This window comes from Fodinibius sp. Rm-B-1B1-1, assembly GCF_038594945.1.
Taxonomy (GTDB): domain Bacteria; phylum Bacteroidota; class Rhodothermia; order Balneolales; family Balneolaceae; genus Fodinibius; species Fodinibius alkaliphilus.
The window spans coordinates 1-57671 of record NZ_JBCFYD010000003.1; the positions used below are offsets into that span (position 1 = coordinate 1).

53 protein-coding genes and 1 tRNA gene (1 of these 54 running past the window's edge) are annotated in these 57671 nt (G+C 42.5%); 32 read left to right on the forward strand and 22 right to left on the reverse strand.

Features of this window, described 5'->3' with window-relative positions; translation table 11 throughout:
• The 4 genes from AAFH98_RS14215 to rpsL form a co-directional block, all read right to left on the reverse strand.
• Window positions 1–127, reverse strand: a 127-nt coding sequence (locus AAFH98_RS14215; protein WP_342522055.1) for a GTP-binding protein, incomplete at its 3' end; no start/stop codon positions are given.
• A 21-nt stretch (window positions 128–148) separates the two neighbouring features.
• The gene (gene fusA, locus AAFH98_RS14220; protein WP_342523471.1) at window positions 149–2299 is read right to left on the reverse strand and encodes an elongation factor G; all 2151 of its coding nucleotides are present in this window, start codon (window positions 2297–2299) and stop codon (window positions 149–151) included.
• A gap of 22 nt (window positions 2300–2321) precedes the next feature.
• Complete coding sequence (gene rpsG, locus AAFH98_RS14225) at window positions 2322–2789, reverse strand: 30S ribosomal protein S7 (protein ID WP_342523473.1); 468 nt, start codon at window positions 2787–2789, stop codon at window positions 2322–2324.
• Window positions 2790–2823: 34 nt separating this feature from the next.
• On the reverse strand, window positions 2824–3195 hold the full coding sequence (gene rpsL, locus AAFH98_RS14230; RefSeq protein WP_095607485.1) for a 30S ribosomal protein S12: 372 nt from the start codon (window positions 3193–3195) through the stop codon (window positions 2824–2826).
• Window positions 3196–3391: 196 nt separating this feature from the next.
• Here rpsL and recG point away from each other — a divergent pair, with 196 nt between their 5' ends.
• Together recG and AAFH98_RS14240 are read left to right on the forward strand one after the other, a co-directional pair.
• A complete protein-coding gene (gene recG, locus AAFH98_RS14235; RefSeq protein ID WP_342523474.1) occupies window positions 3392–5461 on the forward strand; it encodes an ATP-dependent DNA helicase RecG in 2070 nt (689 codons plus the stop codon).
• A gap of 103 nt (window positions 5462–5564) precedes the next feature.
• A complete protein-coding gene (locus AAFH98_RS14240) occupies window positions 5565–6401 on the forward strand; it encodes an AraC family transcriptional regulator (RefSeq protein ID WP_342523475.1) in 837 nt (278 codons plus the stop codon).
• Between the two features lie 131 nt (window positions 6402–6532).
• On the opposite strand, the gene AAFH98_RS14245 is transcribed toward AAFH98_RS14240, so the two are convergent.
• A complete protein-coding gene (locus AAFH98_RS14245; protein WP_342523477.1) occupies window positions 6533–8833 on the reverse strand; it encodes a BspA family leucine-rich repeat surface protein in 2301 nt (766 codons plus the stop codon).
• Between the two features lie 324 nt (window positions 8834–9157).
• Here AAFH98_RS14245 and AAFH98_RS14250 point away from each other — a divergent pair, with 324 nt between their 5' ends.
• Window positions 9158–13057, forward strand: coding sequence for an IPT/TIG domain-containing protein (locus tag AAFH98_RS14250; RefSeq protein ID WP_342523478.1), 3900 nt, complete (start codon window positions 9158–9160; stop codon window positions 13055–13057).
• Window positions 13058–13495: 438 nt separating this feature from the next.
• Here the strand turns inward: AAFH98_RS14250 and AAFH98_RS14255 are convergent, their stop codons facing one another.
• Entirely contained in the window at window positions 13496–14194 is a 699-nt protein-coding gene (locus AAFH98_RS14255) for a DNA-binding domain-containing protein (protein ID WP_342523480.1), read from the reverse strand.
• A gap of 68 nt (window positions 14195–14262) precedes the next feature.
• A complete protein-coding gene (locus tag AAFH98_RS14260; RefSeq protein ID WP_342523482.1) occupies window positions 14263–14721 on the reverse strand; it encodes a DUF4112 domain-containing protein in 459 nt (152 codons plus the stop codon).
• A 199-nt stretch (window positions 14722–14920) separates the two neighbouring features.
• Between AAFH98_RS14260 and AAFH98_RS14265 the strand changes: the two genes are divergently transcribed.
• The 3 genes from AAFH98_RS14265 to AAFH98_RS14275 are packed head-to-tail and all read left to right on the forward strand — an operon-like array spanning window position 14921 to window position 16289.
• On the forward strand, window positions 14921–15496 hold the full coding sequence (locus AAFH98_RS14265; protein WP_342523483.1) for a hypothetical protein: 576 nt from the start codon (window positions 14921–14923) through the stop codon (window positions 15494–15496).
• A 2-nt stretch (window positions 15497–15498) separates the two neighbouring features.
• Window positions 15499–15798, forward strand: a complete 300-nt coding sequence (locus AAFH98_RS14270) for a winged helix-turn-helix domain-containing protein (protein ID WP_342523484.1) — start codon at window positions 15499–15501, stop codon at window positions 15796–15798.
• An 11-nt stretch (window positions 15799–15809) separates the two neighbouring features.
• Window positions 15810–16289, forward strand: coding sequence for a DUF2306 domain-containing protein (locus AAFH98_RS14275; RefSeq protein ID WP_342523485.1), 480 nt, complete (start codon window positions 15810–15812; stop codon window positions 16287–16289).
• Here AAFH98_RS14275 and typA read toward each other — a convergent pair whose 3' ends face one another.
• Window positions 16290–18110 carry a translational GTPase TypA gene (gene typA / locus AAFH98_RS14280; RefSeq protein WP_342523486.1) on the reverse strand — a complete coding sequence of 607 codons (1821 nt, stop codon included), beginning with the start codon at window positions 18108–18110 and terminating at the stop codon, window positions 16290–16292.
• 323 nt (window positions 18111–18433) lie between these two features.
• Between typA and AAFH98_RS14285 the strand changes: the two genes are divergently transcribed.
• From AAFH98_RS14285 to AAFH98_RS14295, 3 genes are all read left to right on the forward strand, one after another.
• Window positions 18434–19210, forward strand: a complete 777-nt coding sequence (locus AAFH98_RS14285; protein ID WP_342523487.1) for an SDR family oxidoreductase — start codon at window positions 18434–18436, stop codon at window positions 19208–19210.
• 66 nt (window positions 19211–19276) lie between these two features.
• Entirely contained in the window at window positions 19277–19696 is a 420-nt protein-coding gene (locus AAFH98_RS14290) for a secondary thiamine-phosphate synthase enzyme YjbQ (protein ID WP_342523489.1), read from the forward strand.
• A gap of 38 nt (window positions 19697–19734) precedes the next feature.
• A complete protein-coding gene (locus AAFH98_RS14295; RefSeq protein ID WP_342523491.1) occupies window positions 19735–20415 on the forward strand; it encodes a class I SAM-dependent methyltransferase in 681 nt (226 codons plus the stop codon).
• Between the two features lie 196 nt (window positions 20416–20611).
• Here AAFH98_RS14295 and AAFH98_RS14300 read toward each other — a convergent pair.
• The 7 genes from AAFH98_RS14300 to AAFH98_RS14330 form a co-directional block, all read right to left on the reverse strand.
• Window positions 20612–20701: transfer RNA gene (locus AAFH98_RS14300), tRNA-Ser, on the reverse strand.
• A 75-nt stretch (window positions 20702–20776) separates the two neighbouring features.
• Complete coding sequence (gene hpt, locus AAFH98_RS14305) at window positions 20777–21343, reverse strand: hypoxanthine phosphoribosyltransferase (RefSeq protein WP_342523492.1); 567 nt, start codon at window positions 21341–21343, stop codon at window positions 20777–20779.
• A 3-nt stretch (window positions 21344–21346) separates the two neighbouring features.
• Entirely contained in the window at window positions 21347–22705 is a 1359-nt protein-coding gene (tilS, locus tag AAFH98_RS14310; RefSeq protein WP_342523493.1) for a tRNA lysidine(34) synthetase TilS, read from the reverse strand.
• The gene (locus tag AAFH98_RS14315) at window positions 22677–23471 is read right to left on the reverse strand and encodes a biotin--[acetyl-CoA-carboxylase] ligase (protein WP_342523494.1); all 795 of its coding nucleotides are present in this window, start codon (window positions 23469–23471) and stop codon (window positions 22677–22679) included. Before AAFH98_RS14315 ends, tilS begins: the two co-directional genes overlap by 29 nt.
• 25 nt (window positions 23472–23496) lie before the next feature.
• The gene (locus tag AAFH98_RS14320) at window positions 23497–24540 is read right to left on the reverse strand and encodes a bifunctional phosphoglucose/phosphomannose isomerase (RefSeq protein ID WP_342523495.1); all 1044 of its coding nucleotides are present in this window, start codon (window positions 24538–24540) and stop codon (window positions 23497–23499) included.
• Between the two features lie 6 nt (window positions 24541–24546).
• Entirely contained in the window at window positions 24547–26274 is a 1728-nt protein-coding gene (ptsP, locus tag AAFH98_RS14325; protein WP_342523496.1) for a phosphoenolpyruvate--protein phosphotransferase, read from the reverse strand.
• Window positions 26267–26551 carry an HPr family phosphocarrier protein gene (locus tag AAFH98_RS14330; protein WP_342523498.1) on the reverse strand — a complete coding sequence of 95 codons (285 nt, stop codon included), beginning with the start codon at window positions 26549–26551 and terminating at the stop codon, window positions 26267–26269. Before AAFH98_RS14330 ends, ptsP begins: the two co-directional genes overlap by 8 nt.
• Window positions 26552–26707: 156 nt before the next feature.
• Between AAFH98_RS14330 and gatC the strand changes: the two genes are divergently transcribed.
• Window positions 26708–26995: an Asp-tRNA(Asn)/Glu-tRNA(Gln) amidotransferase subunit GatC gene (gene gatC / locus AAFH98_RS14335; protein WP_342523499.1), complete on the forward strand. Its 288-nt coding sequence runs from the start codon at window positions 26708–26710 to the stop codon at window positions 26993–26995.
• A gap of 115 nt (window positions 26996–27110) precedes the next feature.
• Entirely contained in the window at window positions 27111–29630 is a 2520-nt protein-coding gene (locus AAFH98_RS14340) for a YfhO family protein (RefSeq protein WP_342523501.1), read from the forward strand.
• Here AAFH98_RS14340 and AAFH98_RS14345 read toward each other — a convergent pair.
• A complete protein-coding gene (locus AAFH98_RS14345; RefSeq protein ID WP_342523503.1) occupies window positions 29627–30409 on the reverse strand; it encodes a sulfotransferase family 2 domain-containing protein in 783 nt (260 codons plus the stop codon). The genes AAFH98_RS14340 and AAFH98_RS14345 overlap by 4 nt on opposite strands.
• Entirely contained in the window at window positions 30406–31242 is an 837-nt protein-coding gene (locus AAFH98_RS14350) for a glycosyltransferase family 2 protein (RefSeq protein WP_342523504.1), read from the reverse strand. The genes AAFH98_RS14345 and AAFH98_RS14350 overlap by 4 nt, the downstream gene beginning before the upstream one ends.
• Window positions 31243–31326: 84 nt before the next feature.
• Here AAFH98_RS14350 and AAFH98_RS14355 point away from each other — a divergent pair, with 84 nt between their 5' ends.
• Window positions 31327–32250 (forward strand): glycosyltransferase, encoded by a 924-nt coding sequence (locus AAFH98_RS14355; protein ID WP_342523505.1) that lies wholly within the window; start codon window positions 31327–31329, stop codon window positions 32248–32250.
• A gap of 14 nt (window positions 32251–32264) precedes the next feature.
• Window positions 32265–33212: a sulfotransferase family protein gene (locus AAFH98_RS14360; RefSeq protein WP_342523507.1), complete on the forward strand. Its 948-nt coding sequence runs from the start codon at window positions 32265–32267 to the stop codon at window positions 33210–33212.
• A gap of 8 nt (window positions 33213–33220) precedes the next feature.
• Here AAFH98_RS14360 and AAFH98_RS14365 read toward each other — a convergent pair whose 3' ends face one another.
• A complete protein-coding gene (locus tag AAFH98_RS14365; RefSeq protein WP_342523509.1) occupies window positions 33221–34372 on the reverse strand; it encodes a glycosyltransferase in 1152 nt (383 codons plus the stop codon).
• A 124-nt stretch (window positions 34373–34496) separates the two neighbouring features.
• Between AAFH98_RS14365 and AAFH98_RS14370 the strand changes: the two genes are divergently transcribed.
• From AAFH98_RS14370 to AAFH98_RS14380, 3 genes are all read left to right on the forward strand, one after another.
• On the forward strand, window positions 34497–35987 hold the full coding sequence (locus AAFH98_RS14370) for a lipopolysaccharide biosynthesis protein (RefSeq protein ID WP_342523511.1): 1491 nt from the start codon (window positions 34497–34499) through the stop codon (window positions 35985–35987).
• A gap of 71 nt (window positions 35988–36058) precedes the next feature.
• Window positions 36059–37072: a sulfotransferase family protein gene (locus tag AAFH98_RS14375; RefSeq protein ID WP_342523512.1), complete on the forward strand. Its 1014-nt coding sequence runs from the start codon at window positions 36059–36061 to the stop codon at window positions 37070–37072.
• Between the two features lie 21 nt (window positions 37073–37093).
• Window positions 37094–38080: an NAD(P)H-quinone oxidoreductase gene (locus tag AAFH98_RS14380; protein ID WP_342523513.1), complete on the forward strand. Its 987-nt coding sequence runs from the start codon at window positions 37094–37096 to the stop codon at window positions 38078–38080.
• 72 nt (window positions 38081–38152) lie between these two features.
• On the opposite strand, the gene AAFH98_RS14385 is transcribed toward AAFH98_RS14380, so the two are convergent.
• Window positions 38153–38530 carry a GxxExxY protein gene (locus AAFH98_RS14385; RefSeq protein ID WP_342523515.1) on the reverse strand — a complete coding sequence of 126 codons (378 nt, stop codon included), beginning with the start codon at window positions 38528–38530 and terminating at the stop codon, window positions 38153–38155.
• A gap of 145 nt (window positions 38531–38675) precedes the next feature.
• On the opposite strand from AAFH98_RS14385, the gene hisS reads away from it, so the two are divergent.
• The 13 genes from hisS to AAFH98_RS14450 all read left to right on the forward strand — a co-directional run bounded on the left by hisS (window position 38676) and on the right by AAFH98_RS14450 (window position 48704).
• The gene (gene hisS / locus AAFH98_RS14390) at window positions 38676–39935 is read left to right on the forward strand and encodes a histidine--tRNA ligase (RefSeq protein WP_342523516.1); all 1260 of its coding nucleotides are present in this window, start codon (window positions 38676–38678) and stop codon (window positions 39933–39935) included.
• 15 nt (window positions 39936–39950) lie between these two features.
• Complete coding sequence (locus tag AAFH98_RS14395) at window positions 39951–40955, forward strand: hypothetical protein (protein ID WP_342523517.1); 1005 nt, start codon at window positions 39951–39953, stop codon at window positions 40953–40955.
• A gap of 365 nt (window positions 40956–41320) precedes the next feature.
• Window positions 41321–41830: a Na+/H+ antiporter subunit E gene (locus AAFH98_RS14400; RefSeq protein WP_342523657.1), complete on the forward strand. Its 510-nt coding sequence runs from the start codon at window positions 41321–41323 to the stop codon at window positions 41828–41830.
• A complete protein-coding gene (locus tag AAFH98_RS14405) occupies window positions 41830–42105 on the forward strand; it encodes an MrpF/PhaF family protein (RefSeq protein ID WP_342523518.1) in 276 nt (91 codons plus the stop codon). The genes AAFH98_RS14400 and AAFH98_RS14405 overlap by 1 nt, the downstream gene beginning before the upstream one ends.
• Complete coding sequence (gene mnhG / locus AAFH98_RS14410; protein WP_342523520.1) at window positions 42098–42415, forward strand: monovalent cation/H(+) antiporter subunit G; 318 nt, start codon at window positions 42098–42100, stop codon at window positions 42413–42415. The genes AAFH98_RS14405 and mnhG overlap by 8 nt, the downstream gene beginning before the upstream one ends.
• A gap of 4 nt (window positions 42416–42419) precedes the next feature.
• Entirely contained in the window at window positions 42420–42665 is a 246-nt protein-coding gene (locus AAFH98_RS14415; protein ID WP_342523521.1) for a Na(+)/H(+) antiporter subunit B, read from the forward strand.
• Window positions 42666–42682: 17 nt separating this feature from the next.
• Window positions 42683–42970, forward strand: a complete 288-nt coding sequence (gene mbhE / locus AAFH98_RS14420) for a hydrogen gas-evolving membrane-bound hydrogenase subunit E (protein WP_342523522.1) — start codon at window positions 42683–42685, stop codon at window positions 42968–42970.
• Window positions 42960–43400, forward strand: coding sequence for an MnhB domain-containing protein (locus AAFH98_RS14425; RefSeq protein WP_342523524.1), 441 nt, complete (start codon window positions 42960–42962; stop codon window positions 43398–43400). Before mbhE ends, AAFH98_RS14425 begins: the two co-directional genes overlap by 11 nt.
• Window positions 43393–43761 (forward strand): cation:proton antiporter subunit C, encoded by a 369-nt coding sequence (locus AAFH98_RS14430; protein WP_342523526.1) that lies wholly within the window; start codon window positions 43393–43395, stop codon window positions 43759–43761. Before AAFH98_RS14425 ends, AAFH98_RS14430 begins: the two co-directional genes overlap by 8 nt.
• The gene (locus tag AAFH98_RS14435) at window positions 43758–45257 is read left to right on the forward strand and encodes a complex I subunit 5 family protein (RefSeq protein ID WP_342523527.1); all 1500 of its coding nucleotides are present in this window, start codon (window positions 43758–43760) and stop codon (window positions 45255–45257) included. The genes AAFH98_RS14430 and AAFH98_RS14435 overlap by 4 nt, the downstream gene beginning before the upstream one ends.
• 21 nt (window positions 45258–45278) lie before the next feature.
• Window positions 45279–46754: a monovalent cation/H+ antiporter subunit D family protein gene (locus tag AAFH98_RS14440; RefSeq protein WP_342523528.1), complete on the forward strand. Its 1476-nt coding sequence runs from the start codon at window positions 45279–45281 to the stop codon at window positions 46752–46754.
• An 11-nt stretch (window positions 46755–46765) separates the two neighbouring features.
• Window positions 46766–46981: a hypothetical protein gene (locus AAFH98_RS14445; RefSeq protein ID WP_342523529.1), complete on the forward strand. Its 216-nt coding sequence runs from the start codon at window positions 46766–46768 to the stop codon at window positions 46979–46981.
• Entirely contained in the window at window positions 46971–48704 is a 1734-nt protein-coding gene (locus tag AAFH98_RS14450) for a Na(+)/H(+) antiporter subunit D (protein ID WP_342523530.1), read from the forward strand. Before AAFH98_RS14445 ends, AAFH98_RS14450 begins: the two co-directional genes overlap by 11 nt.
• A gap of 196 nt (window positions 48705–48900) precedes the next feature.
• Here the strand turns inward: AAFH98_RS14450 and AAFH98_RS14455 are convergent, their stop codons facing one another.
• From AAFH98_RS14455 to AAFH98_RS14465, 3 genes are all read right to left on the reverse strand, one after another.
• The gene (locus AAFH98_RS14455) at window positions 48901–51030 is read right to left on the reverse strand and encodes an amino acid permease (protein WP_342523531.1); all 2130 of its coding nucleotides are present in this window, start codon (window positions 51028–51030) and stop codon (window positions 48901–48903) included.
• A 161-nt stretch (window positions 51031–51191) separates the two neighbouring features.
• Window positions 51192–53321, reverse strand: a complete 2130-nt coding sequence (locus AAFH98_RS14460) for an amino acid permease (protein WP_342523532.1) — start codon at window positions 53319–53321, stop codon at window positions 51192–51194.
• 99 nt (window positions 53322–53420) lie between these two features.
• Window positions 53421–53675: a hypothetical protein gene (locus AAFH98_RS14465; RefSeq protein WP_342523533.1), complete on the reverse strand. Its 255-nt coding sequence runs from the start codon at window positions 53673–53675 to the stop codon at window positions 53421–53423.
• Window positions 53676–53951: 276 nt separating this feature from the next.
• Here AAFH98_RS14465 and AAFH98_RS14470 point away from each other — a divergent pair, with 276 nt between their 5' ends.
• The 3 genes from AAFH98_RS14470 to AAFH98_RS14480 form a co-directional block, all read left to right on the forward strand.
• A complete protein-coding gene (locus tag AAFH98_RS14470; protein ID WP_342523535.1) occupies window positions 53952–55784 on the forward strand; it encodes a cation:proton antiporter in 1833 nt (610 codons plus the stop codon).
• Window positions 55785–56108: 324 nt separating this feature from the next.
• Window positions 56109–57167, forward strand: a complete 1059-nt coding sequence (locus AAFH98_RS14475) for a S1 family peptidase (protein WP_342523536.1) — start codon at window positions 56109–56111, stop codon at window positions 57165–57167.
• 76 nt (window positions 57168–57243) lie between these two features.
• Window positions 57244–57671 carry the 5' portion of an aspartate kinase gene (locus AAFH98_RS14480; RefSeq protein ID WP_342523537.1) on the forward strand. 919 nt of this gene lie beyond the right edge of the window, so only the first 428 of its 1347 coding nucleotides appear in the window; the start codon lies at window positions 57244–57246; its stop codon lies beyond the right edge, outside the window.

The following is a 57671-nucleotide window of genomic DNA, read 5'->3' on the forward strand; positions in this document are numbered from 1 at the left end:
CCCCGCCGTGGTGCTTGGCCATTACGGTCGTAATCGCCGCCGTCGTGGTCGTCTTCCCGTGGTCTACGTGACCTATCGTTCCTATGTTTACATGTGGCTTATCTCGCTGAAATGTCTCTTTTGCCATAATACTATTGATTAATGATGTTTAAGATCTTTCTTCCAATATTTCTTTTTCTACATTGTCAGGGACAATTTTAAACTCAGCAAATTCCATCGTAGAAGTTGCGCGTCCCTGCGTCATTGATCGGAGATCTGTCGTATATCCAAACATTTCAGACAGGGGTACCTTTGCTCTAACAACAGAACCTTCTTTGTTGTTATCCATTTTCCCAATAATACCTCTGCGTCCATTTAGATCGCCAATCACATCGCCCATAAAATCTTCCGGAGTAATCACTTCAACATCCATAACAGGTTCCAGAATTTTAGGGGATGCTTTTCTTGCTGAGTTTCTAAACGCCAACTTAGCACAAAGCTCAAAACTAACCTGGTCAGAATCCACATCGTGGTAAGACCCGTCAAACAAACGAACTCCAATATCCTCAACCGGATAATCGGCCTGAATACCAGAACGCATGGCCTCTTTAAATCCTTTCTCAACAGAGGGAATAAATTCCGTTGGGATATTACCACCTTTTATCTCATTGATGAACTTAAACCCTTCCTCTTCATCAACAGATACATTGTTATCTTCTTCATCAAACTCTTCAAAATTCTCAAGTGGACCGATTTCGAATTCCATATCGGCAAACTTACCACGCCCACCAGATTGCTTCTTATATGTCTCTCGGTGCGTTACATTTGAAGTAATTGTTTCGCGGTAAGATACCTGCGGAGCTCCAACATTCGCCTCCACCTTAAACTCACGCTTCAGGCGATCAACAATAATTTCCAAGTGAAGCTCACCCATTCCGGCAATCACAGTCTGACCAGTTTCCTCGTCAGTATTAACCTGGAAGGTTGGATCTTCTTCTGCAAGCTTAATCAGTCCCGTAGTCAGCTTTTCAGCGTCGGCTTTCGACTTTGGCTCAACAGCCAACTTAATTACCGGTTCTGGGAATGTAATTTCTTCAAGGAGTATAGGATTATCGACATCACAGAACGAATCTCCTGTTCTAACTTCTTTAACCCCAACAGCCGCAGCAATATCACCTGCCCGAACGATTTCGAGATCTTTCTTCTCATTTGCATGCATCTCGAGAATACGACCAACACGCTCCTTCTCACCGGTTGTCGCATTATAGATATAAGATCCCTTCTCAAGCTCTCCGGAATAAACACGGAAGAACGTCAACTTACCAACGTAAGGATCAGTCATAATCTTGAAAGCGAGTGCAGAAAATGGCTCCTGAACACTTGGCTTTCGTTCTAACTTCTTATCATGATCTTTAGGATCCTTACCTTGAATTGGAGGAATGTCGTAAGGACTTGGCAAATACTTAATTACTTTATCAAGAACGGTCTGAACACCTTTATTCTTAAGAGCAGAACCGCACATTACAACTGTGATATCTCTACTCAGAGTAGCCTCACGAAGAGCATCTTCAATTTCTTCTTCACTGATCTCCTCCTCCATCAAATACTTTTCCATCAATGTATCATTATGATCGGCAATAGACTCGATCATAACCTTGCGATACTCATTAGCCTTCTCTTGGAGCTCTTCTGGGATTTCGATCTCATCATACTCCATTCCCAGTGTCTCCTCATCCCAAATAATTCCCTTCATCTTAATAAGGTCAACAACACCACGGAAAGTATCCTCAACACCAATTGGAATCTGAATTGGAATAGGATTAGCATGCAACTTGTCGCGCATTTCTTCAACAACATTGAAGAAATCAGCGCCAACACGGTCCATCTTATTAACAAACGCCATGCGCGGCACATCATACTTGTTAGCTTGCCGCCAAACTGTTTCAGATTGTGGCTGAACAGCGCCAACTGAATCAAAGACACCGATCATACCGTCGAGAACACGAAGCGAACGCTCTACCTCAACAGTAAAGTCAACGTGACCGGGCGTATCAATAATGTTAATGCGATGATCTTTCCAGATGCAGTGCGTAGCAGCAGAAGTAATTGTAATACCCCGCTCCTTCTCCTGATCCATCCAGTCCATCTGGGATGCACCATCATGCGTTTCACCAATGCGATGCGTAATCCCCGTATAATAAAGGATACGCTCCGTCATCGTCGTTTTACCAGCATCTACGTGTGCCGCAATACCAATATTACGGGTCCGCTTGATGCGGTCTACAATTTTTGGATCTGTTTGTGTCTTCGTCTCAGCCATTATAAATCAGTATCGTAAAACGTTAAAATCTAAAGTGTGCATATGCTTTGTTCGCCTCAGCCATGCGATGAACTTCATCCTTCTTTCGTACTGCACCGCCTTCATTATTAGAGGCATCCAACAACTCTCGAGACAATCGTCGAGCCATTGACTTATCATTACGCCCCTTACTGGCCGTAATTAACCAGCGCATTCCAAGAGCAGTACCCCGATCGGGACGAACCTCGACAGGTACCTGGTAGGTAGACCCACCCACTCGTCGTGCGCGAACTTCAACAACTGGCGTAACATTACTAAGGGCTTCCTTAAAAACCTCCATACCCTCTTCGCCAGTTTCTTCTTCAATTATTTCAAAAGCCTGATAAAGAATCTTTCGGGCAACATTCTTTTTGCCGTCTCTCATCAGATTATTAACGAAGCGCGTAATCAGCTTATCACCAAATACCGGATCTGGCTGCACATCGCGCTTATCTGCTGTCTTTCTTCTCATACTCTTATCAGTTTAATTCCTACTCAACAAATTTCTAATTTGGCTTCTTAGTACCGTACAGACTTCGACCCTGCTTACGATCTTCAACACCAGCAGTATCGAGAGTTCCCCGCACAATATGATAACGAACACCGGGCAAGTCTTTAACACGACCGCCACGAACGAGCACAATACTGTGCTCTTGCAAGTTGTGTCCCTCACCAGGAATATATGCAGTTACCTCATATCCATTAGTTAAACGCACACGAGCAACTTTACGCAAAGCCGAATTTGGCTTTTTGGGCGTAGTAGTATAAACTCGAACGCAAACTCCGCGTTTTTGCGGACAATTTTCTAAGGCAGGAGCCGTAGTTTTACTCGGCTTGCTTTTTCTACCTTTACGAATAAGTTGTTGTATAGTAGGCACGATTTATAAACGCTTAGTTGATTTTGGGTCAAACAAGAGTTGCCAATGATAAGGATTTCGGTACCAACAATGCAAGAAATAATTCTAAATAATTTCTTTTTTTCTCTACTGGTACTCTTAAGTTTACTTTTGTCCATCAAAGTAGCTCTAAAGAGCCTAAATTAGTAGTATAAAGTAATATATCAGTATATCTATTTTGAAATTAGTCGATCTTCCAAACCTGAGCACAAAACGATTAAAAGCGCTATCTGAGAGTGGAATTGATAGTCTGCTCGATCTGCTAAACTGGTTTCCTCACCGCTATTTAGACCGTACTACTGTACTTCCTATACGCCAGGTGCGGGGACAAGGTGAAGAAGTTACTGTTGTGGGGCGCATCAAGAAAATACAGCAACAGGGTCGCGGCAAAAAGAAACGTCTTGAAGTCATTTTACAAGACGACACTGCATCCTTAAAAGGAGTATGGTTTAAGGGAGGCTACTATATAAAGAAGCAATTTTCTGAGGGCGATGCTATGGCTTTCTTCGGTAAAGCTAAAAAATACGGGCGCTATGTTTCCATAGCTCATCCGGAATGGGATAAAATTGATGATGCTTCTGATGTTAATAACCTTAAAAGGATTGTGCCTATTTATCCAGGTAATAAAGCTTTTTCGAAAAGGCGAATCACCAGCAAGATGATTCACCGGTGGCAAAAGATTATCCTCAAGCATGAAAAACCACCTGAATTTTTACCTGATAACATACGGAGAAAACATAATCTACCTGAACGGCACGAAGCTTACCGAATGATTCATTTTCCAGAATCTGAATCGGAATACAAAAAAGCCTTTAAGCGCTTTAAATTCGAGGAGCTGTTTCTGTTTGAGTTAAGTGTTGCAAATACCAAGCATGACATCATTGAAAGAAATGAAGGAGCCCTGTTTACAAAACTTAACCAGTATACGCAGCCCTTTTTCAATGAGCATTTACCCTTCGAGCTCACCGATGGACAAAAATCGGCGCTGGCAGATATCAAAAAGGATGTCCGATCGGGCAAGCAGATGAACCGACTTATCCAGGGTGATGTAGGATCAGGTAAAACAATTGTTGCTCTTGGAGCCATTTTGATGGCCCTCGACAATAGCTATCAGGCAGCCTTTATGGCTCCCACTGAAATTTTAGCTGAACAACACTACCGTACACTTTCAAACTTCCTTGACCCGTTGGATATAAATGTCCGCCTGTTAGTTGGAAATCAAAAAACAAGTCTTCGTACCGATATTCTTACAGACATTGCAGGAGGTAATTGCGATATCGTTGTTGGGACTCATGCTGTTATTCAAGATGAAGTTAACTTTAATAACCTGGGCTTAGCGGTCATCGATGAACAACACAGGTTTGGCGTAAAACAACGCGCCGAAATCCTTACCAAAGGCTCGCATCCCCATGTACTGGTAATGTCGGCCACTCCTATCCCCCGCTCTCTGGCGATGACCTTATATAGTGATCTGGATATTTCTGTGATTGAGGGACTTCCCGGCGGACGAAAACCCGTTAAAACGGCCGTCCGTCATCAAAGTAAGCATGATGACATATATAACTTTGTGGAACAAGAAATTCAGGACGGTGGCCAGGCTTATATCGTTTACCCACTGGTAGAAGAATCCGAGAAGATGGACCTCAAAGATGCTACCGCTGGTTATAAAAAACTCAAGAAACGCTTTTCAGATTTTGAGGTCGGATTGCTGCACGGACAAATGAAATCGGAGGAAAAAGATACGGTCATGCAGCAGTTTATTGATAACGAGATCCAAGTGCTGGTATCAACCACCGTCATTGAAGTGGGCGTTGATGTCCCCAATGCCAGCATCATGCTTGTGGAGCACGCAGAGCGGTTTGGACTCTCACAACTCCATCAACTTAGGGGACGCATTGGTCGCGGGCAACGTCAGAGCTATTGTATTTTGATTTACGGGCAAAAAGTTAGCAAAGAGGGACAATTCCGCCTGCGTAAGATGGCTCAAACCAACGACGGCTTTGAAATTGCCGAAGCGGACCTGGAACTCCGTGGGCCGGGTGACTTTCTGGGTACGAAGCAAAGCGGCCTTCCTGAATTTCGCGTCGCAGATATTGTTGAGGATCAATGGATTTTAGAACAGGCAAAGTCTATGGCTTGGGAGGTAATGAATGAAGACCCGGAATTGGAAAAACCGGAGCATCAAGAGCTAAAAAAAGTATTTATTCCATATTATAATGAGAAAAGTAGGTTTTATGGAATGGGCTAAACGCAAATGATGCATACACTTAGCCAAATTCCATTTGCTTAAATCATTCTTATTAATTAATTAGCTTAATATAAAAAGGACTCACCGTTGGCTCTAAGTTAGAATGCATAAGTATATACTACCCCCAGAAGAACTATCCCATTTTGTTAAAAGAATCTATGAAATAGACATCCCTCGTCCCAGTACTTTTGCTGAAAACCGGGTTATTCCCATGGGTATGGGAACCATTACTTTCGTACTTAAGGGGAATCCACGTATCAAAGGAGCAAATGGAATTCGCCCCTTCCCCAATCATGCTCTGGGGGGACAATACTTTCCTACTTTTTCTTTTGATAGTGATATTCCCTCCCTACACTATGGCATTGCCCTAAAACCTACCGCCACGTATAAACTCTTCAACATTTACTTGGCAGATATTCAAAATGATTTTATCTCATTTGATCAAGTGGTAGGCGAACAGGCTGACAAAATTCGTCAAAAACTTCTGAAGGCCACCACCACCGAGGATCGATTTGATCTGCTTACCGATTTTATGCTTCAACAACGACCAACTTCTACCAAATATACCCACCTTGATGTAGTTATCGATTACATTTACAAAAAGAAGGGAATGCTCAAAGTAAAAGAGCTCTGCAACAAAGAGGATGTTAGCAGGCGCTATCTCGAAAAGAAATTTAAAAAATTCATTGGCTTCACCCCTGGACAGTTTGTCCGACAAGTGCGCTTTAATTTTACTTGTGCCGCCCTTGCTGAAGGTGATAAACCAGTTAACGATATTTTAATGGCCTTTGGCTATCATGACCGATCCCACTTTATGAAAAAGTTCAAAAAGTACCATGGCGGTGATCTGAGCGTGCTCACCGACGATAAGGATAATCTGTTTAAAACAGTCTTTTCCCGAATTATGCGTAGCGACCAAGAAAATAGTTTTCATCCTTAATTTCTGATTCACAAATTCGCAGTTAATAATCAGTTATTATTCGTTTCACGGACCGCCGCTTACAATTAAGAAGGTCTGCCAAGCTTCTAAACTTAACAGACCTAATATCATAATCCCCATTGGCCTCTCCGTTACGGTGGGCACGTTCCCCATACTGGTTTATTAACCTCAGCAAGTCCGGCTCCCACAGAGAAATCAGTTGGTTCAGAATCAACATTGTCCACGCACCAACCGGTCAGATCCTGATTAAAATTCGTGGCATTGAGGAACATACTTTCCATAAAGTTACCTCCTGACCTGCTAACATCCCAGTTCCCTATATCTTGGTTAAAGGACTCAGCCCCTTCAAACATACCTACCATAAAATAAAGATTGCTAATATCCCATCTTCCTATATCAGCATTAAAAGAAATAGCATTTTTAAACATAGCCGCTGTTTTCTTTACACTGATCGTGTTCCAGCTACCAATATCTTGATTAAAGGATTCAGCATCTTCAAACATGCCAGACATATCTTCAACACTGCTAACATCCCAATCTCCTATATCAGCGTTAAAATCTGTAGCACCTTTAAATAGATCGCGCATTTCTGTTACATTACTGACATTCCAATCTCCAATCTCTTGATTAAAGGAGCTTGCACCGGAAAACATCATGACCAAAGTTGTAACATTGCTCACATCCCAACTTGTAATATCTCGATTAAACGCCGAAGCGTCCAGAAACATTTGCGACATAGACGCTACAGTGCTAACATCCCAGCCGCTGATCTCTCCATTAAAGTTACGTGAGCCAATAAACAATCTGTCCATGTTTACAACATTGCTCACATCCCAGTCTCCCAAGTCTTGATTAAAAGAAAGAGTAGCCTCAAACATACCAGACATATCTTCAACACTGCTGACATCCCAATCTCCTATATCAGCGTTAAAATCTGTAGCACCTCTAAACATATTGCTCATATCAGTCACCCTGCTTACATCCCAGTGATTAATATCGCCACTAAATGATGTTGCTCCTGCAAACAATGCTCTCATATCGGTTATACCACTTGTACAAGTAGTGGAGGCACTTGCAGGGGTAATCTGACTTTTACTGCGTTTGGTATAGGTCACCTCATTTACCGTACCCGTATCACCCACCTCGGCATCCGGGCATAAAATTGTAATGCCGTTATCTGCCAGGTAAAAAGGTAGGTCAAACTTAGCAACGATCGTTGTTTTCTCTCTAACCGTAATTCGGGCTGGGTTTTGCGTTCCGCTGAGATCGCCCTGCCATTCGGTAAATACCCAGCCGGCTGCGGTATCGGCAGCCAACTCTACAACGGTCCCATGGGTATACGTTTTGGCCTGCTGTACCACTTGTTCACTAACAGCCCCCTGACCAATGGTAAGAATGGTTAAGTCATATGATTTCTTTTCAAAAACCGCCGTTACGTTCTTGGGATTATTGACCGTAATTTGGGCCGGATTTCCTGTTCCCGTCAGATCTCCTTTCCACTCAACAAACCGGTAATTTTTGGCCGGAGTGGCAACCAGACTCACCACTGTGCCAGCTTCATATCCTTTGGCTTGCTTATTAATAGCTTCGCTCACAACCCCTTTTCCCTCGGTTTGAACTGCAAGATCATAATTTTTGAGCTCGAAGTTTGCTGTCAGCTTATACGCTTTATCAACAGTGAACGTCAGAGGATTATCTATAACTCCCAGATCCCCACTCCACCCAGTAAACACATAGTCTGAGTTGGCGCTGGCTATCAGTTCGATCTGCTCACCTTCGACATAGGTACTATCAGTTGAAGGTGATATTGTACCGCTGCCTGAAGGAGTGACGCTTACGCTTACATTATGAGTTGTTACTTTATCGGGCACCTTTTCAAAGACTGCCGTCACTTCTTTGGGATTATCCACCGTAACTTGAACTGGATTTTCCGTTCCCGTAAGATCTCCTTTCCACTTTACAAACTGATAATCTTCAGCCGGAGTAGCAATCAGCTCTACCACTGTATTGTGCTCATATTCCTTCGCTTGCTGTTTAAGAACTTCACTAACGACGCCCTTTCCCTCCGTTTGAACTGCAAGATCATAGTTTTTGAGTTCAAAGTTTGCTGTAAGATCATACCCCCTATCTATCCTTAGATCCAGAGGATTATCTGCAACTCCCATATCGCCACTCCACCGGGTAAAGACGTAGTCACCATTTGCATTGGCCAGCAGCTGGATCTGTTCACCTTCGGAATAAGTACTGTCAAAAGAGGGCGAAATTGTACCCGCGTCGGAAGGTGTAACATCCAGAGTTACCTGATAGATTGCTTCATTTGTAGGCTCGTTGGCATTTCCAGGCCCAGTGCTGTTACCGCCGCAAGCGGCCATTAGTAAAGTTACAGTAGCAAGAGTGACAAAAAGAAGTAGTCGGTTTCGATGGTGGATCATAGTTCAGAACTCAGTATTGCGGATGAAAATTTTATTCGCCGCAATAAAAACAAGTTTTATATACACTCGAAGTAAAAACACGAACGACTCTTGCCAACCACCATTTGTAGTTACTAAATATTCATTTTTCAATGTCATCAAACTCACAAATAATGAGTAACTAATACGGATTTCCCATTCATCCCTATCCCGTTCGCATTTTTACTTCGTGGTTAACTGCAGAGTTGTTTTATTGGCCTCAACACGTATTCAGCGTTGGCTCCCGATGCTTTGTATCGGGCATAGCTTTTAGTAACCAGTAACTTCTCTATTTCATACACCATCATGCATCTATCATTCGACCGCCCTTTCTGGGCTCTTCTATTTGTCATAGGTATTGCAATCACCATCGCTTCTTGCGGAGGTAGCAGCTCCGGTCCCGATATCAACAAACTGAAAATAGTTAGTGTCGTTCCCGACAGTGGGATGGTAGGCGACTCAGTTACAATCAAGGGTAGCGGTGGTTTTGCGAGCCGGCTATCAGATAATATTCTGACCTTCAATGGCACGCCTGCTACTGTGCTCAGTACCACACCTGATCAGCTGATCACCAAAGTCCCCGGAGGGGCCACCAGCGGACGACTTACCTTGGAGGTAAATGATCAAACCGTCAAAGGTCCGCATTTTAAGGTTCTTGGCTTCACCCCTGCCATTACTGGCGTTTCTCCAGTCAAGGCTACACCGGGAACTGAGGTTCGAATTAAAGGAACGCATTTCCTAAGCGGAAGTGCATCCACAAATAAAACGCCCAATGATCTGCTTCCCGACAATAAGCAGACAAAAGAGCCATTAGCCAAAAATAAAACAAATAATGCTGCTTCATTAAGTGCTCCCGGTGCTAAACGGCCTGGAATCGGGATGCCATCTCCCAGGTCTGATATCCCACAGAACAAAAATACATCAAAATTAAAAGTATCAGCTGCACAAAATAAGGCTAACGCTACGATTACAACCACTAATGCAGATGCTATTTCCATAACTTTCGGAGGCCAACAAGCCCCGGTGCATAGTGCCACTGATACCCTGCTTATTACCGAGGTCCCGGAAGGTGCTTCTGGCAATATCATTGAGGTAACCGTCGGGGAACAATCAATGGAATGGGATGCTTTTCAACTGCTTACTCCGCTCAACGTACTGAGCCTGTCACCTGAATCCGGGCCGGTAAGAACCTCCGTCACGGTTCAGGGAGAAGGTTTCCATACCACAGCCGACTCAAATATCGTTGCATTTAACAGCATTGAGGCTGAGGTGACTGCCGCAAGTCCAACGGAACTAAGCGTTGTGGTACCTCCCAAAGCTGAGAGTGGTGCTGTTACAGTCGAAGCCCATGGCCAGACGGCCCAGGGACCGACCTTTACCGTTACCGTACCTACAACCGATTTGTCCATCAGTGGCATTAGTCCTACCGGAGGACCCGCAGGGACTAATGTAACGATTACCGGTCAGGGCTTCAGTGCTACTCCCTCAGAGAATACCGTCAGCTTTGATGGCAGCCAAGCTACGGTAAGCGCCGCAACAACGGAAAAACTCACAGCCACCGTCCCCGATGGGGCAACAACCGGCCCTGTTTCGGTTACCATAGACAACGAGACCGTAAATGGCCCTACCTTTAATGTATCCACTAACAGTCCCCCAACATTTACGTCTCCAGCCTCCCTAAGCATCAAAGAAAATACTTCACTGGTTGATACGGTTGTTGCCAGTGATGTTGACGGCGATGCCCTAACCTTCAGCATCAGCGGTGGAGATGATCAGGACCTGTTTACAATTGATGAACAAACCGGAGTACTTGCCTTTAGCAGTATCCCTGATTACGAAAACCCGAGTGATATTAACGCTGACAACATTTATGAGCTGCAGATCAGCGCCAATGATGGCTCACTTTCTGCCAACCAGGGGGTCAGCATAACAGTCACAGATGTTAACGAAAACCAGTCGCCCTCTTTTACCAGTAGAGCCTCTTTCAACGTGAACGAGAACGCCACCGACATAGGAACGCTCACCGCCAACGATCCCGAAGGCGATGCTATTACCCTCAGCATCAGCGGGGGCACGGATCAGGATCTGTTCAACCTTGAAGAACAAAGCGGGGAGCTTTCGTTCAAAACCGCTCCCGACCATGAGGACCCGACCGATGCCGACAATGATAATATTTATGAGTTACAGGTTGAAGCTGCTGACAATAACGGGAGCACATCCCAGGATATTACCGTGGACGTGCAAAACTTGAATGACAACTCACCGTATATTACACAATCCACCTATGAGATAGAAGAAAACAAAACTGAGATCGGGACCATTGTTGCCACCGACCCCGACGGTGATGCGTTAACGTTCGAGCTAAACGGCGGCGTTGACGAAGACGCTTTTACTCTTGATACCCAAACCGGAGCTCTAAGTTTTAAGTATCCCCGCGACTACGAACAACCTACTGACGGCCAGCAGATTGGTTATCCCACCGACAATGAATATGAGGTCAATATTGGTGTTAGGGATGATGAAAATATAACTTTTGAGAGCCTCACCGTTGTCGTCAAAAATGTGGCCGAGCCGGTTGAAATTGTGCGCGGATCAATACAAAACCAGTACCAGACTGAACAAAGCAATGGCCAGTTTGTATTCGATCTGGTTCCCGACGGCTTTGATACGGGTAACAGCGCCATTTTGATCGTCTTGGACAACACCAAAGGCACAGCCCAAAGCGCCACCATTGGCGGCCCGGATGCCGGACTGTTTATGGTCGAAGGTATCTTAACAGCCCCTGATCGTATTCAAATCAGCGGCCCGGTACTCGACTACGACCACAGCGCCGACGGTACGCCCCATCAGTACCAGTTTACCGTAACCACCACCTCAACAGAGGGTGCCACCGAGGCCCCACAAACGTTTGTAATCCCCATCACTCCCTTTAGTGGAGGCAGCGGCACGGCATCAGACCCGTATCTTGTTTCTACCTTAGAACAACTACAGGCTGTAGATATGTTCAGGAATGCTCATTTCAGGCAAACCCGAAACATCGACGCTTCAGCAACAGCCAGTTGGAATAGCGGCGAAGGATTTAAGCCAATAGCTACGCAAAACAACCCATTCACAGGAAGTTATGACGGGGCTGGTTTTACCATATCTGGACTTACAATGAATCTGAAAAATTCTGAAAGATATCTCGCATTTATTGAAGTTCTCGGGGCCGGAGCAGATATCACTAATATACATTTGGAAACAGCCAGTTATGATATCTCTGCTGGTGCTATACTTGTAGGTCTTAACAAGGGAACTATCATAAATAGCTCGGTATCGGGTTCCATTAAAGGTTGGCAAGGAGGTGGCTTAGTATACCTCAACGAGGGCACAATCGAAGACTCACACTCTGAAGCAACAGTAGACATGTCCTCCGGTGGTCTTTTTTATGTGATTGGAGGTTTAGTAGGCAGAAATGATGGTACGGCAATCATCCGTAATTCTTATAGCACAGGTGACGTTACAGGGAATGCTATGACCGGAGGATTGGTCGGCTGGAATTTAGGAGGGACCATTACACATTCCTATGCCGAAGGTACTGTTACCGGTGATGGGGTTAACCATGGCGGCTTAGTTGGAGTCAATGATAGTGGCGGCGAAATAAAATACAGCCATGCTAAGGGTGATGTCGGAGGACGTGATGCGGGCGATCCGGGTGGATTGGTGTCCCGCAATAATAGTCTCATCCAAGAATCATACGCCTATGGTTTTGTCACAACTGCGAGTATCGGTGGCGGGTTAGTAGCAAAGAATGACAAAGATGGAATTATCCGTAATAGCTTTGCCATCGGGGATCTTGAATCGCTATCTGGTGACTATTTTGAGGTTACTTTAGGCGGCTTGGTTGGTGAAAATAGAGGAGAAATTACCGGGTCCTGGACCATTGGAGATATGACTTCTTACAGCAGTGACCAATCCGGGGCTTTGGTAGGTTTTAATGATCCAACACTTGGCACGATCAATAACAGCTATTTTAATAAATCAGTAGGCATTCCAACATCTGATGGCGGAAGGGGATTGACCAGTACTGAAATTACGGGCTCAAATGCACCATTAAATATGAATTTTGATTTTGACACTATATGGAAGCAAGGGGAAGAATCGAACTACTATCCCACCCTACGCAATAATCCTGTAGATGGCGTTTTAGTAGAACCAAGTCTGTGATCTTCACATATATTAAAAAAGGTGTTGCACGCTATGATCAACAGCAAGCGGTGGGATGGAATGAGCCATCTTCACCGGTTGGTCATATTTCACACTCTTTTCAACTGCTAAAACAATTTATTAGACGTTTTTGGCCAAAAGAAAAAAGCCTGGGGACAGCTCTTCAGTAAAGAGATCTCCCCTAAATAAAAAGCCCGTATTTAGGATTAACGCTACCCTCTACTGATCTACTTATCACCATCCCTACTATTCGATGTGTCCGACATTCCAATACCAGGAGCTACGACATTAGTATGTCTGGGGGCATGACATTACAATGTCAGTGAGTAAGACATTAGTATGTCACAGGGGCTGACATTAGTATGTCGGTGGATAAGACATTGCAATGTCGGAGATATTGTCCCCACTACTTATGGCAGATAAAGCATGAACCTCGCATCAGGATATGGTAATAGCGGCCGAAAGAGCTCCACGCCGCCGTTCGGTGGTACGCCTGATTACAGATCGCACTTCGAGGCTATATTTTCCGGTGGAGAGATTATCGGGCACAACAAACAGCAACAAGCTCGGCCAATTCTTTAACACCTGCTCTACCCTACTCTCGGTGCCATCGGATGCGATCAAAAAGATCCCCTGATTGTTATCATCGTGGTCGTATTTGAGCAAAGTGCCATTCAGTTCGGCACTACCTCCCGGGGTAAGCTCACTATTAATGCTGTCGGTTGTAAAATCCTTTAGCCTCTTGGGCTGTGGATGCCGCTCCCGGCCGGGTACCTTTTGGGTCGTGGTTTCAGCAATGGCTTTTTGCAAGCGTGGTCCTGCCTGAACGTTTATATTGATCTGATGCCGCCCCTCATCAAAATAATCTTCCTTGTCGGTAAAGACTCCGGCAATCGAAGAGGAAATATTCATCAGCGAGGTATTTACGCGATCCCCCTCGGCGACAAACTTAGCAATACAGGCTTCATATTCTTCGATTACAGCCAGGGCCTCAGCTTTTGTAATCGTGCTTCCGCGACTGATAATCTCATCAATAATATCTTCTTTCGTCCGTCCGGTTCTGTTTTGCACCATTGCCCGCTGGTCTTCGTCACCGGACGTTAAGGGATTTGGAAAAAGAGCGTATTGAATAGCCATAGTGGTCTGCTTTAAGGGTAGAGTTTAATCGTTATCTATATTAGATAGACCGTCCAAATACGCTATCCTTACAACAATAATCCCACAATTTCGGCAATAAGCCATCCAATGAATAAAATAATACCGATAAGAATAGCGATGAACTGCACCACTACGAACCATATCCACAGGCGGCTTTCGGTGGTGGTTTTATCGGGATTTTTTTGGAGCTCATCTAAAATGTGAGCATTGCGCAGGTTTGCTTTCCAATAAACATCAAAAGCTTCGCCCAGCACCGGTATGGACCCAATAAGCACATCCAAGAGGATATTAATAAACATGCGTGTCAACACAGAGGCTTTGGCCTGTTGGAGTGCGGCTTTGATTAAAAAATACAGGGAAATGCCCCCGGCTAATACATCCCCTGCCCCGGGAATAAGTCCCACGATGGGGTCAATCCCAAAACGAATATTGGTTCCGGGAATACGGAATTTGCTATCGAGTAGTTTAGCGAATTCTTTGGTGGGTGTTTGTTGGTTCTTTTTCATACAATAATTTTTTATTGGGATATAAACCTCAATAGTTCGAGTATCCGCCCAGACTAAAACTATCCGATTGCGTTATTATGCACAAGCCGACGCTTGCACTGTTGGCATACACAAACCCGTAACCCTATAGATTATTACTTGACTTTATATTATAAAGTACTTTATATAAAAATAGAATTTAACTAAATATCCTGTGACTATGACAAGCAAAGAACAACCACTTAGCAAAAAGCAAAGTCTCGGTATTATTAACGAGATGATTCAACGCGCAAAAGGTGAATTTAAAGAAAGCGCTTTTTACTTCTTATTGTGGGGATGGGTGATTATCGCAGGAAGCATAAGCCATTTTGTACTTCTCCAATACAGCTCTTTTCCTCATCCAGAATGGGCATGGGCAATCATTATCATTGGTATTGTTGCATCATTTACTAAAGGAATCCGGGATAAGGAATTAAGCGGAGCAACTACTTATTCCAGCCACATTCATACAACTGTTTGGACTGTGTTTATGATCAACTATTTCATTGTGCTGTTCTTCATCAGTGAAATTAACTCCTATATCACACCGTTAATTTTAATAATGGCAGCCAGTTCCACCTATCTCAGCGGAGCAATCATTAAGTTCAGACCTCTAAAATGGGGGGCAGGATTTATCTGGCTAATGGGCGTTCTCAGTTTTATGATATCTCTACCTCACCAGTTACTTACGGCAGCAGCTGCAGTTTTTGTTGGCTATTTGGTTCCTGGATACATCCTCAAAAATAATGAAGAATAATCATGGGCTATGATGACCTAAATCCACTACTGCACTCACAGCTTAGGCTGGCTATTATGTCGCTATTAATAAGTGTGGAAAAAGCTGATTACAAGTTCATTAAAAGAGAAACCGAAGCCAGCGCAGGTAATATAAGTGTTCAGATGAGCAAACTTGAGGAGGCAGGCTATATTGAAATCAAAAAATCTTTTAAAAACAAAAAACCTAACACTTCATACTCCATTACTGAAACGGGAATAGAAGCATTCGAAGAGTATGTCAACACTCTGCAACAATATCTTGATGTAACAAACAACAACTGATTAAAGGTATCATGGATAGCCTCGTACATAACTGGACCGGCGCCATACATCTGGCCTCATCAATTATTGCGCTTATTACCGGAACACTAATTTTAGCAATGCGCAAAGGCACTGCTATCCACAAAAAGGTTGGATATCTCTATGTTACAGCTATGACCATTGTGGTTGCAACCGCCTTCCTGATCTACCGGTTGTTTAACGGTTTTGGAATCTTCCACATTGCTGCTATAGTCAGCGGGCTTACGCTGGCTGGCGGCATGATCCCGGTCGTACTTAAAAAACCAGACAGCTGGGCTCCTCTACACTTCAGTTTCATGTACTGGTCGGTAATGGGACTATATGCCGCATTTGTTGCTGAAGTACTGGTGCGTTTACCCCAAAGCCCTTTTTTCGGTATGGTCGGGGTTGGTACCAGTATTGTGATGCTGCTCGGTGGGAGCTGGTTTTATTATCGCAAGGAATACTGGCATGACCAATTTGCCAACACCTAATTATGCGAACTCTTTATTCTTCTTCGCTCGCTTACGCTCGTTGAAGTCAAGATACTTTTTGCGGATACGTAAACTTTCAGGTGTCACTTCCAGCAATTCATCATCGTCAATAAATTCGATGCATTGCTCAAGGCTCATGTCTTTGGCAGGAGCAATTTTAACTTCATCTGCACTTTGTGTAGCTCGGTGGTTCGTCAGATTCTTTTTCTTCACAACATTAACTACCAAGTCATCCGATCGATTGTTAATACCCACAACTTGCCCTTCGTACACCTTATCGCCGGGCTCTACTAAAAACACGCCACGGTCTTGCAAACCTTCAAGCGAATAACTGGTTACTTCTCCTTTTTCGAGAGCAATGAGTGTACCGCTGTTACGGCCCGGAATTTTACCGGCATAAGGCTCATACGCATCAAACTGCTGGTGCATAATCCCTGTACCTCGTGTTTCGGTCAACATTTCGCCACGAAAGCCAATGAGTCCACGAGAAGGAACCTTAAAAGTAAGGCGGTTATTTTCGCCTTCCTGCGTCATCGACGTCATAATTCCTTTACGCTTCTGCAGGTTATCAATCACGCGGTTGCTGTAATCCTGATGCACATCCACAACGACTTCCTCAAACGGTTCGTGACGTTGACCGTCAATTTCTTTAAACAGCACCTCGGGACGCGATACTGCAAACTCATACCCCTCTCGACGCATCGTCTCCGTAAGAATTGCAAGTTGCAGCTCCCCACGTCCCGATACTTTATAGATATCCGGATTATCGGTCTGTTCAACTTCAATAGATACGTTTGTACGAATCTCGCGCATCAGGCGATCCTTAATCTGGTTGGAGGTTACATAATCTCCTTCCAACCCTGCAAAAGGTGAATCATTCACCCGAAAAAACATCGCCATGGTAGGCTGATCAATATCAGGATACTCAATAGCCGTCATATCAGTTGTAGCCGTAAGCGTATCACCGATATCTACTTGTTCATACCCAGCCAGGGCAAAAATATCTCCGGCCTCAGCTTTTTCGACAGGCTCACGTTTCAATCCAGTGAATGTAAACAGCTTTGTTGCTCGCGCTTTCTCTTTAAGCTCTCCGTCACGATTCAACAGCGCAATCTGCTGCCCCTGCTCAATAGTTCCCTGCTCTACGCGGCCAATAGCAATACGTCCCACATAATCATTCCAGTCGATACTGCTCACCAACATCTTAAACGGTGCATCCAGTTCTTGCTCAGGTGCCGGAATGGTTTCGATAATCTGATCAAAAAGCGGACTTAAATCCTCGTTGTCATCTTCAAGCTCGTTCTTGGCAATTCCATTAATGCCCTCGGCATAGATAATAGGAAAGTCAAGCTGCTCATTCGTTGCATCCAGCATTACAAAGAGATCAAAAATCTCGTTAAGTACTTCATCGGGACGAGCATCCTTGCGATCAATCTTGTTGATTACCACAATAGGCTCATAACCCAGCTGCAGCGACTTGCGGAGAACAAATTTAGTCTGCGGCAGCGGACCTTCGGCAGCATCTACTAAGATAATTACGCCATTAACCATTTTAAGGATACGTTCTACTTCTCCACCAAAATCAGCGTGCCCGGGCGTATCCACAATATTAATCTTGGTATCACCCCATTTAACAGCAGTATTCTTAGAACTAATGGTAATACCTTTTTCCTTCTCTAAATCACCCGAGTCCATAACCCGCTCAGCCACTTCTTCATGCTCGTGAAACGTCCCGCTCTGCTTCAACATTTCGTCAACCAGTGTGGTCTTTCCGTGATCAACGTGAGCAATTATTGCAATATTTCTGATATCCTTGTACATAAAATGGTATTGATTAAAATCTGATCGGATGCTTTGGGATTTGTATAAGAACTTATGTCATCCTAAAACAAATTCAGAATCTAAGCCTGCTTTAGGCTCTGAAACAAGTTCAGCATGACAAAGAATTACGTTTCCAAAACATTCACAATCCTATAAAATTTAGCCAGCAAAGATACGGCTTTATTTTCCCAATTCCTTATTAGCAATTATTATTCTTTTTGGATGAGAGTGTAGATTTCATTTATTGCTCCTCAATTCTCGATTTGGTATATACCGTTCTTACATGATATATCATCATAATGTTCACTCAGAAAACCTGTTTCATGGATTTACAAGTTGAAAACCAACGCTTTATTGTTTGCGGGGCCAGTAGCGGATTTGGTCGCGCCATTGCTGAACTTTTATTAGATGAAGGAGCAACGGTTATTGCTGTTGCTCGTCGTGAAAATAAACTCAATGAGCTCAAAGATTCTTTTGGGGACAGGGTCGATATTGTTGTTGGTGATCTAACAGATGACGATACCCATAACATGATTGAAGCCGCTATTGGCAATGATCAGCTTCATGGTGTGGTTGTAAATGCGGGGGGACCTCCTGCCCTATCTCCGCTTGAAACTGCTATTTACGATTGGGATCAGGCATACAAAAACGTCATGCGCTGGAAAATAGAGCTCATCCTTCGTTTGGTCTCCTATTTTACTTCTAAAGAGTACGGGCGCATTTTATTCGTAGAAAGTCAGTCGGTAAAGCAACCCATTCCTTCTTTGGTACTCAGTAACTCTTTTCGCGCGGGAATGGTTGGTTTTGCTAAATCTTTATCCCAGGAAGTAGCTGAACAAGGAGTTACGGTTAATATACTGGCTCCGGGATCGCATGATACTCCTGCTATAAAACGTGTCATTAAAAAGGCTGCGGATGAATCCGACAAGTCTTTCGAAGAAGTGCGTGAAGAAATGGAAGCCTCAATCCCAGTCGGTCGTTTTGGCAAAGGTGAAGAGTTGGCTTCACTGGCTGGATGGCTGCTATCCCCACACGCCTCGTTTGTAACTGGCCAAACAATCAGTCACGATGGTGGCAATATTAAAGGGCTTTTTGGATGAGATCCTGAAACGAGTTCAGGATAACATCTTGCCTTTCCTTTTAATTGTTAATTGACAAACAAAACTATGTGGCATCAAACAAAAATCGCTCTTTCTCCAAAGTCTCGGGGCTATCACATCATCACTGATGAGGTTTTGGAAGAGATTCCTGAAATAAAAAAGATTCAAACAGGCATTGCACATATTTTTATCCAGCATACCAGCGCCAGCCTCACTATTAATGAAAATGCAGATCCTTCGGTGCGCCGTGACTTTGCCTCTCATTTCAAACGCATGGTTCCCGAGGATACCTCGCTGTATGAACACACGCTCGAAGGTCCCGATGATATGACTTCGCATATCAAGAGTTCGCTGCTGGGACATTCGGTTTCTATTCCGATAACAAATGGTAAACTAAACCTGGGAACCTGGCAGGGAATTTATTTGTGTGAGCATCGAAACAACGGTGGCTCAAGAAAACTGGTCGTTACCCTTCATGGAGAGTAATCACTTAAAGAAACTTTTTAGTTAGATAAAAACAGAATATGTCAAAAAAGAAAATAGAAGAAGAGTTTGGCGAAACCGATCTGCAAGAGCTGGCAAGACAACTGCGTACTCCCAAAGGGCAAGAAGGCATCGCTATGGGTCAAAAAATGAATGAGACCAATATCGGTATGACATTGGCAGCCATTGATGCACTTGATATCTCTAATGGAGATATCCTCTTGGAAATTGGTCACGGCAATGCTGGTCACGTAGAAAAAATCCTTAGCCGTGCCGGGGATCTTCGATATTTTGGCCTTGATATTTCTGAAACTATGAAACGGGAGGCTCAACGAATCAATAAAAAATATATCAATAATCAGCAGGCATCTTTTCATTTATATGATGGGCATCGTTTTCCTTTTTCGGATGTGACCTTTCACAAAGCAATGACTGTCAATACTATCTACTTCTGGGAAAAACCGTCTGCTATACTAAAAGAAGTTTACAGGGTATTACAGCCCCAGGGTTATTTTAGCATTGGCTTTGCCCAAAAAAACTTTATGAAACAGCTGCCGTTTGTTGAGTATGGTTTCAAGCTTTATAACACGTCAGAGGTTAGAAAATTAGTAGAAGGTAAACCTTTTCAAATTTCCACTGTCAAAGATCAGACTGAAGAAGTTACAAGCAAAGATGGCTCACTTGTTGAACGCACGTTCACCATTATTACACTTGTTAAATAATCCCTTTGGAGATAAACGGTTTTTCTATTACTCCTCCCTACCAGTAGGCACTTCAGATTGCTATTATAGCTGTTGCCAGTTATGGAACCGTCCTTGGTTATTTTATACAAAGTAGAATTCCTGCCCTCTAAATAAAAAAGGCTTCGTCGAGCAAACCCTACCGAGCCTGTTCAACGAAGCCTTGCGCGTAGTTGAGCGGAGAGGGAGGGATTCGAACCCTCGATACCCCTTATGGGGGTATACTCCCTTAGCAGGGGAGCGCTTTCGACCACTCAGCCACCTCTCCAATAAAGAGTCGCAAATATAAGTGCCTTAATAAATTTTATCAATAGAAAACTTATATTTCTTTTCAAAGAACCCTTTAGTCTTCCGGATCACCATCAAGAATATAAATTTGTGCTAAATTGCGTCCTTCCTGGGCATAATCAAGTCCGTATCCTAAAACAAAAAGGGTGGGAATACGAAATCCTACATAGTCAAGCTGCACATCGTGGTGCGTAGCTTCAGTTTTATGCAAAAGCGTAACTGTTGCAATAGACTCAGGATTTTTTTTCTGCAGCTTGTCCACCAAATAGTTCATCGACAACCCGGTATCTACAATATCCTCAACCAAAATAACGTGTCGACCTTCGATATCAGCATCAATATCTTTTAGGTCTGTCACCTCTCCTGAGGAAACCTTTTCATCCCCGTAGCTGCTAAGTTTTAAAAAGTCGACCTCACAGGGAATATCGACTTGGCGCATCAAATCCGAAAGAAAAATATAGGCCCCATTGAGCACCCCAATAAAGATAGGATTCTTCCCTTTATACTTTTCGGCAAGCTCGTCACCCAGCTCGGTAACACGCTCTTGCAGTTCATCTTCCGTTAAATAAATCTTGAATGTTTCGCCGTTGCAGGTAACTGTCTCAGGAGTATATAATGACATGTATTATGCTAAATACTTTATTCTGAGGCAATATTTCGTGTTCTCGTCGCATTTGACCAGCTCCGAAATGGTGCCCGAGGATGACTTATTTTTTATTGGCGGAAAGATAAGAGCACAAATCGTTTCTTCAAAAGATTCTATTACCAACACTTCATCCTTATAGGCAGCACTTACTTTTCGATTCGTCAGATGATCGGCAACGGTTTGATGCCCGCTCATTCCCAATGGCTGGAATCGATCTCCGGAGTTCCATGGTCGCACCGTAACAGGCCACGAAATTTTATCAGCATCAAGATAAAGTACCTTCTCAAAGGCAGGATTTTTGTACCGCTCGACCGAAAACTCTATCTCCCCAATACTGATCGGCGACGCTTTTAGCTCCTCACGGTATAACTCCTGAGCCTCAAGACTACTATTCTCGTTTTCTCTAAGAATATAATATTCACGATCGCGGACAATGGAATAATCAGCAGTTATTTGAATCTTCTTGCCCGTTTGTAAATCAGGCAGTTCCTTGACCCGCTTTAAATTTTGCTGCGTAACATAAATACCGGGCTCATACTCTTTAAGCAGATGCAAAATCAATGCTCGTTGCAGGCCAAACTCCAACTCATCAAAGGCCTGCTTATTAATTGTTTGCTGATCGGTAATCTGCTGTGTAATACACTGCAAGGCCGAATGGTAATTCTCGGCTTCTTCTCCCATCCGCAGTATATTTTCTTCCCAACCCGGGAAAAACTCTGACAACTTTACTGTCCATTCATTACGCAAAAAATTACGCGCAAAATGTGTTTCCAAGTTAGATTGGTCGGTCCGAAACGGAATCTCATGCTGACTCGCATATTGCTCAATCTGTTGCCGTGAAATAGGTAGCAACGGGCGAAATAATTCTCCATCCCAAACATCCATTCCACTCCAACTGGACATCCCCGCGCCGCGAAATAGTTTCTGTAATATCGTTTCTACTTGATCATCCTTGTGGTGCGCCAAGGCAATGCCATCAGCATCATGCTGGGCAACCAAATCCCTAAAAAAATGATAGCGAACATCACGGGCCCACTGTTGAAAGTTTTGCCCTTGGGCTTCTTCTGGATCAGCTTCAAAAATTTCGTATTCAAAACCCCATTGCTGCGACGCCTTTGCTACCAGCTGTGCATCCTTATCAGAAGCTTTCCCCCGCTTTTGATAATTGACATGAGCAACAAGGGCCGAAATATCGAGACGGTAAAACGTATATAATAGCCCCATAGAATCAACGCCACCACTTACTGCAATAACAAAAGATGGAGTTGAAGAAGTAAAGTTTGATTTAACCGTTTCACTAACGGTTTGTTCAATGTGTGATAAGGCTGACTTGCTCATACGAAAATGATTCGATTCCACCTTCTCTGTTCAACATCAAGAGTTGCCCCTTTTCACCAATCCCAAGAAGCTTAAACTGATCTTCTTGAAGCTCATCATCAATTTCTAAGCCAACCCATTGTCCATAGCCTACTATATTTCTATTAATCGATTTAATAAGCCCAGAACCTTGTTTCTGCCACAATGCATATTTGTGCTCGATACGCTGCATCAAAGTAGCCAACAACTGTTCTCTATCGAGGTCCTTCTCCATTTCAAGGCTTAAAGAGGTTGCCAGCCCCGATAGTTCCGCGGAAAAGTTTTTTTGATTTACATTCAATCCAATCCCAATAATTAAACGATCGAAAGTATTTCCATTGAAAACAGTTTCCGTTAAAATTCCAGCTGTTTTTTTGTCATTTACCAATACATCATTAGGCCATTTTATAGCCGCACAAGATGTTGTTAACAACTCGTTAAAACATTCGACCATGGCCAACGCACAAGCCAATGTTAACACGTGAAATCGCTCAGCTTTGGGAGGAATAAATGCCATTGAAAACGTAAGATTCCGACCATTTCGGGACTCCCATTCCCGTTCGTACTGCCCCCTTCCTTTCGTTTGATGGTTCGTCAAACAGATCATCCCCTGCTCTATTTCGTCGCGAGGAATCTTCTTCAGATAGGTATTCGTAGAAGCAAGCTCATCAAAATAGCGGATACTTTGTCCCAGCCATTGGGTATCCAACTCACGTAAAAATAATGATTTATCGAATGCAGTACTCAATGTATTCTTCTTCGATCAATTAAAATTATGCCTCAGCCAGCTTACTTTTAAGTAGCTCTATTTTAGTAATGGGTGTAGGATCAACATTACTTAACATCGCCAGATAAAAACTGGTCCAATCAGCCAGTTGGATAAGCGAAAACATGCGTGTAAGCCGCGTTTGGCCTCTCGTTTTTAACACGTGCAGCGAAGCTGCTTGGTCTTCGATTAGCTCCTCAACAATTTCCATTCGTCGCTGTACTCGTGGATCATCCTCTTTATCAATCAATAAGATTACCGACAGGCGACCGGTCAAATGTACAATTCGCTCCCACCCTACAATTTCGTTATGTGTCATCTCGGGCATGCTATTTCCATAAGAAAGGGTCTTGGCATTTTCTGCAAATTGGTTCTGCCACCGCAAATTCACTCCTTGCATCATCGTAGCGTCTGAATAAATAATGGGTAGCGTATCAAGAATTTCTTCCGCCAAATTTAACGCTTCATTATCGGTTGGATTAGCTAACAAATCATTCTGTTCTGCAAGAAAACGCGCCGTATCTTTCAATGCCCCATCCGTCTCTTCTACCAATTCTAAGTGCTGACAAATACGATATAAGGCTACAAAACTATATCCCAATGCTGCACGTGGCGGCATTCCACCGGGAACTTTGATATAATCAATCTCTTCTTTTGCAGCGTTAACCATTAGCTCACCGCCGCCGGTAAGTGCTATGGCTTGAGCGCCCCGTTCGCGTGCAGTCGACAAGGCCGCCAGCGTTTCCTCGGTATTTCCCGAAAAGCTACATGCAATAAATAAGGTATTCTCGTTTACCCATTGCGGAATTTCGTAGTGACGAATAACCTCCATGGGATACAAACCATCACGATAACAAAACGAACGAATCAAATCCGGTCCAATAGCGGAGCCTCCCATCCCGGCAAAGCAAATATTAGCAACCCGCTCTTTATCTATCGTTAAAGATAAATCAGCAGTTATTTCCATAGCCTCCCGCCACTGATCAGGGAAAGTTGTTAGAAACCCCCGCATGTTTTGGCTATCAATTACGTTTATATCCTCCAGATTCATACCTCTTTAATTTCTTGTATCCCAGTTTGAAAATATCTTATCTACATCATCCAACGTTCCTGCTCGCAATACTTCCTGCCCCAACTTTTGCATATCAGCAATAGAATGCGATAGCAGCATCTGTTTTACCGTTGGTAACACCACTGAGTTCATACTCAGCGTATCGATGCCAAGTCCCATCAAGCAGCAAGCTGAAATAGGATCGGAGGCCAACTCCCCACAAACGCTAACCGGTATATCGTAATCTTTGGCAGCTTGAGCTGTCAAATTAATCAATTCCCAGATGGCCGGATGCCGCTGATCATATAAGTTTGAAATCCGTTCATTTCCGCGATCTACTGCTAACACATACTGAGTAAGATCATTGGTGCCAATACTTAGAAAATCAGCTTCACGGGCAAAGCAATCCGCTTTCAAGGCTACTGCTGGCACCTCAACCATCAACCCAATGGGGATATTCTCATCAATTTCGATAACATCCGTCGTTAACTCTTGCTTAATTTCATCAATAATTTGGTACAGCTGACGAACCTCTCCCATCGTAGAAACCATTGGTACCAGAATACGGATGCGACCATGAAAATCAGCCGATGCAATGTAAATGGCCCGCAGTTGATTTTTCAGGATCTGCTGCTCCTCTAAAAGCATACGAATGCCCCGCCATCCCAAAAAAGGATTTTGCTCGGGTTTGTCATCTTCAAAAAACTTATCTCCGCCTACATCAAACAACCGAATCGTAATCGGATGCGAACCAGTAGCATTAAGAATTGACCGATAAAATGATACCTGTTGATCGATATCCTGGAAACTTTCTCGTCCCAAATAAATGGACTCCGTTCGCAACAACCCAACCCCCTCGGCACAATACTTTTGGGCAATGGTAAGCTCTTCGGCAAACTCAATATTTGCCTGTAACGTAAAACATTGACCATCGGTCGTCTTATTTTCCTTCTCACAAAGCACCTTAAAATCAGCCTCACGCTCACTCTGCTGATCCATAAGTCGCTGATATCTTTCGCGGGTACCTTCATTGGGATTTAGTATAATTTCGCCATTTCGTCCGTCAAGAATCACCTCATCATGCGAGTCTATCATTTCGGTAGCCTCTTTGGTGCCAACCACCGTTGGAATATTCATTGACCGAGCAATAATAGCTGCATGCGATGTTGCCCCTCCACGATCAGTAATAATACCTTTAATATTACGACCTGAAAACGAAATGATTTCTCGGGGACTTAACTCACGAGCCACCAATATTGTTTCTTCCTGAATATCATCACGCTTATTATGCAAAATTTGCAGCAGGCGATCCCGGATATCAGAAATATCCACCGTCTTATTTTGAAACGCATTTTTTTGATGATTTTCTTCAATGACCTCCAGGTAGTTTTGAAAGGTACGTTCTACCGCTAAATCTACCGGCACTTGAGCAGTAATTTTCTGCTCTATCCGCTCACGCAAATCCGGGTCATGAAGAATTGCAATTTGCATCTGGATAAGTGTCGCTGGTTCTTCGACATCAGCACAGCTTTGCAACGCCTTGAGTTCTTCTTCAGCTATTTCGAGCGCATCACGAAATTTATCGAGATGCTTTTGCACCTCATCAGAAGAAATATTTTCATCCGATACCGCAGGACGTTCCCGTTCATATAAACTGGTTTTTCCAATCACAATACCGGGACATGCCGGCGCTCCCGAAATTAAAACCTCATTATTTAGAGTCTGTTCACTCATTTTCGTCCTCGTACACTTCACCAAATCCGCTATCAATTAAATCTGTAATAGCATCAAGGGCCTCACTCTCGTCCGGCCCGTCAACTTCAAGCTCAAGTTCAGCACCTTTTTCGGCGGCCAGTGTCATTACCCCCAAAATACTTTTGCCATTCACCTTATAACCATATAAGTGAATATAAAAATCCGCTTCATATTTCGATGCCAGCTTTACCAATGCCGCCGCAGGGCGTGCGTGCAAACCGGCATCATTAACAATCGTTACTTTCTTTTTTATCATTTTCAGTAATTTATTTTAAAGACTAAAATGCCAATTATTGCAGTAACTATCCACAGCAGTTGTAAGTTTATACCTCCCGATTACTACACTGTGAACTGTATATTTCTTTTGTTAATTTAAGCCTTAAATTTTTGCACCAATTCAACTTATAAATACATGTCAGTAACAAAAAAGGACGTTGATTACGTAGCCGATTTAGCCCACTTACAGCTCAGTGAAGAAGAAACAGAATCACTGGTTAGTGATATGAATCAGATTCTCGATTATATGACCACGCTCGAAGAGCTCGATACCTCGGATGTTGAGCCCCTCGAACATGTTATTGACCTTGAATATCGCCTTCGTGATGACAAAGCCAAAGAACCACTTTCTCACGAAGATGCCTTGAAAAATGCACCGGATGCCGATACCGATTACTTCCGCGTGCCTCGTGTTATTGAATAATTACTGCCGCGTCATTCTTTTCAGGATAAATTGTATAAATTACTGCCACGGCTCCAGATCCTGAAAACAAGTTCAGAATGACATTGTATCTTAACATTCACAAAAGCCTTCCGATTTGAGTTCTAAAAAAAAGCAAAATCACGAGCTAAACGAAGACTTCATTTCACGGCTTTCAGATAAAAAACAACATAGCATTGCCCTTGCGGTCCTCTTTATCCTACCGCTCATTTTATATTCCGCAATATTTTTTGGGGATAAACAATTTCTCGGCAATGATGTTTTACAGTGGCGCGCCGGTGCAGAATCTGTTGTAGAACATATTGAAGAGTACGGCGAACACCCACTCTGGGCGTCAAATATGTTTTCGGGAATGCCGGCCTATACCCTTCATAATCCATCCTCTCCTCCCAGCATCGACTCTTTTTTTAAATGGATTGGCGGACAAACACATCCACTCGCTTTTTTCTGGATACTTCTGAGTGGAGCTTATTTCTTCTTTATCGTTCAAAAAGTTCGCCCATTTTCAGCAGCCATAGGGGCCATCCTTATTGGATTTACGACCTACCTGCCTATTGTTATCGAAGCGGGCCATTACGCTAAATTTATGGCCTTCGCTTTCGTACCGTGGATGTTTGTAGGTTATCATCTAATATCGAAATCACAAAAAAAGCTGTTAGCCTTTTTTGTTTTTGCGTTGGCAGTTGCATTACAACTACGGGCCAACCATCCCCAAATAACATACTATTTTCTATATCTGCTGGGGTTCTGGTGGCTATATAACAGCTGGCTGGCTTATAAAAAAGATGAAATTTGGGATTGGATGCAACGAACCGGTATCGCATTTGGAGCCGGTATCTTGGGCATTATCTGTAGCATTGATTTATACTGGCGACTGCTCGAATATTCCGAATATAGCACACGCGGCGGCTCCACGCTCGAAACCGGTGGTGGTAGTGGCGGACTCACGCTCGAATATGCCTTTAGCTGGTCACAAGGCGTGGGCGAACTGTTAACACTCATCATCCCAGGGCTATATGGCGGATCATCCGGAGAAGCCTACTGGGGACCAAAATCGTTTACAAGTGGTCCGCACTATTTAGGGGCTATTGCCTTTATCTTCGCCTTAATTGGTCTTTTCAAATACCGTAAAAAGATTAAATACCTGTTTTTCGGCGTCGGCTCACTGACCCTGCTTTTTTCACTTGGTAATAACTTGCCGGCATTTAATGAGTTTGCCTTCAACTACATTCCCTATTTCGACAAATTTCGTGTCCCTGAAACATGGCTCATTGCTACGGTATCCTGTTTTGCTGTGCTGGCCGTTTATGGGATTGAAGCACTTTTTGATCTTGCTAAAAACAAAGAAAATGCACTTAAAGAATTAGCTACGCCCCTTGGCATTGCTGTAACAGTAGGCGTCTTATTCTCTTTTGGAAGTAACGCTCTGCTCTCTTTTGAAAAACCGGGTGAAGCCCAACAGTACGCGCAACAAGTGGCACAGCAGAATAATGTATCACCAGACAATCCACAGGTAAAACAGCGGGTACAAAATTTTATCAACACAAGATTAAAACCCGAGCGTAAAGAGATGGCCAGTAGTGATTCCACTCGCTATCTTATCTTGGCACTCCTTGCCAGCGGGCTTATCGTTGGTTTTATAAAACGAAAAATCAGTAAAGGCTACCTTCTTATCGGACTGCTCGTACTTACCACCTACGATATGTTAAGTGTTGGCAACCGCTATGTAAATGCAGATCAAATGGCCTCAGATCGACTTGAACCTGAACAGATGGTCCGCCAGCAGCAAACCCCAGCCGATAAGTTTATCATGGAAAATATCGATTCTGATGATGGCTATCCGTATCGTGTATTCACCTTAGATAGAAATCCATTTAATAATGCTATCCCCTCTTACTTCTATCCCTCCATCGGCGGATATTCCGGGGCAAAGCTGGCCTATTACCAGGATTTAATTGACCACTTGCTGATGGATAACCAAACTGGCTTTAACCATGCCGTGTTGGATATGCTGAACACCAAATATATTACGGTCCAACAACAGCTTCCTTTTGAGGGATATACAGAGGTATTCAGTCAAAACAATCAGCGCGTATACCGTAACGATGATGTATTGCCCAAAGCCTTTTTTGTGGATTCTGTTGCCACGGTTGATTCTCCACAGCAAGCCGTTAACCAAATGAAACCATCAGCAAATTTCGATCCTGCAACAACAGCTATAGTCGAAACAAATGATGACATAGATTCCGTAACGGATACCACAGCCCAAGTCACGATAGAACAATACAAAGCCAATGAAATAACGCTAAACACGTCGACACAAAATGATCAATTCTTGGTAATCAGCGAGATCTATTATCCAACCGGATGGAAAGCAACTATTGACGGAGAACCAGCCGACATCTATAAAACAAATTTTGTGCTTCGGGGTTTACAAGTGCCAGCTGGTGAACATGCAATTCAACTTAAGTTTGAGCCTGCATCGGCTATTTGGGGTGGACGCATTGCTTGGGCTGGTCACATTCTACTTTGGATTGCTGGTATTGGCTTGGTATCTCGTAAGATGGGATGGCTCAAGCAAGCTGCTGAAAAGAAGGAGGAGTTAAATAACTCTTAAGTAGCCGATTCGTGATAGACCTCACGAATCTTATTGGGACTATAATAATCGGATAGAAGGTCGTAATCGTTCTCGTAAAATCGAATCGCTTCGTCCAGCGCCGTTATTGATAAATCCGTCAAGCCAAAGGTTGTCCCCCCTGATTTTTCCGCTCTCATTTTTAACCCAGGCTTTAACTCTTTCAGCATCGCTTTTACCTCTTTCATCTGATGGAGCGGAAAAACCTCATCAATATAATCGAGCCGGTCTCCCAAAAACAGATGCTGTGGACGCGAATGGTGCTCAATACTTTTATTGGCTTCCCGGTACTCTTCTAATCGTATAACGAATGTATTTAAATCCGGCTCCAGTGGCAGGTTTCTTCGATGCAGGGCCGACTTATTTTTTTCCAGATCCCTGAGATCCACCACTCGGTTTCGATAACAAGAAATTAGTCGTTTTACTGGTTCCCGAATCACCGTAAATATAGTAGCATCCTTTTTTTTCAATGCTTTTGTCCCTGTAAATGCACTCTTCCGCTTGTTATAATAATCATGAATATCCTGATAGCCCCATTCTCGGGCTTGATCGTAATCAAACTCTTTGCCGTATTCAATTTCGTACAGGGCATGCTTAATCGTTGAGCACGCATTTTTAGGAATAGGAAGGTAAATAAGCTGCTCGCTATTCAACTCAATCTGATGCAATTGATATCCTGAGACTCCTATTTTTCGAAAGCCGAATCGGATTAACAATCGAACCTCATTAAAAAGTGCTGATATTCGTTTTCTAATACTCATTTCCAAAGCGTGTTTGCTACTTCATTTTTGAATTCACTCCAATATCGAAATGCCGGAACAAATGAGAAATATTCCCCAATTCGTAATGGTTTCTGCTGGGCTCGACGAATGTTATATAGCTGATACTTCCGTTGTGACCTGTTGAACTTTTCTTTGTGCTTATTATAAAACTGCAGGTATCCTTCAAAAGAAGAACTGCTCGTAATACTTTCTTCCTCATGATTCATAAAAACGGTTTGCAACGGCTTTTGAACGTTTCGGATAGGACCGTAGGCATTACAAAGGCGAATCCAGAGATCATAATCTTGCGCCGCCTTTAAATTTGGATCAAAACCTCCCACCCCCATCAGACGATCGCGCCGCGCCAATACTTGGTTGCCCACTTGATTAGTATACAGAAGCGTATCCAAATTAATAACCTTCTTCTTTTTCCATCGCGCCTGACCTTTTTTATGTACCATCACCATATCAGAAGTTACCGCAGCAAAATCATCAGTATAAGCGTCCACTAACTCTTTGATGCGATCTTTGTGCCATTTATCATCATCATCGAGCCCAGCCACAAATTCACCCGAAGCTACCTCGATCCCCTTATTCCGTGCCCGACACGCCCCCACAGATTTTTCCAACCGGACATATTTTAGCGCTTCCTTTGCACTATATTCTTCCATCACTTCCGGCGTATCATCCGTTGATCCATCATCAACAACAATAATTTCTAAATTACGGTACGATTGTACGATCGCCGAATCCAGCGCACGGGGTAGCAACTCGGCCCGATTGTGGGTTGTTATAATTGCTGAGACAAGTGGCTTAGAGTCCACGGTAGTCATTAAAATCAGGATCTATAATTCGCATTCTTCTGCTAAAAACATATATTTTCAGCCGATTAACAAATAACGTTTACCTCAATCGTCATGCAACCGGTCGTTACATTTATCATCTGCTCGTACAACCGAGCTCACTACTTGGATGATACCCTGCATTCACTGCTAAAGAATCAAAGCAGCCCCGATTTTGAATTATTAGTAATTGACAATAACTCGAATGACGAAACGCCTGAGGTCGTAAAAAAATATCAAAAATCGATCAATAAAGATGGTCAACCCATCCGCTATATCAAAGAAACAACCCAAGGGCTTTCGCATGCCCGAAATCGTGGTATTAAAGAAGCCGATGCACCTCATATTGTTTTCCTGGATGATGATATCCGAGCCTCCGAATCACTAATCCCGGCCTGGATTTCTTTTTTTGAGAACCATCCCGATGCTATTGCTGCCGGTGGAAAAATTCACGTCCAATTCGACGCCCCACGTCCTAAATGGATGTCACACTTTTTACTTCCGTTATTGGGACATCATGACCTTGGATCGTCGCCCAAAAAGTATCCCAAAAACAAATACCCTTTTGGCGGAAATATGGGATTTAAAAAGTCGATTTTTGAAGACATCGAACCCTTTAATCCTAACTTGGGACGCAAAGGAGAATCCTTAAACGCCGGAGAAGAAAAAGAATTATTTCGGCGTATCCGTGAAAAGCATAACGACATTTATTATATCCCGGATGCCTTTTTATATCACCGAGTGGGAGCAAATCGTCTGACCAAAAAATATATTCAACAGCAAGCACTGGGGCTGGGGCAAAGTATGCGGCTTCGACTCAGGGAGACATCAACTTTGCAGCACTGCCTAAACTGGCTATCCGAAACCGTAAAACTGCTTGGTTCATTTCCCCTGGCCTTGGGTTATCTTTGCATTCTGCAACCTGCAAAAGCAACCATGCTTTTTCGGTTTCGAAGATGGATCTGGAAAGGCTATTTTGGAGCTTCTAACAATATCTAACCGATATCTAAAAGATGAATAATCCTGTTTTTGTTTTAGGATGTGATCGCTCGGGTACTACCTTATTGAGTTTGTTATTGAGTCAATCTCCTGATCTACACATGACCCTGGAGTCGGGCTTTATTCCCGACCTTTATCCCAAAAAAGACAGCTACGGTGATTTTAGTACGTCAAAACAGCGCTGGTTCTTCATCCGCGATTTGCAAACTACTAATGCTACTTCCAATACTATCGCCTTCGACATTTTTGAGTTGACGGATAAACAAGCAGAACAGAGTATCCGTGAAGCTGCTCCCACCGATTACGCCGGTGCTATCAATGCCTTATTCAGTAAAACGGCAGAACAAAAAGGAAAATCACGATGGGGAAACAAAACGCCCAAATACGTCCACAATATTGATTTACTGGTTGACCTTTTTCCCGATGCAAAAATCATCCACATTCTCCGGGACCCTCGTGATGTAGCCGCCAGCATCAAAAAAGTTGGGTGGACCCATACGATTAAAGAGGCCGCGCAATTCTGGAACGACCGCGTAAGTGATGGACTTGAGGGAAGAACACTTGGCGAAGATTCTTACTATGAACTCAAATATGAATCCCTCCTAAAACAACCCGACCAAACGCTGAAAAACCTTTACGACTGGCTGAATATTGATTTCAGCGAAGAGGTTGTCGACCAATATCAAGAAGATCGGGACCGAATGTCTGTTGAAAAGCACAAAGACCTGTTTGACCTGATTGGAAAACCCATTGATCCCTCACGTGCTTATGCCTGGAAAAAGTCGATGTCGAAGGCCGATATTGCCGAAATTGAACAAGTCAACAGAGAGCTTATTCAAAAATTAGATTATGAACTCTGCGACTACTACATCCCACTGAGCAGAAAGCTTTATCGCGGAACCTTCGATTTTATGATCAATGTAGGGCAAAAACTGGGACAACAAATTGGCAAAAAATTGTAGACCTATTTTTACGACGTCAACTCTTGATATAGTTGCTTGAACTTAGCTGCTTCGCCCGCCACGTCAAACGCTTCTTCAACACGCTTGCGGCCCAACTTACTTACTTCTGTGACCTCTTCTTCCGATACCTCAAGCAACTTCATCATATTTGCAATAATCTGCTCTATATTCCCCTCTTCTGCTAAAAACTGGTGATTCTCCTCTGGAATAATCTCTGGGATGCCAGAATGAAACGTGCTAATACACGGCAATCCTGCCGCCTGCGCTTCCACCAATACCGTGGGCGTGCCCTCTTTGTCTCCACTGGCAGCCGTCTTGCTATTCAACACAAAAGCATCTGCTTTTTGTAGTTGCTCTACAACCTTTGAATGCGGCAACCGTCCCAATAATTGAACGTGATCCTGTAAATTATTACGCTGAATATACTCCTCTAATTCTTGGCGCAAATCCCCATCCCCAATAATATTAAGCTGTAGCACTCGATCACTTCGATCCAACACTTCTTTAAAAGCTTGCAACGTATCCAAATGACCTTTTTTCTCCGCCAGTCGACCAATACTCAAAAACTTGGTCATTGGATATGAGGGGCTTCGATATGTAATATTATCAACCCGAGTTCCCAAATGAACGACTTTTACCTGATCTTCAGCAAAACCGATGTCAAGTGCCCGCCCTTTCATTTCCTCCGATAAAACCGTCACATAATCCGCTACTTCAGAAAGGTCGCGATAGGCTTTCTGCCAATAATCCTGATTAATAATTTCAGAGATATCATAGCCGTAAAAAGTGACGATTAATGGAATATTAAGTTCTTTGGCAACGGGAGCTAAGAGTACCCCCATGGGACCAAAATGCGCATGTAGTACATCCGGCTTTTTATCCAAAAAAAGTTTTGTTAGCCTTTTACGATATACTGGCCAAGCCGAGGTTTCTGTGTCTCTGCCCAACAGGATATCGCGAGCTATATTCCAGATTCTTCCCACATTCCACCATGGCAACGATACGGTAGTCACCGGCTCAAAAGGACGCTCTTGCTCATTCAAATGGTGAAACGTGAGTACTTCCACATCCACCTCCTGACTTTGAAGGCTGGTCACATAATCATAAATAAACGTCTCGGAAAGCTTCGAGAACGAATGGACAAAGTGAATAGAACGCATCTACAAAACATTAGTTTCGAATTTTACCGGCTCTAAAACTACAGCTTTTGCTCCGTTATATTGAAATTATTTTGACCAAGAATATTATTAACTTCCCCCTCTTTTAAAACAAAGCATAGTCGTCTTGGGAATTATTATCAGCCAGAGCATTCGAAATACGATTCTGTCGTATTTGGGCGTTGCGCTGGGATTTGTCATTACTATATGGATGTATCCCAACATACTGGAGCCTGAACAGTATGGGCTGACTCGCGTGCTGCTTTCGCTGGCAATGGTTTCTACACAGCTGGCCAGCCTGGGGACCCAAAATACAATCATCCGATACTTCCCATTATTCAGAGATAAAGAGAACAAGCATCACGGTTCTTTTTTCCTTGCCCTTGCCGTACCGCTTGTCGGGATGCTGCTGCTAACAATTATCCTCTATGTCTTTCAGCCCGAAATCATCCAGTATTTTATTGAGCGCTCGGCACTGCTTGTAGATTACTACTGGTTAATTCTCCCCCTTGCTTTCTTCATCCTGTTTTTTCACGTGCTTTCGGCATATGTGCGCGCACTGTACGATACGGTAATGGCTTCCTTCCTGATGAATGTGATCATACGTGTTTTGGCAGCAAGTATCCTTATTCTCTACTTTTTTGACTGGATCACCTTCCAGCAGTTCATCATCGCATTTGTAGGCACCTATGGAATCATTATGCTCTGGATGCTTGCCTTTACGCTCAGGCGATTCGAGGTCAATCTAAAACCCGACTTCCAGTTTCTACGTACATCGCTGCTCAAAAATATGGGTAATTACAGTCTCTTTGCTTTCTTTGGGGGCGTAGCTTCTATTTTGGTTAATAATATTGACATCATCATGCTCAGTTCGCTGGCTGGATTGAGCGATACCGGAATTTATGCCATTGCGTTTTATATTGGGTCCGCCATCACCATCCCGCGAAAATCCATTTACCAGATCTCATCTCCCGTCATTTCTGACGCCTTTAAAAACAAGAATTTAAGCCTCATTGAAAGGGTATACCACCAGTCATCGCTCAATCTTATCATTGCGGGCGGACTCGTTTTCTGCGGCGTTATTGCCAACATCGACAACCTGATGAACCTCTTACCGCCCGAATATGCCGGGGGAGCACTGGTTATTATCGTAATCGCCTCGGCCAATGTTTTTGATATGGCAACGGGTGTAAATGGTGCCATCATCTTAAATTCCAAATACTATCGGTTCGATTTCTATTCCACCCTTGTCCTGATTTTCATTACTGTACTCCTCAACTATTTGCTCATTCCTGTTTATGGGATTTTGGGAGCAGCCATCGGCACTGCATCAGCCATTATTCTATATAACCTGCTTAAAATTTCCTACGTATGGATTCGGTTTTCTATGCAACCATTTGAGTGGAAAATGCTTCACGTTTTAGGCATTGGCGGCATAACACTTTTGATCGTTTTTCAACTGCCCGTAATGGGCAACGTTTATGCTGATATTGTGCTACGCTCAACCATCATTACCCTGCTTTATGGAATACCGATTTGGATGTTAAATATATCCGAAGAAATTAATACCCTTATTAACGATAGTCTCAATCGTATCAGGAAAATGGTAGGCTTTTAATTTCTATTACGAACAACTTCGGGTTCTTATTTAATGTGAATGATCTGTAATCAACGGTGTGAATTGATATTATGGCACATGAACAATCTTCCGAATGGATAGCACCCAATCCTTCCCAACTGCCCGATTTTATCATCGGTGGAGCCATGAAGTCCGGTACAACTACCTTGCACTCTATACTCGACCAGCATCCCAACGTTTTTATCCCCAAAAAAGAACAACATTTTTTTGATTTTGATAACCTGCTCCAACACAGTGCCTTTAACTTTTTTGATGGGGAGGAAAACAGCTGGATTCGCAACTCCATGAGCAGATCACCACAACAACTGTGGGAAGACTACCTATCCAACTATGATGGCAAAGAATCTTCTATAAAAGGCGAAGACTCAACGACCTATTTAGCTTCATCTATTGCTGCCAAACGAATTGCGATGCAACCCAAAGATATTAAACTCATCTTCTTGCTTCGTCACCCTACTCACCGGGCCTATTCTCAATACTTTCATTTGCTGCGATCAGGACGAGCCATTTTTAGCTTTGAAGATACACTCATGTTTACTCCTGAAAAACTACTGCAGAGAAGTCTATATAACGAGCAGCTCCAATATTATTATGATCTTATTCCCCGAGAACGAATTAAAGTTGTTTTGTTTGAGGACTTAATATCCAAAACTAAAAATACCGTAGCAGAGATCTGCACATTTCTCGACCTCGACTTTCAAAAATTTGATAACAATATCCTTACCACACACTCTAACAAAACCAAGCTCCCGTCCAGCATAACACTGCAGATATATTATAACCGCCTGTTCCGAAAAACAGCTAATTTACGTCACGTAGATTCACTACCGGAATCACCTTCACCAAAAGAAAAAAGACGTATTTTTTTCTTACGACTTATAAAAAAGGCCCATCGCATGATCAATCCACTGCAAGACAAAGAAAAACCTCCTATCAAGAAATCTACTCAACAATTTCTCGATCAATTTTTCCAACGCAGATTATCAGGCATCAATAATCTTGTGGGAAAAGAAATCTTGTCAACCTGGTTTTCTGACACGAACGATACATCGAAAAATAGTTAACCTTTAGAAAAAGGAACAATTATGAAAGCAATCCATATTCAAAATCCCGGCAGAAACTCTTCTCTTGTCATCGATGAAGCTCCTACACCTAAACCGGCATCCAATGACATCCTTGTAAAAGTTAAAGCCACTGCTCTGAACCGCGCCGATCTTCTGCAGCGTAGTGGTAACTACCCCGTCCCTGAAGGCGCTTCTGAAATATTGGGATTGGAGATGTCGGGAGTGGTAGAACAAGTGGGGGCTGAAGTGACCAAGTGGCAGTCCGGCGATAGGGTATTTGGATTGCTGGCCGGTGGCGGATATGCCGAATATTGTACCATCCACAAAGACATGGCGATGGAAATACCTGAAAGCCTGTCCTTTGAAGAAGCAGCTGCCATTCCTGAAACGTTTTTGACTGCTTTTCAGACATTGGATTGGCTGGGCGAATTGCAGGAAAAGGAAACGGTTCTTATTCATGCTGCGGGTAGCGGCGTAGGGACTTCCGCTATTCAGCTGGCGCACCATTTATATGATGCCAAAATCATCGGTACAGCCGGCAAACAACATAAACTAAATACGGCTCAAAAACTGGGAGCCAATTTTGCTTATAACTATAAAGAGCAAAATTACGCTGAAGAAATCATTAATGACATTGGTACTGACTCAGTTAACCTAATTGTGGATTTCATCGGCAAACCCTATTGGCACAAAAATATGGAAATACTGGCGATGGACGGACGCGTGGTATACCTCTCATTTTTAGGCGGACACAAGGTGGAAGAGATTAGCCTCGTCCCTATTCTTAGAAAGCGTCTTTCTATTATGGGATCAACACTTCGAAATCGGTCCGAAGCATATAAAAAGAAACTCACACAAGACTTTGCATCACAAACGCTTACTCTTTTTGAAGATGGTAAACTACAGCCCGTCATCGATTCTACTTTTGATTGGTCGGATACCGAAAAAGCCCACCAGCACATGCAAAACAATAAAAACACCGGCAAAATTGTGTTAACTGGGATGTAATTTTATGGGTAGCCACAGATCTGCACAGATATTAAACTGATCTGTTTGAATCTGTGAAAATCTGTGGCCTCGTCATTTGTCAAAAATAAACCGTTTAAACTCTGGTTTGTCACCAAAGTTCATTAGCAACCCTAACTCGATATTTGTTGCTTTTAAATAGTTAATCAATTGAGCTTTATGTTCAGGTAATAACTTAGAAACAGCCTTTAGTTCAACGATTACTTTATTCTCTATTAACAAATCAGCTTGATAATGCCCTACAACTCTATCTCTAAATTGAACCTGAATAGCTTGTTGAGTAGAAACATCTAACTCCAAATCATTTTCCAAAACAATTTGCATCGCCCTTTCATATACAGATTCAAGAAATCCCTTACCCAACTCATTATACACTTCATAATATCCCTTAATAATTTTTCGAGTTAACTTGTGGTATTTATACGTATTCATCAGTCTAATATCAGTGTTTATCTGTGGCTAACTATAAGTAAGACCGATATTGTGCCTCACCCTTACAAAATTGAGTGAGAATTTCTATCACCAGACCGTTATCTTTGGAGCGAATTATTTTTAGAACCGAATCGATTTTAATTTCATGGCGCAACCGACGTTTAGTACGCATGTGGGGATGGTGGACATCCTGCCCGACGAAGTAGGAAAATGGCAAGCACTTGAACGCATCATCCACGAAGAAGCAAAAAAGTTTAACTTCGAGGAGATCCGCACGCCTATCATGGAGCAAACCGAACTTATCGCTCGCGGCGTGGGTCAGTTGACTGATATCGTCTCCAAAGAGATGTTTGCCTTTGAACGTGGTGAGGATCAATACGTACTACGTCCCGAATGCACTGCACCAGTAGCACGCGCCTTTGTCGAGCATCACTTAGAACAACGCGGCGGCACACAAAATCTCTACTATATCGGACCGATGTTTCGTGCGGAAAAACCCCAAAAAGGACGCCAGCGCCAATTCCACCAGTTTGGAGCCGAAATAATCGGCGCCGACGATCCCGCTGCCGACGTCGATATTATTGCGCTGATGATGGCTATTTATGATCGTGTCGGCATCAGTAATACTACGCTAAAAATTAACTCGGTCGGTGATCCAGAAAGTCGAAAAGCTTACACAGAAGCACTCAAAGATTACTTTCGTCCCAACCTTTCGGAATTGAGCGAAGTATCCCAAAGACGATTCGAAAACAATCCGCTGCGAATCCTCGATTCTAAAGAAGAGGAAGATCAACCTTTTATTGAAAACGCTCCGGTTATTACGGATTTCCTGACGGAAGAAACGACCGAACATTATGCTCGTGTTAAAGAACTATTGGAAGAATTAGATATTACGTATGAAGAAGATCCGCATTTGGTACGCGGACTCGATTACTACACACGCACGGCTTTTGAGCTCATCAGTCCCGATTTAGGAGCTCAAGATGCACTCGGTGGCGGCGGACGTTACGATCTACTGATCGAAGAAATTGGCGGCCAACATACGCCCGCTGTGGGATTTGCAGCCGGTATTGAACGCCTGTTTATTGCCTGCGAAGAATTAGGCATTGATTTAGTCGAAGAAGAAATGCTTGACGTCTATATCGTTACACTCGGTGAAGAAGCTCGTAAATGGGGGATCAACCATCTACCTAAATTACGTGAGGCTGGTCTTTCTGCCTCTATGGATTATATCGGCCGCTCTATTAAAGCCCAAATGAAAGATGCCGACCGTGAAAATGCACGTCACGTTATCATCGTGGGCGGCAATGAACTGGCCGAAGGAAAGTTTACACTCCGTAATATGAAGGCCAGCGAAGAAGACAGCTATAGCTTTGAGGAGATCATGAATAAGTTGACCAACTGATAATCACCATGTCCTATGAAAACTAAAACCTATTATCTCATAGGAATTCTGGTATTCATTATTGCTCTTATTGGATACCATTTTGTTGCTGCAAATCAGGCCGAACAGCAGATAACCAAAGCCCTGCAGGAATATGATGAGCAGGAAGAAACGATCTCAATAAATTATTCCGATATAACCATTACCCCGTTCTCGGCTGATATCACCATTGAGGACCTGGCCATTATTTTCGGCAATCATATTGAACGGGGCAAAAAACTTATATTAGACCTTGGTTATTGGGATTTCCTTAATATCTATTTTGGTGGCGCCGAATATGGACTCAAACAGTTAGAACATGCGGTCATTACCGTTGCCACCCCCTCTTATACCAATCGAACTGATCGAAATGAAATAAAGTCCGATTCTCTCACCATAGCCTACCGGGGCAATGTACTTGATGGATTGCGAAATGCAATTAACCAGATCCCATTTCAAAGCAACCACTCGCTGGAAATAAACAGTAAAAATACGACAATTTCGCTGCCCAACACATTTCTTATTAAAGCAACAGCAAAACAGCTGCACTATACGGGGACTATTTCTGGTTCAAAAACAAACTTTTGGACTAACGGAACACATAACATCCGGTTAAATTCCCTGGTTTGGACGCCCCCTTCTTCTTTTCAGGACCGATACAGTTTTTTTATTAAGGGATTTGGATATAATACAGATGCCATTCCCTTTGAATATGCCGAGCTGAATAGTCAGCCAGCAACAACTGGGGATACACTTAATATCAGCACAGAGCTCAAATCAGAGTTAGCGTTATTTTCGGTGGATGGTTCCATAAAAAACGAACAGCCTTTTACAAAGGCTCAGCTGTATAATACCCGGCTATCACTGTCACAGTTTTCTGAGCAATTTGCGAATATGTTGACAAATATAGAACGTCTTTTAAATATCTCTTTACCTAACAAAAATGGTACTATTACGATAAATCTCACCGGCACTATTCTAAACCCACAAATTGAAGAGTAACAGTTAAGGTTTTCCTTCCTCCGACGATAACCCAACATGAAATAGTGAAGATTATATAGACCATTTACATCTTTTAAGAAAAATCTGTTTCTGATGGGTGAACAATTTTGGAAATCTGAAATACAGTTTATATTCTCTACCCATTAAATTTGAGTTCAATACTCAAAAGCGGCTTTTGCTCCTGTAATTTCATTCTTTCAAGATTACAGTTCTCGGTGAACCTCTCGAGGTACAACCAATAATTTAATTTCGGGGGATTCTCCTTTTTTAATATTTTAAGAGCCGCAAAAAAATTCTTTCAATATATAATTGATCTGACTTTGAAGTTATCCGTACAGAGCCTAATTATATCTTTTTTAAGCCTAATGGGATTTTGGTATCTCATGAGTGGTTTTTTTGATATCACGCATACCATTATGGGGCTGCTAAGTGTTGGTATTGTTATGGGGATCAACTACCAGCTAAAAACCTTTTCTTTCTATGAGAATGAGACAGACATCATTAAAGATCTCCGGTTTTTTTATGCTCCTTACTATTTTATTTGGTTGATTGTGCAAATTATTATTTCGGGAATAGAAGTGGCAAAAATATTACTCAGTCCCTCCCTGCCTATACAGGCAACTGTTGTGCGGTTCAAAGTCAACTTTCCCAATCCACACTGCAAAATGATACTGGGAAATTCCATCACCCTAACACCTGGAACGCTTACTGTTGACATCAATGAAGATGAATTTATTGTACATGCTATCTCAACAGCTTCTTTTGAAGGAATTGCAAGTGATGAAATGCCTAAAAAAGTGTTAAAGCTATTTTCCAGTGAGGAACGAAAAGTAATATCTGATTTTGAAGTTATTAAAACCAAGGAGGAGCTTTAATGGAATCGTTCTTTCTGTATAGTGCTGTAATATTAACGGCCATTATTGCTGTTCCCGCTTACCGGGTATTAAAGGGACCAACGGTGTTCGACCGTCTTGTCGGTACTAATGCCATCGCTACCAAAACAATTGTTCTCATTTGCCTTATCGGCTACGTATTCGGCCGCATTGGTATGTTTATCGATATTACATTGGCATACGCTATCCTTGGATTTATTGGTTCCCTGACTATTGCAAAATACTTTTCAACAACCAAGGTACGCTTCGATGATTGATATTAGCTCGGTCTTAACCATTATTTTTGTTGTATTAGGGATATTCTTCCTGCTGATAGGAAGTATTGGCACCATACGTCTTCCCGACTTTTATTCACGTACACACGCTACCAGTAAAAGTGATACGCTGGGAATGATGCTAATTATCATCGGACTCATCATTTTTGAAGGATTGACCATCAACAGCGCTAAACTATCTTTAGTACTACTATTTATATTGCTGGCAAATCCCATCGGAGCACATGCCTTAGCTCGAGCGGCATACAACTCCGGACTCTCACCCAGATTTCTTGATAACAAAAAAGATTAACTGAATGTACTGGGCACTTGAACTTATATTATTCTTTTTTCTCTTGATTACGGCTTACATCGCATTAGAAGCAGATGACCTGCTTATCGCCGTTGTGATGCTCACCATTTTTAGCTTTTTAATGGCTTTACTGTTTACCACAATGGGTGCTGTTGATGTAGGCTTTACCGAAGCGGTAGTTGGAGCCGGAGTAACCGGCATATTACTTGTGATAGCAATTTTTCAAACTAAATTTACTACAGTCGATTGAAGTACCTAAAATTACTTTTGATCATTACATTTACGACGGTGCTGCTGTATGCTGCTTCCGATTTGCCCCTACGCGGCAATCCTGATAACCAAATGAACCAGCGAGAAAGTATTACTGGCACGGAAGTTCCGGGCAACTACTACATCCGTGAAGCATACCATGATGCCCACACGCCCAATATTGTAACCGTAATTTTGGGAGACTATCGTAGTGTTGATACGCTTGGAGAACAAATCGTTATCTTTTCGGCGGGATTAATCTGTTTTTTATTACTCAGAAAACGGGGGCAAAACGATGACGAATAAAGAACACAGTCCCATTATACTGTATGGAGCTCGCTTTTTGAGTCCATACATCATGCTTTTTGGCTTTTATGTAATTTTTCATGGACACTATTCACCCGGCGGTGGATTCCAGGGCGGTACACTCTTGGCTGCTTCATTACTGCTTGTTCGCATTGCCAGTGGTACCGAAATTTCAAGCTTACAATTTAAAGAGTACCTGGCTACGCCCTATGCTGCACTCGGCGTACTTATCTATTTTGGTACGGGGCTCGTAGCTCTTCTCTACGGCGGGTATTTTCTGGACTACGAACAGCTGCCTATTCCCGGCCTTGAAGCCGCAGATCTGCGGTATTGGGGCATTTTAATTATCGAGCTGGGGATCGGTATCACCGTTATGACAGTACTGGTACTTATTTATGATAACATGGTAAAAGGTGAAGACTATGCTTGATTTCTTTATGGGCCATTATGCCTATTGGTTTACCCTTATTTTGTTGGCGATCGGGTTATATGGCATGCTGCTTAAAAAGAATCTTGTAAAGAAGACTATTGGTCTATCCATTTTTCAAGCAGCGGTAATTCTATTTTTTGTATCTGTAGCGATGAAAAAGGGTGCTACGGTTCCGGTTAAAGCAAAGGGAATACCTGTAAGCGAAGTTTCAAATTACCTCAACGCTTTGCCACACACCTTGATGCTTACCGCTATTGTAGTAGGTGTAGCAACATTGGGCGTAGCACTGGCACTCATCATAACGATTTACAATCGCTACGAAACACTCAACGAAGAAGAACTTTTAGATAAGATTCAATGATTGGATCAGAGATACCGGCGTTAATCCCCATTACATATATTCTATTTGCGATTCTAATCCCAGTCATCGGGCTGTGGAAAAGAAAAGTAACGTGGCATCTTGCCCTGCTTGGCTCTGGAATAGCTACCGCCCTTTCGGCGTATGGGTTAATATATTTACTCCAAACCGGTGAAACCATTCGCTACTTTTTTGGAGGATGGTCGCCGCCCATTGGCATTGAGTTTGTTTATGATGGGTTAGCAGCTTTCATCGTATTAGTCATTAATGCCATCGCCTTTCTCGTTCTGATCCACTCTAAAAAGATCAGTCAAAATGAGTTTCCTGGTAAACTAACGGGATACTTTGCTGTTGCCATGCTGATGATGCTTGGCTTTAATGGTATGGTCCTTACCGGTGATCTTTTTAACCTGTATGTATTCTTAGAAATTTCATCTCTTTCGAGCTATGCGCTAATCGCCATTGGTGAAAAACGGGCCCCTTATGCCGCTTTCCGCTATCTGATCATTGGTACAGTGGGCGGCTCGCTCTATCTATTAGGCGTCGGGTTTTTATATACCGTCACGGGTACGCTCAATATTATTGATATGAGTGCGATGCTGCCGCAGGTAATAGGACATTCATCAGTCATTGCAGCCATCATATTAATGGTTATAGGTATTGGCGTAAAAGCGGCGTTATTCCCGTTACACGGCTGGCTACCCGATTCTTATACTTATGCTTCATCAACATCATCAGCTATAATTGCCCCTATTGGCACCAAGGTAGCGGCCTACATTCTATTTCGTGTTGTTTTATTTCTATTCGGAGTAGAGCTGATTGATGCTGCACTGCCGGTGACAACAGTTATTGGGATTTTTGCAGGTATTGGCATCCTCTACGGTTCTATCATGGCTATTGCGCAAAGCGAACTCAAGAAAATGTTGGCCTACAGCAGTGTTTCCCAGATTGGATATATCATTATGGGCTTAAGCCTGGCTAATCCCTTTGGATTTATTGGCGCCATTTTGCACGTATTAAATCACGCGTTGATGAAGGCGCTCTTATTTCTGGTATCCGGAAGCATGCGACTGAAAGAAGGTCACTCGCTGATTACAAAATTTGATGATAGTTATCGCAAAAAATACCCGTGGACCATGGCTGCTTTTACTACGGCAGCGATCTCGATGGTTGGCTTGCCTCCACTGGCAGGATTCTTTAGCAAGTGGTACCTCGCGTTGGGGACCATTGAAAATAGCAGTTGGTTATTATTAGCTGTGATTCTGATTAGTTCGCTGCTTAATGCGGTGTATTTCTTCCGAATTTTAGAAAAAGTGTATTTGCGAAATCCCGAGGCAGAACAAGCATCTGAAATTGAATCTCCCGCAGTACAAAAGAACGAAGTGGGCTTCAGTATGATGATGCCCATGGGGGTCATGGCACTCGGATTGTTAATTGTCGGTATTTTCAATGCCTACATCGTTGATATTATTGTAACAATGTTCCCGGCAGGATTTTAATCTAAGTATTTATTTAGCAACATGGAGCTTACGTATATCCCTTTATTAGCAGTGTTGGTATCGCTTGCCGCGGTGCCGTTTATATTGCTGAGTTCTAACAAGCCGAATCTTCGTGAATTCTGGACGATAGCAGCTGGAGTAATCAAATTCCTGCTTGTCCTTACGCTTGTTCCCTCAGCCTTAGATGGTGAAACCGTCAAAATTACGCTCTTGGAGATTGCTCCCAATCTACCGTTGGTGCTCGAAGCTGATTCTTTTGGTGTATTTTTTGCAATTATTGCTTCGGGCTTATGGATATTTACGTCCTTTTATTCTATCGGCTATATGCGGGGACATGACGAGAAAAAACAAACCCGCTACTTTGCCAGCTTCGCCATTTGTCTATCTTCAACAATCGGGATCGCCTTTTCAGGTAATCTGCTGACCTTCATTATCTTTTATGAGATGCTGACTCTGGCTACTTATCCGTTGGTCATCCACAGCGAAAACAAAAAAGCCATTGCAGCCGGGCGAAAATATTTAACATACACCCTTACAGCCGGACTCTTACTTATTGCTGCAGCGGGAATCACTTACTCTATTACTGGAACGCTCGATTTCCAGGCCGGCGGTATTTTTGGCGATGTTGAACTATCGCACTCAATGGCCGTAACGATTTTCTTGCTCTTTTTAGGCGGTGTTGGGGTAAAAGCAGGCATTATGCCACTACACAGCTGGTTACCTTCAGCAATGGCAGCCCCTACTCCCGTTAGTGCCCTGCTCCACGCAGTGGCCGTAGTAAAATCCGGAGTGTTTGGCGTTATTCGCGTGATAGGATTTATCTTTGGTCCCGATGTTATGGCAACCTTTGGACTCAATGAAATTTTGATGGTCTTGGCAGGCTTTACCGTTATTGTAGCATCACTATTAGCTTTTGCCCAAGACAACCTTAAACGACGATTGGCCTACTCAACAGTAGGACATCTGTCTTACATTGTGTTAGGTGCGGCCCTGCTAACCGAAACAGGACTGATTGGTAGCATCATGCATATTTCAACACACGCTACCATGAAAATTACCCTGTTTTTCTGTGCCGGTGCTATTATGGTAAATCTGCACAAAAAGGATATTAGCAACATGAACGGCATTGCCAGTGTTATGCCGTGGACAATGGGAGCCTTTACGATTGGCTCTATGGGATTGGCCGGCATTCCCCCCATTAATGGATTTGTAAGTAAATGGTACCTTGGAGCCGGTGTCTTAGAAGGCGACATGATGATTCCACTTATCATATTAGTAATTAGTGGATTGCTGAATGTGGGATATTTCTTTCCCATTATTCATCGAGCGTATTTTAAGAAAGGCGGTCCAGAACTTGAAGGCCACACCGAGGCCTCGCCTTTCATGGTCGTTCCGCTCACAGGTACCGCAATACTTTCGGTATTATTTGGGATTTATCCCGACCTGTTTTTCAACTTTTTTGACTTAGCAACAGAAATAGCTTCAACCATTTTTTAACACTTGTACCTATGAAGAAGTGGCATTGGATAGCGCTTGGCATCGTTTTTCTCATCAGTTTAATACTGGAGTTTACTTTTTTAGCTGATTATGACTCCCACTGGTGGAACCACATCCCGGCTTTTTATGCCATCTGGGGATTTGTGGGATGCGTTGCTATCATCTACATCTCAAAATGGTTAGGCAAATTTTTCATTTTAAGCGACGAAGATTACTATGATCGTTGAGCTTCTTTCAGTACCAGCAATAATACTTATTTTAGGGGCATTTCTGCTTCCGCTGATCCCGGAACGCATACGCAGTTCCGCATTTATACTATTTCCATTGATCGCATTGGGCGTACTGTGGACACTCCCTGAAGGAAGCTTAGTTCAACTGCCTTTTGCCAGTTATGAGCTGCACCTGCTTACCGTGGATGCCCTAAGTCGTATCTTTGGGACGATTTTTGTAATGATTGCCATTATTGGTGGTATTTACGCTTTTCATATCAAAGACCTTGGCCAGCAGACTTCTGCCCTTGCGTATGCCGGTGGGGCCCTTGGTGTTACCTTTGCCGGTGATTTCTTTAGCCTATTCTTCTTCTGGGAGATCATGGCTGCCGCTTCAACCTGGTTGATCTGGGCCCGACAAACTGAAGCTTCTGACAAGGCTGGAATGCGATATGTTCTTGTTCATATTTTTGGCGGTGGCCTGTTTATGACTGGGATTTTACTGCACCTTAACGGAGGCGGATCATTCCTTATCGAAAGTTTAGAACAGACCTATACCGTCGCTAATGTTTTCATGCTGCTGGGGGTTGGGTTGAACTCAGCGATTCCTCCCTTGCACGCTTGGTTAGCTGATGCTTATCCGAAAGCAACCATTACCGGTGCTGTATTTATGAGTGCTTTCACCACAAAATCAGCGGTCTATGTATTAATTCGATTATTCCCCGGCTGGGATATCTTAATCTACTGGGGAGTAGCCATGGCGCTTTACGGAGTCGTTTACGCGGTACTTGTAAACGACATCCGCGAAATTCTGGCCTATCACATTGTCAGTCAGGTTGGGTATATGGTAGCCGGTGTTGGCATTGGTACCGAAATGGCCATCAATGGAACTACGGCACATGCCTTTAGTCATATCCTATACAAGTCACTACTATTTATGGGAGCCGGTGCCGTTATTTATGCGACCGGCAAAAGCAAGCTTACAGAACTTGGAGGATTTGCCAAGAAGATGCCAGTAGTTGTAGGCTTGTATATGATCGGAGCTTTTTCTATCTCCGGATTCCCCTTCTTTAATGGATTTATCAGTAAGTCAATGGTGGTAAGTGCTGCCGGTGCAGCTCACCTCCCGACGATTATGTTACTGCTTATTTTGGCATCAGTTGGTACGTTCTTACACACCGGCCTCAAACTTCCATACTTCACTTGGTTTGGTGAAAAGAAGAGTGATTTTAGCGTCTCCGACGTCCCATTAAACATGAAGATAGCAATGGGTATGGGCGCCTTTTTCTGTACGCTATTCGGCGTTTATCCCGCTCTGCTGTACAACTATCTACCCTACGCTGTTGACTATACGCCCTACACCATCTACCACTTTGTGGAGATGATGCAGATACTGGTATTTACTTTTGTAGGATTCTGGTTACTCCGCAAAAAGCTGGAAGGGTCACCACACATCGCCATTGATACAGATTGGTTCTATCGCCGTCCGGCTGATGCAGTTCAATATGCTTTTGTAGAACTTCCCAACCGTTTTTATGGCTTTGTTGAGCAACGTTCTCTCAAAATTGCAGGGGGACTATCACGCTTTTCCAAAAATCCACTGCAGCTGTTACCATTCGGCTCGTCCAACCCTGATGGGAAGAAAGAAATCAAATCAGACGACTTCTCGGCTTCCATTGGTGCGGCCCTGGCATTTATCCTTTTCGGATTTATCGTCGCCAGCTTAGTAGTCTTATTATAGTCTAAATTGACAAAGGAATAGCAACCAAAGCTCTTGTCTTTTTACTTAAGCCTAACTATGGTTAAAAGTTGGGCTTAAGTTCTCTCCCCTCTTGTTTAATCTGGTCTTGCTCGATTTTATCCCAAATAAAAAAGCTGCATCATCCAGTCCTACACCAGACCAAATAATGCAGCTCTTTTTTATTCCTTTGTGTTATTTACCCTTCTTCTGATTTTCGCCATTCTTTAACGGCTTCTATATCCTCTGTTTCACCGATGATAGAAAGTTCGTCATCTTCTTTAATAATCGTGTGTCCATGAGGAATATTGATCTCTCCATTGCGTTTTATGATCGTTATCAAACTCTCACCTGGCAAATCAATTTCTTTAATACTCTTGCCTATAAATTTGCGTGTAATATTATCCTTACTAACAGAAATATTAATAAATCGCTCATCCCTAAGCAGTATTTCTTTTAGCTCAGATTCATTTTTCGCTTCTCTCCATCGCTCAATAAAACGTTTCGAATCAATCATTTCTGCCAAGTGAGCAAGTATCCGTAAATGTTGACCGGATCTCTCTTTCGAACTCACCAAAAAGATAATTGCACGTAAGTTTTCAAAATCACCAGTTTTATCCTCATCTAAAATCTCAAATCCCTCAGTTGATACTGTTATACTTTGAGGTATGCGAACCAATACCATTTGAGGATAACAATCTTTATCTGTCCGAATATGATTAATTACCGTACTGTTACCAAGTGGTATAGTCCCAAGGTTTTGTGCTTTACAAAAATCCTCTACCAACTCATCCATGTCCAATTCAAGCCGCTCTGCAAATACCTCAGAAGCCTGTTTTATAATCGTCCTATAACTCAGTCGTTCATTAGTCTCATCAATAACCGTAGCCTGTGAAACTACTTGTTCATAAGGATCTTCTTCTCGCAGCCCCTTTTCTCTCAGAATACCACGCATCTCGTGCTCAAGTCCGGTATCTTTTCGTTCACCTAACCGTGCATGAATATGAAATATAGCCCCTTCACGGTCAATTTCACCATAGGCATAATAATAAAACCAACCAACGCTAAATATAGCTACCACAAAAGTAAATAGGATTGAAAGTAATCCCATTTCTAAAATAAGTATCCCCGAGAGAATCATCCCGATAATTTGCAACCAAGGATAAAACGGAGAATTAAAACCAGGGTCATATTCTTCGATTTTACTTTCCCTCATCACAATCACAGCCAGATTTAGTAACCCAAAGAGCAAAAGCTGAAAAGCACTGGCCAACTTCGCAACCTGGGCAACATCAAAAGCTACAAGAAAGAAAATCATCAACAAAACAGTGGCAATAATGGCAATTACCGGAGTACCCTTTGTACCAATTTTTGAAAACCGGCTATCAATAAGCTTGTCGCGTGCCATTGCCAACGGGTAACGAGAAGCTGACATAATTCCTGCATTTCCGGTAGAGGCAAATGCAGCTACTGCAGCGATTACAACAAGTATTAGACCCAAGTCACCGGGCAACCAAGTCATAAAAGCTTCTCCGGCTGTGGCAACAGGAGTAAGGTCTTCTCTAAATTCAGTGGGGTCCAACACCGAAACCATAATAAACACACCAGCAACATATACAAATATGGCCGACATGATAGAGAGGAACATGCCCCATGGTATATTTTTATCGGGATTTTTTACTTCCTCGGCCACACTGGCAACCTTTGTTAATCCCGCATAGGATACAAAAACCATCCCTACTGTAGCCCAAAATCCAGTAGCCCCACCAATAAAAAGTGGCGTAAATTGATTCCGAGTAACTTCAAAGAAATCAACCGAAAAAACTGAGAACAAACCCTGGGCAATATAAAAAGTCATAATGCTTATCAGGGCGGCAACCAATATTTTTTGTAAGGCGGTAGTTTCTTTAGCTCCTACAATGTTTAGAATCCCAAAAACAAGAGTCAACACTACCGCTACCGGAACAATGGGTAGCTCAACAAATATTGAAATGTAGGCCCCCATCCCAATTAAAGCAAAAGCACTTTTCAATACTAAGGCTAACCACGAACCATAACCTCCAACCGTGCCCATAACAGGCCCCAGGCTACGATCAATAATATAATAGGTCCCGCCTGCTTTAGGCATAGCCGTGGCTAATTCTGCAACACTGAACATCGTTGGCAATACAAGTAATCCCGATACCAAATAAGCGATAAACACAGAGGGACCAGTCTCCGCTGCCGCAATACCAGGGAGCAAGAAAAAACCGGAACTAAACATCGCTCCTGTGGCAATGGCATATACATCCCACAGACCTAATTGTTTATCTAATTTTTCGTGTTTCATATTCATTTTTTGTGATAATAATTTTGCAACTGAGTTTAAGAAATTCGTTTATCTTCTAAAAGGATTCTTACCTATTGGGGGGAACAGTCCAACACCAATAAACAGGTTTAAATTTCATATAAAACTAATCATTATTACATACCAAGGAAGGCTGTACCAAGTTAATCTTGTTTCAATTCTTTTATCTTTTCAATGTCTTTAACTTGGCCAATAATTGACAGATCATCCCCCTCCTGAATAACCGTATTTCCATGCGGAATATTAATATTTTCTCCTCGCTTTAAAATTGCAACAAGACTTTCATCCGGTAATTCAATTTCATGAATCTTCTTTCCTATAAATTTAGCTGTATTGTCGTCAGCACTTATATGTAAATCAATAAAACGCTCATTTCTGAGTAATATTTCTCGTATTTCAGCCTCGTCTTCTGCTTTTATCCACCGATCAAAGAACCCCTTCTGGTCAATCATTTCAGCAATATGTGCCAAAAATCGCAGATGTTGCGTAGCGCGCTTTTCGGAACTTACCAAGAAAAAGATCGCATACAGCTCACCAATTTTATCCGCTTCGTCACTTGTATCAGTAAACCTGGGATTGTCTATTTTAAAACCATCTTTGATTCGAACAATAAACAGCTCGGGCTCGGTATCAATATGTAACCGCGTATGATTGAGCGCCGCCCCCTCACCAATGGGGATTGTTCTAAAATAATCTGTCTTTTTGAATGATTTGATTAATTCATCCTGATCGGCATTAACTTTGGTTGCCAAATTTTGACACGCCTTATGAACGATATCATCATATGTTATTTCAGGATCTTCAACATCAAAAATAGCAGCCTTACTTACAACCAGCTCATAGGGATCTTCATCCCGCAATCCCTTCTCTTTCAAAATATGCCTCATCTCATATTCTAATCCATGATCTTTATACTGCCCCAGTCGTTCATGCACATGAAAGATGGCCCCCTGCCGATCAATTTTTCCATATGCATAATAGTAATACCACGCCACTGAAAGAATGATAATAGCAACAGTAAAAAGTATTGAAAGAATACCCATTTCCAGGATCAATAACCCAGAAGCGAGCATACCAAGCATCTGAACCCACGGATAAAATGGAGATTTATATCCGGGGTCGTACTCTTTAATATGACTTTCCCGCATTACGATAACTGATAAATTCAACAAGCCAAACAACAGCAGCTTAAACGCACTGGCCAATTTTGCCACTTCCTTAACGTTAAAAACAAGCAGCAAAAAGATCATTGCTCCGGTAGTAACAACAATAGATATTACCGGGGTATCAAACCGCCCGAGTTTTGAAAACTTTACATGCAGCAACCGATCTCGTGCCATGGCCAAAGGAAAACGTGATGCCGACATGATACCTGCATTCCCCGTTGATGCAAAAGCTGCAATAGCAGCAATAACGATTAATATGAGACCGATATCACCGGGTAGCCAGTTCAGAAAAACCGCACCCGCCGTAGCTACAGGAGTTAAATCCTGGGCAAATGCTTCTGGCTCTAAAACTGCTGTCATTAGATAAACACCAATAACATATATTACGATAGCTGTCAATATGGATAAAAACATTCCACGGGGAATATTTCGGTCTGGATCCTCAACCTCCTCAGCTACGCTCACTACTTTTGTAAGTCCCGCGTAAGACACAAACACCATCCCAACCGTTGCAAAAAATCCTTGTGGTCCATTCTTAAAAAATGGTGTGAACTGTTGGCGGTGAATATCCAATATGTCTAATGAAAACAAGTAGGAAAATCCCTGTACCAAATAAAAAGCTAATATCGATAACAAGATGATAACAAGGGTATTCTGAAGACGGCTGGTTTCTTTAGCACCAAAAATATTAAGAGCTCCAAAAGCAATGGTCAGAATAATAGCTACGGGCGTTATTGGTACATCAAAAAATATTGAAATATATGCTCCCATCCCGATCAGCGCAAAGGCACTTTTAAATACCAACGACAACCAAGACCCAAATCCCCCAATACTACCCATCAAGGGACCAAGTGTACGGTCAATAATATAATATGTGCCTCCAGCTCGGGGAAATGCAGTTCCAAGTTCAGCCTTACTTAACATAGTAGGGATCACTAATATTCCCGATACCAAATAAGCCAAAAACACGGAAGGCCCCGTCTCACTGGCTGCTAATCCCGGTAACAAAAACAAACCAGAACTAAACATCGCTCCAGTTGCTATAGCAAAGACATCAAAAGCCCCAAGCTCTTTTTTTAATTTTTTGGAATCTTTCAGTATCGGCAAAACAATGGTAATTTTTAAGGCTCACAAAAACTGCTGTTTAGAATGGCTTAACAGCTGTATAGAAATTGCTATTTAGTTGGGCTGTACATCTTAAAAATATTATTCAAAGTGTTCTTCACTTTTTCCCTTCTCCTCATCTTCAAATGTAATAATCCCTTTCTTTCCCATACGAGTAATCATGCGTATAATGTATGCAATTATAATTAGACCTATCAGAGCCTGAATTTTTACGCTCAATATCGGATGAAGATCAAACAATTCAATGATCACATATTCTAATGCAGCTGAAACAAAAATAATTCCCAGTAACCAAACAAACTCCGTAATCAATTTTTCTTTCAGTTGGTGAACCATAAGACAAAACTTAACAAAGTTACTCTTTTTAGTTTTGCTGAATATAATCGGTTAAGAAAGTTACCGATATATTTTGCTTCATTATAATGAATCTTAATTAATTCTTTATAAAAAATTAATTATAAAACAGTTAATACGATAAAAAATTAGGCTTAAACAAATATTTATCTTCCTTATAAAACTACCGAAAATCTTTGTTAATCATAATTCATTTATAGATTTTCACTCCTTTCGTAGCAACAATATTCATTCTTTTAGCCGACATAACAGAATTTAATGGGCGGACATTTACTCATAGGTATAACAAGCATACTCATATTTGGAATTGGAGCTCAATGGGTTGCCTGGAGATTTAAATTACCAGCAATACTACTTCTTCTTATTTCGGGAATAATAGCCGGACCGGTATTTGGATTACTTGATCCCGATCAACTTATGGGAGAGCTACTGGCTCCATTTATCTCTGTTTCAGTAGCGATAATTTTGTTTGAGGGGGGATTAAGCCTGCGCTTTTCTGAGTTGGAAAACATCGGAGGCGTTATAGGCAATCTCGTTAGCATTGGAGTAATTATAACATGGATCATTACCGCCCTTTCCGCCCATTATCTTTTCCCCTTTGGATGGGAACTCTCTATTCTTCTTGGTGCTATTCTTGTTGTTACTGGCCCTACGGTAATTATTCCCTTGCTTCGCCAAGTACGTCCCTCAGGACAAGTAGGATCGATCCTAAAGTGGGAAGGGATTATCATCGACCCAATCGGAGCAATGCTTGCTGTACTTGTTTTCGAAGTTATCCTGAGCACCAGCCTATCAGCTGCAACCAATGTTGCCTTTATGAGCATTGTTAAAACAATTCTATTTGGTACGTTGGTTGGATTAGCCGGTGCTGCATTAATTTATTTTTTGTTAAAGCGCCATCTCCTACCTGACTTTCTACAGAATCCCATCAATTTAATGGTGGTCGTAACTGTTTTTACCGTTTCAAATATGTTACAACATGAATCTGGTTTGTGGGCTGCAACATTAATGGGAATTGCCCTTGCTAATCAAAAAACAGCACGCATCCATCATATTACCGAATTTAAAGAAAATTTGCGGGTGCTACTTCTTTCTTCCCTGTTCATCCTCTTAGCTGCCCGGGTAGAATTGGATAACCTAATCGAAAATTTAAATTGGAATGTCGCTGCCTTTCTGGCTATCCTAATTTTAGTAGCACGACCTATTGGAGTATACATCTCTACGATGTTTTCGGATATTAACTGGCGCGAAAAACTATTTCTCTGCTGGATGGCTCCAAGAGGTGTCGTCGCCGCTTCCATTTCATCAATATTTGCAATCAGTCTGGCCCAAAATGGATTTTCCCATGCCGATCAACTTGTACCTATCGTATTTTTAGTGATTATTGGAACCGTAACTATTTACGGACTGCCTGCCTCATGGGTAGCACGCAAATTAGGCGTAGCCAAACCTATACCCAATGGCGTGCTTATACTTGGTGCAAATAATTTTGCTCTAAAAGTTGCCGAAATTATCAAAAAAGAAGGGCTTAAAGTACTGGTAGCAGACTCTAACTGGAGAAACATTGCCAAAGCCAAGTCAAAAGGATTAGATACTTATCACGGAAATATTCTATCAGAGTTTGCATTGGAAGAACTTAATCTCGACGGTATCGGACGACTGATATCATTAACACCAAATGATGAAACAAATTCTCTTGCAGCACTTCGGTTTGGAGAAATTTTTGGCCGATCTCATGTATTTCAAATATCTCCCAATACACAGGGTTATCTTGAAAGCAAACAAGACTCCAGTCTTTCAATTGGAAGAGTTCTATTCCACAAAAAGCTAAACTTCGAACTTATCTCGAAACTTGTAAGATCGAATACTGAGATTAAAGTTAAAGCGTTCAACGAAAAAAATGAATCTATTGATGACATTGAAGAGGAAATAATCCCGCTATTTTTAATAACCACTAATCACGAGATTCAACTATTCACTGTGGATCAAACCCCTTCTCCTGCGGATGGCGACAAAATCTTTTACATCTCCATAGATCAAAAAATGCGTGAAGAATTGGAAAAAGTAGAAATAGCCGACGACTCAACATAGGCATTAGGCAATCGAAACAAGACTTATCAGAGTCGCCCCATTTTTGGGTGACTTCAATTCCATTCCTGGGCAAAAAATACGGTCTGGAATTCAATTATACTGCATTATGGTTTAAAAATAAGCGTAAGCTACAGAAATAATATCATTCAATGCACATTGCTTGACATATCCGATATGAGTCCAAATAATTTTTTGCCGCAACGTTCCAAGTTATTGACACATATGCCTTTTTATAAAATTTTTACCAAAAAAGTTAATTCTTTTCATACTTTTATCTGAATTAAATAAGTTATATCAATAAGTATATAACTTATTTCTACTATTATGAGAATATTACAACATATTGTAATAGTACTTTTAGCAGGCGGTGTTATTGCCAGTTGCAGTAGCTCACAACAGTCAACACAAGAGTTTTCTGCCCCCCAGCAAGAACAAAGCCCCCAATCCAACTATTATACAACGGCATTCCCCCACAAAGATATTCATGACAAGCTAAAAGATGCCCAACAATCGGTGGTTCGAATAGCTTCATCCGGATTTTATGACAGCTTTACTTTTGAGGGACGAGCCATTACGCTCCCTGATATTAAAACCAATGCCCTAAAAGACATTGCCACATCTAAAATATCTACGGAGGAATCTACCAGTGGAACCGCAATCATTATCGACCGCAACAACTCGAGTTCTCTGCTTATATCCTGTGAACATACTATCGCCTTCCCAGATACTATTATCACCTACTATGAAGGGAATAACATCCCTGACGAGACATATATAGAATCCATCAGCATCAAGAAAAACTCATCTCATCTTGTCTATACTTCGACCGAGCTAAAGCCTTTTAAAGTACTTGCCACTGCTAAACGATCAGATCTGGCCCTTTTGAGCGTTGAATTTGAACGAGGAAATTTAGAATTATATCCTCTTGAAATCTCGGCAGGCAACAGTAATTTCCTGCGCTTAGGTTCATTCATGTATATTTTGGGATTTCCCAAAAGTTATCCCATCGTAACCCGAGGAGTAGCAAGTTCATCAGAAAGCTGGAACGATCGTTTTTTTGTGATGGATGCTACCTTTAACCCGGGCATTAGCGGAGGATTGGTACTGGCAACCAATGATAACTATAACAGCTTTGAATGGGTTGGCATGGCCAGCTCGTCAACCGCTACACGAGAAGAAGTTCTTGTCCCCCATCCCGAAGGAGAAAACTATTCGCGGATTACCCGTCCTTATACCGACTCCGTTTTTGTCCAGCAAAAAACACGTATCAATTATGGAATCACACAAGCTATTCCCATTAACCAAGTGAAAAAAATTTTACAAGAGAACCGAGATATGTTGAAACAAAAGGGCTACCGTCGGGCTTTAGAAATGGGCGAATAAACCGTTAGTAAAATTCACCCTGCACTTCTATTTTTACAAGCAAAAATTAATCTCTCAAGTATAACGTACCCCATTGATGAAAGTTCTCAAATTTGGCGGCACCTCCATGGGCGATGCCCAAACATGGAAACGAGTTATTGAAATCATCAAAACCTACGATGCTCCTTTTGTTGTTGTCTCAGCCACCGCCCGTACGACCCGAGCATTAGTAAAAGCAGCCCATAAAGCTATTGATAATCCCCAAGAAGCAAATGACATTGCCCATGATATTGCTACCCGCCACAATAATATTGTCGAAGACTTTTTAACTGAATATGATGATTCTTCCCAAACCCTTGAAGCCTGTTACAGCTGGATTGACATTCATATAAAGGAATTAAAACAGCATCTTACCACGATCCACAACCAGCAGGAACTGACAGAACAGCTCAAGGATGTTATCGCCTCGATTGGAGAACGACTATCTTCTTATCTCTTTACGGAGTGTGGATACGCAGCGGGATT

Bases quoted from the DNA above. Each gene is read 5' to 3' on its own strand.
- AAFH98_RS14360 (WP_342523507.1), top strand. From the start codon at position 32,265: ATGAATAATCCTGTTTTTGTTTTAGGATGTGATCGCTCGGGTACTACC.
- gatC (WP_342523499.1), top strand. From the start codon at position 26,708: ATGTCAGTAACAAAAAAGGACGTTGATTACGTAGCCGATTTAGCCCAC.
- AAFH98_RS14240 (WP_342523475.1), top strand. From the start codon at position 5,565: ATGCATAAGTATATACTACCCCCAGAAGAACTATCCCATTTTGTTAAA.
- AAFH98_RS14440 (WP_342523528.1), top strand. From the start codon at position 45,279: ATGGAGCTTACGTATATCCCTTTATTAGCAGTGTTGGTATCGCTTGCC.
- rpsG (WP_342523473.1), bottom strand. From the start codon at position 2,789: ATGAGAAGAAAGACAGCAGATAAGCGCGATGTGCAGCCAGATCCGGTA.
- AAFH98_RS14470 (WP_342523535.1), top strand. From the start codon at position 53,952: ATGGGCGGACATTTACTCATAGGTATAACAAGCATACTCATATTTGGA.
- AAFH98_RS14430 (WP_342523526.1), top strand. From the start codon at position 43,393: ATGCTTGATTTCTTTATGGGCCATTATGCCTATTGGTTTACCCTTATT.
- AAFH98_RS14365 (WP_342523509.1), bottom strand. From the start codon at position 34,372: ATGCGTTCTATTCACTTTGTCCATTCGTTCTCGAAGCTTTCCGAGACG.
- AAFH98_RS14400 (WP_342523657.1), top strand. From the start codon at position 41,321: ATGGGATTTTGGTATCTCATGAGTGGTTTTTTTGATATCACGCATACC.
- AAFH98_RS14445 (WP_342523529.1), top strand. From the start codon at position 46,766: ATGAAGAAGTGGCATTGGATAGCGCTTGGCATCGTTTTTCTCATCAGT.
- typA (WP_342523486.1), bottom strand. From the start codon at position 18,110: ATGTACAAGGATATCAGAAATATTGCAATAATTGCTCACGTTGATCAC.
- AAFH98_RS14395 (WP_342523517.1), top strand. From the start codon at position 39,951: ATGAAAACTAAAACCTATTATCTCATAGGAATTCTGGTATTCATTATT.
- AAFH98_RS14245 (WP_342523477.1), bottom strand. From the start codon at position 8,833: ATGATCCACCATCGAAACCGACTACTTCTTTTTGTCACTCTTGCTACT.
- hpt (WP_342523492.1), bottom strand. From the start codon at position 21,343: ATGTCATTATATACTCCTGAGACAGTTACCTGCAACGGCGAAACATTC.
- AAFH98_RS14295 (WP_342523491.1), top strand. From the start codon at position 19,735: ATGTCAAAAAAGAAAATAGAAGAAGAGTTTGGCGAAACCGATCTGCAA.
- AAFH98_RS14320 (WP_342523495.1), bottom strand. From the start codon at position 24,540: ATGAATCTGGAGGATATAAACGTAATTGATAGCCAAAACATGCGGGGG.
- mnhG (WP_342523520.1), top strand. From the start codon at position 42,098: ATGATTGATATTAGCTCGGTCTTAACCATTATTTTTGTTGTATTAGGG.
- AAFH98_RS14350 (WP_342523504.1), bottom strand. From the start codon at position 31,242: ATGACTACCGTGGACTCTAAGCCACTTGTCTCAGCAATTATAACAACC.
- hisS (WP_342523516.1), top strand. From the start codon at position 38,676: ATGGCGCAACCGACGTTTAGTACGCATGTGGGGATGGTGGACATCCTG.
- AAFH98_RS14345 (WP_342523503.1), bottom strand. From the start codon at position 30,409: ATGAGTATTAGAAAACGAATATCAGCACTTTTTAATGAGGTTCGATTG.
- AAFH98_RS14425 (WP_342523524.1), top strand. From the start codon at position 42,960: ATGACGAATAAAGAACACAGTCCCATTATACTGTATGGAGCTCGCTTT.
- AAFH98_RS14355 (WP_342523505.1), top strand. From the start codon at position 31,327: ATGCAACCGGTCGTTACATTTATCATCTGCTCGTACAACCGAGCTCAC.
- AAFH98_RS14405 (WP_342523518.1), top strand. From the start codon at position 41,830: ATGGAATCGTTCTTTCTGTATAGTGCTGTAATATTAACGGCCATTATT.
- AAFH98_RS14415 (WP_342523521.1), top strand. From the start codon at position 42,420: ATGTACTGGGCACTTGAACTTATATTATTCTTTTTTCTCTTGATTACG.
- AAFH98_RS14475 (WP_342523536.1), top strand. From the start codon at position 56,109: ATGAGAATATTACAACATATTGTAATAGTACTTTTAGCAGGCGGTGTT.
- AAFH98_RS14375 (WP_342523512.1), top strand. From the start codon at position 36,059: ATGGCACATGAACAATCTTCCGAATGGATAGCACCCAATCCTTCCCAA.
- tilS (WP_342523493.1), bottom strand. From the start codon at position 22,705: ATGAGCAAGTCAGCCTTATCACACATTGAACAAACCGTTAGTGAAACG.
- AAFH98_RS14435 (WP_342523527.1), top strand. From the start codon at position 43,758: ATGATTGGATCAGAGATACCGGCGTTAATCCCCATTACATATATTCTA.
- AAFH98_RS14290 (WP_342523489.1), top strand. From the start codon at position 19,277: ATGTGGCATCAAACAAAAATCGCTCTTTCTCCAAAGTCTCGGGGCTAT.
- AAFH98_RS14385 (WP_342523515.1), bottom strand. From the start codon at position 38,530: ATGAATACGTATAAATACCACAAGTTAACTCGAAAAATTATTAAGGGA.
- AAFH98_RS14455 (WP_342523531.1), bottom strand. From the start codon at position 51,030: ATGAAACACGAAAAATTAGATAAACAATTAGGTCTGTGGGATGTATAT.
- AAFH98_RS14330 (WP_342523498.1), bottom strand. From the start codon at position 26,551: ATGATAAAAAAGAAAGTAACGATTGTTAATGATGCCGGTTTGCACGCA.
- ptsP (WP_342523496.1), bottom strand. From the start codon at position 26,274: ATGAGTGAACAGACTCTAAATAATGAGGTTTTAATTTCGGGAGCGCCG.
- AAFH98_RS14275 (WP_342523485.1), top strand. From the start codon at position 15,810: ATGGATAGCCTCGTACATAACTGGACCGGCGCCATACATCTGGCCTCA.
- AAFH98_RS14380 (WP_342523513.1), top strand. From the start codon at position 37,094: ATGAAAGCAATCCATATTCAAAATCCCGGCAGAAACTCTTCTCTTGTC.
- AAFH98_RS14265 (WP_342523483.1), top strand. From the start codon at position 14,921: ATGACAAGCAAAGAACAACCACTTAGCAAAAAGCAAAGTCTCGGTATT.
- AAFH98_RS14250 (WP_342523478.1), top strand. From the start codon at position 9,158: ATGCATCTATCATTCGACCGCCCTTTCTGGGCTCTTCTATTTGTCATA.
- AAFH98_RS14270 (WP_342523484.1), top strand. From the start codon at position 15,499: ATGGGCTATGATGACCTAAATCCACTACTGCACTCACAGCTTAGGCTG.
- AAFH98_RS14255 (WP_342523480.1), bottom strand. From the start codon at position 14,194: ATGGCTATTCAATACGCTCTTTTTCCAAATCCCTTAACGTCCGGTGAC.
- AAFH98_RS14465 (WP_342523533.1), bottom strand. From the start codon at position 53,675: ATGGTTCACCAACTGAAAGAAAAATTGATTACGGAGTTTGTTTGGTTA.
- AAFH98_RS14450 (WP_342523530.1), top strand. From the start codon at position 46,971: ATGATCGTTGAGCTTCTTTCAGTACCAGCAATAATACTTATTTTAGGG.
- AAFH98_RS14285 (WP_342523487.1), top strand. From the start codon at position 18,434: ATGGATTTACAAGTTGAAAACCAACGCTTTATTGTTTGCGGGGCCAGT.
- AAFH98_RS14260 (WP_342523482.1), bottom strand. From the start codon at position 14,721: ATGAAAAAGAACCAACAAACACCCACCAAAGAATTCGCTAAACTACTC.
- fusA (WP_342523471.1), bottom strand. From the start codon at position 2,299: ATGGCTGAGACGAAGACACAAACAGATCCAAAAATTGTAGACCGCATC.